The organism is Klebsiella pneumoniae complex sp. WS1778, from assembly GCF_049472055.1.
Classification (GTDB): Bacteria; Pseudomonadota; Gammaproteobacteria; order Enterobacterales; family Enterobacteriaceae; genus Klebsiella; species Klebsiella quasipneumoniae.
The window spans coordinates 669,821-723,542 of the sequence record NZ_JBKGTJ010000001.1; the positions used below are offsets into that span (position 1 = coordinate 669,821).

Consider the following 53,722-nt stretch of genomic DNA (forward strand, 5'->3'; position numbering starts at 1 on the left):
CGTCAGGCTCCCGGCGTGAGTGGTGTGGTCTGGTGTGAAAAAATGGTAAGGGGAGAGCGGTGATTCCAATTGAACGTCATCAGCGTATTTTAGCCCTGGTGGAGCAGCGTGGGGCGGTAAGCATTAATGAGCTGACGGAGATCCTCGGCGTGTCCCATATGACTATCCGTCGGGACGTCAGTAAGCTGGAAGAACAGGGGCTGCTGGTCAGCGTCTCGGGCGGCGTGCGCGCCGTCAGCCGGCTGGCCGCAGAGCCCAGTCATCTGGTGAAAAGCACCCTGCAGAGTGAAGAGAAGCAGGCCATCGGCGCGCTGGCGGCCAGTCTCATTGCCAAAAACAGCTGCATCTATCTCGATGCCGGCACCACCACTCTGGCGCTGGCGCGGGCCATCCTCGACCGGGACGACCTGCAGGTGGTCACCAATGATTTTGAGATAACCCAGCTGCTGATAGATGCCAGCCAGTGCGGGGTGATCCACACCGGCGGCACCCTGTGCCGGGAGAACCGCTCCTGCGTCGGCGAGTCGGCGGCGCGCACCTTGCGCCACCTGGCTATCGATACGGCCTTTATCTCCGCCAGCGGCTGGGACAGCCGCGGAATTTTCACCCCTGATGAGAACAAAGTCACCGTCAAGGAGACCGTCAGCCAGGTTAGCGCCAGAAGCATCCTGCTGTGCGACAGTTCGAAATACAATCAGGTGGCCACGTTTATGGCGTTGCCCTTGACTCGCTTTACCACCATCATTACCGACCGGCATCTCTCCGATGCCGCCGCCGCCCATATCACCCGGCACGCCTGCGAGGTGCTGCGCGCCGGGTAAGGCGCGCGGCCTTCGCCGGGCTAGCGCTGCCAGTGCTCGATCAGCGCCGCGCCTATCACGGCGATCTGCTGGTTACGTTCGGCCATGGTCGCTGCGGTATCCCGCAGATAGATCACCACGATACGCTCCGCTTTGCCGTCCGGGCCGAGCAGGGCGACAATGCCGCGTGAGCCCCGCTCACCGGCCCCGGTTTTATCGGCGATAAACCAGCCCGCCGGCAGCTCGGCGCGGATCAACGGGCCGGCCACCCGGTCGTCAACCATCCACTGCAGCAGCTGCTGCTGCGAACGGGCGCTCAGAGAGGGGGTGGTTAGCAGCCTGCGCAGGGTGGTGGCCATGCTGGCCGGGGTGGTGGTGTCGCGCACGTCGCCGGGAAGCGCCTCATTGAGTTCCGTTTCCCAGCGGTCAAGACGGGTGACGTTGTCACCGATCTGGCGCAGAAAAGCGGTCAATCCCGCAGGGCCGCCGACGCTCTTCAACAGCAGATTGCCGGCGGTGTTGTCGCTCATGGTGATGGCGGCGGCGCAGAGTTCGCCAACGGTCATCCCGTCGGCAAGGTGTTTTTCGCTGACCGGGGAGTAGTCCACCAGATCCTGCTGGCGGTAGTGGATCCGCCGATCCAGCTGTTCGTCGCCGGCATCCACCCGGGCCAGCACCGCGCCGCAGAGCAGCACTTTAAAGGTGCTCATCAGCGGAAAGCGCTCACTGGCGCGCCAGGCGGCCAGCGTGCGGCCGCTGGCCAGATCCATTTCAACATAGCCCACCCGGCCCGCCAGCTGACTTTCGCTGATTTTAATCTGCTCAAGCGGCTGAGGGCTGGCGAATACCGCCAGTGGCAGTGCGGCAATCAGGGAGATAAGGCACAGGCGAACATAACGCATAACCGTAATACTTCCTTGTGTAAGGGCCGATAAAGGCGAGAAAAAGTGTGGCGAATAAGAATAACCCGGTATTTTGCTGATTCACAATTCCTCTTTTTTCCTTCATCATTTGTCATCTTTTATTTCGAATAATCAATATTTAGCTCAGCCTAAGCACGCTATTTTTTGACTCAAGGCCGCAATGAACTATAAGAAAGTACTTAAGACCGCACGCTGGCTGGCGCCGCTGATTGCTGACGATACGCCCGCCGCGCTGCGCGGTTTGCCAATGATCTATGCCATCCCGGGAGGAACTGGTGCACCCGATAATTAAGGTCATGCTGGTGGGCGGTAAGGCGGATGGACTGCTGGTCAGCGTCGCCGACGATGCGACCGAGGTCTCGGTGACGCCTGCGCAATACGGTGCGCCGTCCGGGCAACCGCTCAGCTATCGTATCGTAAGTCAAACCATTGACGATGAACGCTATTTCTTTGGCGTCTTTAGTGACGCCCATCAGGATAGCGATAAGCTGACGCGGGTGGCGCTGACCCGCGGAATGAAAAAAATGTTCTGTTGAACCCGGGCGGAGTGAGGGGATGCGATAGTATCCATGCCGCGGCTTTGCTACTGTGGCAGCCTTCTCTCTCCGGGCCAGGACGCATCATGATTCAGTACATCCATATACAAAACTTTCGCTCAGTCAGGGATATCGAACTGGAGCTGGGGCCATTGAACATTGTCTTCGGTCCTAACGGCTGCGGCAAATCCAATATTTACAACGCCATCCATCTGTTGACCGCGGCTGCCGACGGCAGGCTGTCGGGGTTTATCAGCGCAGAGGGCGGCCTGGAAAATATGATGTGGTCCGGAGATCGTTCCCCCCTCGATCGCCATCCCCGCCGGCTGCAAATCGCCTGTCGGACGGAGAGCTTTGATTATGAACTACAGGTAGGTTTCCCGGAAAAATTACCCTATCCGACGCAGTTCATGCTCGATCCCATCGTCAAAGAAGAGCACATCTGGCTGGCAGGCTACTCCCGTCGGCCTTCCTCCCGCGTACTGCAGCGCAAGAATCAGGCGGCGTTCCTCGTCGATGTCACCGGGGAGAAAAGCACCTTCACCGAGAGTATTTATGAAAACGAGTCGGTGTTCGGTCAGCTTGGCGAGCCGCACCGTTTTCCCGAAGTGTCGCGGGTGCGGGAGACCCTGCGCCGCTGGCGGTTTTACCATGAGTTCGCCATTGGCCGCCACTCGCCGCTGCGCCAGCCGGCCGTGGGGTATCGTTCGCCGGTACTCGACAGCGATGGCCATAATCTGGCCGCCGCCTTTCAGACCATTGTCGAGATTGGCGCGGAGGAGATGTTGCACGAGATCCTCGCCGACGCCTTTCCCGGCTGCCAGTTTTACTGTGAAAACGAGCACTCGCGTTTCGCCCTGAAAATGCGCCGGGAGGGGATCCGCAGGCCGCTGCTGGCGGCGGAGATGTCCGATGGCACGCTGCGCTTTCTCTGTCTCGCCGTCGCGCTGCTCAGCCCGCGCCCGCCGGCGTTTCTGGCGATCAATGAGCCGGAGAACAGCCTGCATCGCGACATGCTCCCGGCGCTGGCCCGGCTGATAATCGAGGCCTCCCCCTACAGCCAGATCTGGCTGACCAGCCACTCGGCTGAACTGGCGGAGCTTATCGCCGCTGGGGCGCCCTGTCAGCGCTATGCGCTGGAGAATAGCGGCGGAGAAACGCGCATTGTGGCGTAAACCCCGTCATCCCTGACGGGAGCGCCGGGATCAGGCGGGGGTCTGCGTCTCCGCTGCTGGCAGCAGGCTTTTGCCGCCGCGTAAGGTGATGAACGAGAGCAGGGTGAAGCTCAGGGTGATGCAGCCGAGGATCAGATAGGCCTGATGGAAGCCGACGGTGTCATACATCCGGCCCACCCAGGCGGAAAGGACCACCCCGGACAGCTGTTTCGACAGGTTAAAACCGATCAGGAACAGGGTGGCCGAGAGCCGCGGGTTAAAGGCGGAGGAGATATATTTAAAGGTCCCGACCAGCAGGAAGGGGATCTCAAACATATGCAGCATCTTGAGGATCACCACCTCTACCGCCGATGAGGCGAACGACGATCCGAGAATGCGCACTGACATGATCATCCCGGCGGTCAGCAGGGCGTTTTTGGCGCCGATGCGGTTAACGATGGCCGGGGCGCAGAACATAATTAGCGCGTTGAGCAGCTCGCCGCCGGTGGTGACGAAGCCAAACACTTCGGTACCGCGCTGCGGACTGGCGAAAAAGCTTTTGAAAAAGTTGGCGAACTGCTGATCAAACACGTCGTAGACGCTGGCGACTCCCACCACATAGACGATAAAGCCCCAGAAACGCGGCATACGTAACAGCTCGGCCGCGGTGCGCAGCGAAAAGGCCTGGCGATTGGCTCCCAGCGCCTCAATAACCTGGGCGCTGTTGCTGCTTTCCGGGCGCGACAGCCAGAGCAGAAGACCTAGCACCAGCGCAAAGCCGGAGGCGATCCAGAAGGTAATATTGGGGTCGATGCCGAACAGCACGCCGGTTATCGAGGCGCACAGCGCCCAGCCGACGCAGCCAGCGACCCGCACTTTGCCATATTCAAAGCGGTTTGCCCGGCTGACGCGCTCGATATAGGCTTCCACGGCCCCGGAGCCGCTGGAGAAAACAATCCCCAGGTAGATCCCGCCCACCAGCGAACCGGCGATAATATTCATCTGCAACAGCGGGGAGAAAACGAAAATAAAGAACGGCGCGAACAGAATTAACAGTACCGTGATGGTCCACAGCAGATGTTTGCGCAGGCCAAGCTTATCCGACATCAGACCAAATACCGGCTGAAAAATAATCGCGAACAGCGAGATGGAGGAGAAGACGATCCCGGTTTCCGTTTTGGTTAAATGGTTAACGTCCGCCAGCCACACCGGAAAAAAAGGAAAATAGGCCGACATAATGAAATAGTAAAAGAAAAAGAACAGCAGGAAATAGAAAAAATTATGCCGTTCTCGCGGCGCCAGTTCAGAGAATTTCATCACCATGATCCCTTGTTATTCTGTTTGTAGGGTGGGGGCTGCCGCCCCCACGGATTAAAGGCAACGCAATGAGACCTCGTACTGCCAGCGCGTTTGGGTCAGGAGCCACTGCGGCAGCACGCTTGGGGTCCAGGAGTCATCGCCCCCCACTCCCATATGCAGGCCGTCGAGGGTGATCCACACCCCGTCTTCGGCCTGGATCTTGTGCCAGTGGTCGGTCTCCATTAGCTGACGGGTGCTCCATGGCTGAACGGAGAAGTGGAAATGGCCGCTGACGTGCCAGCGTCCCCAGTCCAGCGCCTGGGTATCACAGCGCAGGCCGTTTTCCGTCGGGAAGATGTAGGGCGTGCTCATCGCCGCCAGCGGCTGCTCCCAGCGGGCGAAGCAGGCGCTGCTCCGCCGGTCGGGGTAGTTCTCATGCGGTCCCAGCCCCAGCCAGCTCACCGGCGCCTGCTGATCCGCCACCTGGAAATGCAGTCCGACCCGCGGCAGCGGCGGCAGCGTTTCCGCGCGCTCGCCGTCCACCGTCAGCCGTACCGTTCCGTCCGCAGTAAAGCGCATGCGCCAGTGGCTGACAATCACCACCTCGTCGCCGCGCAGGTAGTGCCAGCGGCTGTCGACAAGGGTCTCATTCGCCAGGCGCTGGGCATCGCACTGCACGCAGCGCGCCTCAAGGTCGAACAGGCCGGCGCTTTTCCAGCGCTCCACCCAGGCGTTGGGATCGATGCGCTCCACTTCGCTGACCCCGATGTCATTGTCGAGCGGCGCGCGGATAAACTGATCCTGCAGGGGGGTCAGCAGCTGCTCCTGACCGGCAAGCGACCAGCCACTCAGCAAACCGGTCCGCCGATCGACGGTCCAGCACTGCGTGCCGGCGCGGATCTGCCAGGCCTCCTCGCTGACGACCAGATCCGGGGCGCCGGCAGGCACCGTGGGCGCCGGCAGCGCCAGCGGGGCGGGCAGGGGAAACTGCTGCCAGGCGACGCGATGGTCCGCCGGGGACCAGTCGGTCGCCCGGGGCTGGACCACCTCCAGCGTCAGCCACACCGCGCGGGCGCCTGGCGGTATAATCAGGTCATCAAGCAGCGTTATCTCGTCACTGCCCTCCGGGGGAAGCGCCAGCGTCAGGTTGCCGTGATACAGGGTTTCACCGGCCGCCTGCACCTGCCAGCGCAGCGCTTCGTTATCGCTCTGGCGGAACAGGTATTCGCTGGCGATGCGCACGCGCAGCGACGAGGTCGACAGCAGGGCGAACTGGAAATACTGCTGGGCGTGCTTCGCCTCGATCAGCGACGGATGCGGCGTGCGATCGGGGAACACCAGGCCGTTCATACAGAACTGGCGATCGTTCGGCTTATCGCCAAAGTCGCCGCCGTAGGCCCAGCCGACGCTGCCGTCGTCAAAGGTTTTGCAGATCGCCTGGTCGGCCCAGTCCCAGATAAACCCGCCCTGCAGCCGCGGATACTCGCGGAAGGCCTGCCAGTAATCGGCGAAGTTGCCGAGACTGTTGCCCATCGCATGGGCGTACTCGCAGAGGATCAGCGGCCGCTGCTCGCCGGGCAGGCTGATCCATTTTTTGATCCCCCACTTCGGTACCGCCGGGATCGGCTGGTCGCGTTCGACGCGGGCGTACATCGGACAGATAATATCGGTAGCGGTGGTATCCGCGCCGCCGCCCTCGTACTGCACCGGACGGCTCGGGTCGTTGCGCTTCAGCCAGTGGTACAGCGCTTCATGGTTGCCGCCGCCGCCAGATTCGTTACCCAGCGACCAGATGATAATGCATGGATGGTTGCGGTTGCTCTGTACCATCCGGGTGACGCGGGCGCTGAAGGCTGGCAGCCACGCCGGATCGTCGGACAGCCGGTTCATCGGCACCATGCCGTGGGTTTCAATATTGGCTTCATCGACCACGTACAGACCGTAGCGGTTGCACAGCTCATACCAGCGCGGCGCGTTGGGGTAGTGTGAGCAGCGGACGGCGTTAAAGTTGTTCTGCTTCATCAACAGAATGTCCTGCACCATATCCGCCTCGCTGACCACCTGACCGCGCAAATGGTGGTGTTCATGGCGGTTAACGCCGCGGATCAGCAGCGGTTTGCCGTTAAGGCGCAGCAGACCGTCGGCGATCTCGATGCGGCGAAAACCGATATCCCACGCCTCGGCCTCCAGCAGTTCGTCGCCACGCCACAGGGTGACCACGGCGCGATAACAGTTCGGGGTTTCCGCGCTCCAGTGCGCCGGCGCCGCTACCGCCAGGGAGAAATCGACCCGTTCGGCATAGTGGCCGCGCTCATCCACCGCCGGGGTGCCTAACGGCTGACGATGGGCGGCGACAGGCTGCTCGCCGCGCCACAGGCTAACCCCGACGCAGAGCCCGGCAAGCGCCGCCTCTGTCGCTTCGACGGTCGCCTGAACCTGCAGAGCACCGTCGCGGCAGAGGGCGTCAAGGGTCGGCGTCAGCTGCACGTCGCATAGCCGCTGGTGCGGCTTATTCAGCAGCCACACCGAGCGAAAAATACCGCTCATTCGCCACATATCCTGGTCTTCCAGCCAGCTGCCGGCGCTCCAGCGCATGACCATCACGCACAGGCGGTTGTCGCCCGGGCGCAGGAAGGGGCTGAGATCGAACGCCGCCGGCAGGCGGCTGTCCTGGGAGTAACCGACCCAGGCGCCGTTGCACCACAGATGAAACGCTGAGTTGACGCCGTCGAAAATAATCTGCGTCTGTCCGTCCGTGCGCCAGGCGTCATCGATCGCAACGTGCAGGGAGTAACAGCCGGTTGGGTTATCCTCCGGCACCCGCGGCGGGATGGTGTCGATGGGGTAGCGGACGTTGGTGTAGATCGGCGCGTCATAGCCCGCCATCTGCCAGTTGGAGGGCACGGGCGTCCCGCGGCTGCCTGGCAGGTCTTGCGTCAGCCACTGTGCATCGACGGCAAACGGGCTGCGGGCGTAAGCAAATTGCCATTCGCCGTCCAGCTGACGACGTCGAGGCGAAGGGCGATTATCGCGGGCGGCAAGCTCATCGCGCCAGCTGGCGAACGCGGGATGCGCTGGCAGGCGGTTGAGATGGGTAATGGTCTGGTTCTGCCAGTCTTCGCGGGCGAGGACGGCGTGGAAGTCAGGCGCGTGGCGGCGACTGGTATCGCTTATTGGCATAGTAATCCCCGGTAAGTCAGAAAATGTCGATCGCTAAACAGGATAAAGAACGTTATCGGATAATTTGTTTTGTCCAGCAACGACGGCGGAAATGAAATTAACAGACGATCACGAAAGCGAGGGTAAAGCGCTGTTTTTTGTCGCGCGTTAAACATAAAATGTTAGCGCACGACATTGTTATTGCTGAGGAGAAAAAATGCCGCGTCGTACCGCTACCCTGGAGGATGTCGCTCGCGCGGCCGGGGTTTCCCAACAGACCGTCTCCCGGGTCCTGAACCGTCCTGAAGTGGTGTCAGCCCGCACCCGCGAGCAGGTAATCCGCGCGATGCAGGCGCTGCACTACGTACCTAACCGCTCGGCGCAGCTGCTCGCCGGCAAAGCAGCGCCCTCCATTGGGCTTATCACTGCCTCGCTGACCTTGCATGCTCCCTCGCAGATCGCCGCCGCGGTAAAGAGCCATGCCAGCCTGCACCAGCTGGAGGTGGCGATAGCGATGCCGGCGCAGGCCGACTTCGCCGCGCTGCAGGCCCGGCTGGACGAACTGCGCGCCCAGCATATTCGCGGAGTGATCGTTAGTCTGCCGCTGGAAAGCGCTACCGCCGAGCGACTGGTTAAAGAGAACCCGGATATGGCCTGCCTGTTTCTGGACGTCTCCCCGGAGGCCGATGTCTGCTGCGTGCGCTTCGATCATCGCGACGGCTGTGGGGCGTGCGTGCGCCATCTGTGGGAGCTGGGGCATCGCGAATTTGGCTTGCTGGCAGGGCCGGAAAGTTCGGTTTCCGCTCGTCTGCGTCTCGCCAGCTGGCGCGAGGCGCTGCACAGTCTGAATATCGCCCGTTCAACCACGGTGTTCGGAGACTGGAGCGCCGCCAGCGGCTGGCAGAAAACCTTTGAACTGCTGCACCTGCAGCCGCGGATCAGCGCCATTGTGGTGGCGAACGATCAGATGGCGCTCGGGGTACTCAGCGCGCTGGCCCAGCTCAATCGCAGCGGCAGCCAGGCGGTATCGGTGACCGGCTATGACGACACCGCCGACAGTCTCTACTTTCAGCCGCCGCTCACCACGGTGGCGCAGGACTTCGATCTGCTGGGCAAGCGGGCCGTGGAGCGGCTGATTGCTCTGATGGCGGCCCCGCAGCTGCGGATCCGCGAGCTGCTGCCGACCCGGCTCATCGTGCGCCAGTCGGCGTGGCCGCTCGCCGCCGCGGAGGACCGGCAGCAGACCCTGGCGCAGCTGAAAGCGCTGGTGGAGAAGCTCTAGCCGCAGGCCGTTGAGGATTTATTGAGGTTGACCATGCTAACCTCGGGATCAAACGTAGAGAGGTCAGGATCCTCTGCCTGCGAAAAATGCAAAATACAATCTATCCATGCAAGCATTGATTTACCGCCAGTCACATGGCGGTTTTTTTTGCCTTCCTCCGTTTCCCGCTTTGTTCCGTTCGTTTTTTCGCCTGGCATCCCCTGCGGCGGCATGCTACATCTGTCTTTCGGGATAGATGCCGAACACAACGGGAGTCAAGGTCATGATGGTGATTGAGGGGAAAGAGGCGATTGGGCGGGTAGACTGGCGGCGGGTGAGGACCATCGTCGCCGAGGCCGGGCTGAATGAACGTGATGTTCAGCAGCTGGAGCAGGCGTTTCTCCATAGCACCTTCTGCTGGTTTGGCTATGAGCACGGTCAGCTGATTGCCGTGGCGCGGGCCATCAGCGACTGCACCTGGAGCAGCTATTTGTCGGATGTGGCGATCGTCCCCGACCGCCAGGGGCAGGGTTACGGACAACAGCTAATGCTGGCCATCCGGGAGCAGCTGCTGCCCTTCGGCAAAATCTTTATCTATGCGGTGGCCGATAAAATCCCATTCTATCAGCGCTTTGGTTTTGCCATGCTGACCACCGGGATGGTCTGCGCCAGCGAGGAGGGCATGCGCAACATGCAGGAGCAGGGCTATATCCGCCAGCCCTGAGCGCGGATACCGGGCAACGCCTGGCTTAAGCGGTTAAACCAGGCGCAGGCACCGTCAGAGGGGCCGTTCAAGCACAAACAGATACGCTTCCCGCGACCAGAACAGGGCGGTACGGCGTCGCTCCACCGACATGGTTTTTACCTCCCAGCCTTCGCGGGTATAGCTACTGAGAAACTGGCTCATTTTGTCAGGGTCGGCTTTGGCTTCGCCAAAAAACAGGCTGCCCAGCAGGCCCTCTTTATAGATCACTACCCGACACTCTTTCTTCATCATCCACCATCCTGGCGACCGGTTTACTGTGGCCGTCTATTGTCCGCGGCTGGGACGATTTTGCAATCGGAGAAGTTGCAAACTGTTTACGGTACTGCAGTGGGCTTAGCGCGAAGCGCTGGCGAAAATGGTGGCGCAGGGTGCCAGCGCTGGCAAAGCCGCAGCGCTCAGCGATCTGGTCGATGCCCATCGTGCTCTCCGTCAGGTGCTGACGGGCGCGCAGCAGACGCTCCTCCAGCAGCCAGCGGGCGGGGGTTTTACCAGTGGCCTCTTCAAAGCGGCGCAAAAAGGTGCGCGTCCCCATGCCGGCGCGCTGTGCGAGGGAGGCGACGGTGTGGCTGGCGGCGAGATGCTGGTGCAGATAATCAAACAGCTGGCCAAGGCGCAGACTCTCCCGGCTGCGGGCCACCGGACGCAGGACCTGCTGCGCCTGACCGCCGTCGCGATGGGGAGAGACCACCAGGCGGCGGGCGACCACATTCGCTGCCTCGCTGCCGAAATCCTCGCGCACCAGATGCAGACAGAGGTCGATCCCCGCCGCGCTGCCGGCGGAGGTCATCAGCAAATCATCGCCCACGTACAGGACATCCTCCACCACCTGGATCTGCGGAAAACGGGACTGCAGCGCGGCGGTGTAGCGCCAGTGGGTTGTCGCCTGGCGGCCATTGAGCAACCCGGCGGCGGCGAGAACGAACACCCCGGAACAGATGGAAATAATCCGGCACCCGCGGGCGTGAGCGGCGGCCAGGGCGGCGCACAGCGCCTCGGGGACCGGGGCATCGATGCCGCGCCAGCCGGGGACCACGATGGTCTGCGCCTGGGCGAGAAGCTCAGGGCCGCCGTCGGTCATCAACCGGACTCCGCCGGTGGCTCTCAGAGGCCCTTCATCGACGGCGGCGACGGCGAACTGGTACCAGCGCTCGCCCATTTCCGGGCGCGGCAGGCCGAAGATCTCCACGGCCACGCCAAACTCAAACGTGCACAGGCCATCGTAGGCGAGGGCCACCACGCGGTGAGGTGACAGTGTCACCGAAGGGGTTGTCAGGATGTTAGCGTTTTCTGTCATGGTTGCCGGCAGATAAGGGTGATGGGCGTCAGTAAAGTAGTGTTATCACAGACAAGGAGAAGACGCCATGAGTGTAGTAACCCAATTTACCCCCGCCACCTCCGCCGAGGCTATCCGCTGGTTCCGCCATAAGCTGCATCTCGAGACCGACTGCGCCGATGTGCACAGCGCCCAGCGTGCCGGCGAGGTCGACTTTGTCCTGCTGCACGTGGTCGGCAGCGAGGAGGCCTTCGCCAGGCGCCACCTGCCCGGCGCGCTGCATCTCCCGCACAGCCAGATCAGCGCCGAGAGAATGGCGGCCTGGCCGGCGGAGACCCTGTTTGTGGTCTATTGCGCCGGGCCGCACTGCAACGGTGCCGACGTTGCCGCGCTAAAGCTGGCCGAACTGGGGCGGCCGGTGAAAATGATGCTCGGCGGGATCACCGGCTGGGAAGATGAGGGCTATGCGTTTGTCGCCGGTAAATGAATATTTTTCATGTCCCATGAAATATTCTCGTTTGCGGCCCGCCGGCCTGCATGCCAGTATCTGGACATATAGCCATCCAGAAGTCTAAAAATTCAAATAATGAACTATCACGGTGGGCAACTAACGCGCCCACCGCTAAGGAGACAGCATGCAACGTCAACAGGCCCCGTTCCGCGCAGACATCGTCGGCAGTTTTTTGCGCCCGGACAGCATCAAACAGGCGCGTCAGCAGCTGGCTGAGGGGATTATCGACGCCGCTCAGCTACGCGAGATTGAGAATAACGCGATCCGTCATCTGGTCCAGCAGCAGTGCGACTGCGGCCTGCACGTGGTCACCGACGGCGAGTTTCGTCGCGCATGGTGGCATTTTGATTTCTTCGACGGCCTGCAAGGCGTTGAGCGTTACGATGCCGAGCAGGGGATCCAGTTCAACGGCGTGCAGACCAAAGCGCACGGCGTGCGCGTTACCGGCAAGCTGGCGTTTGGCGACCACCCAATGCTGGAGGATTTCCGCTATCTGAAAAGCATCAGCGGCGACGCGCAGCCTAAGATGACCATTCCCAGCCCGAGCGTGCTCCACTTCCGCGGCGGTCGGAAAGATATTGATGCCACCGTTTACCCGGATCTCAGCGACTACTTCGACGACCTGGCCACCACCTGGCGCGACGCGATCCGTGCGTTTTATGACGCCGGCTGCCGCTATCTGCAGCTGGACGATACCGTCTGGGCCTATCTGTGCTCCGATGCCCAGCGTCAGCAGGTGCGCGAGCGCGGCGACGATCCGGATGCGCTGGCGCGCATTTATGCCCGGGTGCTGAACCAGGCGCTGGAGGGCAAGCCGGCCGATCTGACGGTGGGCCTGCACGTCTGCCGGGGCAATTTCCGCTCAACCTGGATCTCGGAGGGCGGTTACGAGCCGGTGGCTGAGGTGCTGTTTGGTGGCGTCAATGTCGATGCCTTCTTCCTCGAGTATGACAACAACCGCTCCGGGGATTTCGCGCCGCTGCGCTTTATTCGTCCCGGCCATCAGCAGGTGGTCCTCGGGCTTATCACCACCAAAAACGGCGAGCTGGAGAACCCGCAGGGGGTAAAAGCGCGCCTCGCTGAGGCGGCGCAATATGTTCCGCTCGAGCAGATCTGCCTGAGTCCGCAGTGCGGTTTCGCCTCCACGGAAGAGGGTAACGCCCTCAGCGAAGACCAGCAGTGGCAAAAAGTCCGTCTGGTGACCGCCATCGCCGCCGACGTCTGGTAATTGCTTTCTTAGCGCAGCGTTGCACCGTGATGAGGCAACGCTGCCATCTCCTTCGCCTCCGCCCTCCGCCTGCGCCGCATCCCACTGTTCTCACAACCTGGCACCGTTTTTGCCTTATCACCTCTGGTTAGCTGTTAATTCTTTATTTTTGCGCTACTCAGGAGTGAATCATGCAACGTAGAACGTTATTAAATGCTTTTGCACTCTCCGCCTCTGTTATGGCTATGGGTCTCTCATTCCAGGCCTATGCCGCCGACACTATTAAAGTCGGGATTATGCATTCGCTCTCCGGGACGATGGCGATTTCCGAAACGCCGCTGAAGGACGTCGCCCTGATGGCCATCGACGACATCAACGCCAAAGGCGGGGTGTTGGGCAAGAAGCTGGAGCCGGTGGTGGTCGACCCGGCCTCCAACTGGCCGCTGTTCGCCGAGAAGGCGCGCCAGCTGCTGGCCCAGGACAAGGTGGCGGTGGTGTTTGGCTGCTGGACCTCGGTCTCGCGTAAATCGGTGCTACCGGTGTTTGAGGAGCTGAACGGCCTGCTGTTCTACCCGGTACAGTACGAAGGGGAAGAGATGTCCCCCAACGTCTTCTATACCGGCGCGGCGCCTAACCAGCAGGCCATCCCGGCGGTGGAATACCTGCTGAGCGAGGACGGCGGCGGCGCCAAACGCTTTTTCCTGCTGGGAACCGACTACGTTTATCCGCGCACCACCAACAAGATCCTTCGCGCCTTCCTGCATGCCAAAGGGATCCAGGACAAAGATATCGAAGAAGTCTACACCCCGTTCGGCTATAGCGATTACCAGACCATCGTCGCCAATATCAAAAAATTCTCCGCCGGCGGCAAAACGGCGGTGGTCTCTACCATCAACGGCGATTCCAACGTGCCGTTCTACAAAGAGCTGGCTAACCAGGGACTGAAAGCGACCGACGTGCCGGTGGTGGCCTTCTCGGTGGGGGAAGAGGAGCTGCGCGGCATCGACACCAAACCGCTGGTCGGCAACCTCGCGGCATGGAACTACTTTGAGTCGGTCGATAACCCGACCAACAAAGCCTTTGTCGCCGATTATCGCGCTTACGCCAAAGCGCACAAGTTGCCGAATGCCGATACGGTGGTGACCAACGATCCGATGGAGGCGACCTGGGTGGGTCTGCATATGTGGGCGCAGGCGGTGACCAAAGCCGGCACCACCGACGTGGACAAAGTGCGCGACGCTATGGCCGGACAAACCTTCAAAGCGCCGTCCGGTTTCACCCTGACGATGGATGCCACCAACCACCATCTGCATAAGCCGGTGATGATTGGTGAAATTGAAGGCAACGGCCAGTTCAACGTGGTCTGGCAGACCGATGAGCCCGTCCGCGCGCAGCCGTGGAGCCCGTGGATCCCCGGTAATGATAAGAAACCTGACCATCCGGTGAAAACCGTCAGCCAGTAAGCGCCAGGGCCGACGGAGCGGGAACGTCGCGTCCGTCGGCCGCTGACCAGAGGAGAACGACATGAACGCATTGCGTCTCATGAGTGTGTTGACGCTACTGCTGATCCTGCTGCCATGGCGGGCACAGGCCGCGGAGGCGGACGACTTCGTTGCCGCCAGCCGCAGCCAGCAGGCGCAGCTGTTGACCCAGTGGGCGGCAGCGCCGCAGGCGGATCGTCTGCCGCTGCTGCGGGCGTTGACCACCGAGAGCCTGGTGATGGACGACGGAAAACATGCTTTCCGCACCCGACAGGGCGGATTACAGCCATTGGGTGCCGTCGCCGCGCCCCAGGGCGAAACCCGACCGGTGCGTCTGACCAACCGCCTGCGCAATCTGGCTGCCGGCGCGCTGGCCAGCCACCTTATTTTAAGTGACAACGTCACAGAGCGAGCGTCCGCCGCACGAACGCTACAGCGGGAAGCGACCCCGGCCATGGCCGCGCTGCTGCAGCAGCGGCTGAAGGCGGAAAGCGATGATAATGTGCGGGGCCTGCTGGAGGTGGCGCTGGCCCGGCTGCAGCTCACTCAGCCTGAGGCCAGCGCGCGGTTGGCCGCCGTGACGCTGCTCGGCCATTCTGTGGACCCGGAAACCCAGGCGCTGCTGATCCCCTTTACCGATGCCCAGCATGAGCCGGATGCGGCGGTGCGCGAGGCGGCCAGCGACAGCCTGCAAAAGATCAAACATCGTCTGCTGATCGGCGATCTGCTGGGCCAGGCCTTTATGGGACTGTCGCTGGGATCGGTGCTGCTGCTGGCCGCGCTGGGGCTGGCGATCACCTACGGCCTGCTGGGGGTGATTAACATGGCCCATGGCGAGATGCTGATGATTGGCGCCTACAGCTGCTGGCTGGTTCAGCAGGCGCTGGCGCAGCTCGCGCCGCAGTGGCTGGCCTTTTATCCGCTGGTCGCGCTGCCGGTGGCGTTTCTGGTGACCGCCGGGATCGGCATGGCGCTGGAGCGCACCATTATTCGTCATCTGTATGGTCGGCCGCTGGAGACGCTGCTCGCCACCTGGGGGATCAGCCTGATGCTTATCCAGCTGGTGCGCATGCTGTTTGGCGCGCAGAACGTCGAGGTGGCGAACCCCGCCTGGCTCTCCGGCGGCGTGCAGGTCCTGCCGAACCTGATCCTGCCGTGGAACCGGCTGGCGGTGCTGGCGTTCGTCCTGCTGGTGCTGTGCTTTACCTGGCTCATCCTGAACCGCACCCGTCTGGGGATGAACGTCCGCGCCGTGACGCAGAACCGGGCGATGGCCGCCTGCTGCGGCGTACCTACCGGGCGGGTGGATATGCTGGCCTTTGGCCTCGGCTCCGGTATTGCCGGGCTGGGCGGCGTGGCGCTGTCGCAGCTCGGCAACGTCGGGCCCGAGCTGGGTCAGGGCTATATCATCGACTCATTCCTGGTGGTGGTCCTGGGCGGCGTCGGCCAGCTGGCCGGCAGCGTGGCGGCGGCCATTGGGCTGGGCATTTTCAACAAAATTCTCGAACCGCAAATGGGCGCTGTGCTGGGCAAGATCCTGATCCTGGTGATGATTATTCTGTTTATTCAGAAACGCCCGCAGGGTCTGTTCGCGCTGAAAGGGAGGGTGATTGACTGATGAGCCAACCTGTTACCTTAACGCTGGCGCAGCGCGCGCCGCGGCCTCTGCGCTGGCTGGGGATCCTGCTGGTGCTGGGGCTACTGAGCATGCCATTTCTGGCGCTGCTGCCGGCCTCCCATCCGCTCGCGGTACCGAGCTGGCTGCTGACCCTGAGCGGTAAAATCCTCTGCTACGCCATTGTGGCGGTGGCGCTGGATCTGGTCTGGGGCTACGCGGGTATGCTGTCGCTGGGGCACGGGATTTTCTTTGCCCTCGGCGGGTACGCTATGGGCATGTACCTGATGCGCCAGGCGGCGGGCGACGGTCTGCCGGCGTTTATGTCTTTTCTCTCCTGGAGCGAACTGCCCTGGTTCTGGTGGGGCACGCAGCATTTCGCCTGGGCGATGGCGCTGGTGGTGCTGGTTCCCGGTCTGCTGGCCCTGGTTTTCGGCTGGTTTGCCTTTCGCTCGAAGATCAAAGGGGTCTATTTCTCGATCATGACCCAGGCCCTGACTTATGCCGGTATGCTGCTGTTCTTTCGCAACGAGACCGGGTTTGGCGGCAACAACGGTTTCACCGGTTTTACCACGCTGCTGGGTTTTCCGGTCACCGCCACCGGCACCCGCGCCACCCTGTTTATGGCCACGGTTTTGCTGCTGTTGCTGACCCTGTGGCTGGGCTCGGCACTGGCGCAGAGTAAGTTTGGCCGGATCCTCACCGCGGTGCGGGATGCCGAGAACCGCCTGATGTTCTGCGGGTACGACCCGCGCGGCTTCAAGCTGCTGGTGTGGACGTTGTCGGCGGTACTCTGCGGCCTGGCGGGGGCGTTATATGTCCCGCAGGTGGGGATCATCAACCCCAGCGAAATGTCGCCGACCAACTCCATCGAGGCCGCCATCTGGGTGGCGCTCGGCGGGCGCGGCACCCTGATCGGCCCGGTGCTTGGCGCCGGGCTGGTCAACGGCGCGAAGAGCATTTTCACCGTGGCGATGCCGGAGTACTGGCAGCTGTTTCTCGGCCTCATCTTTATCATCGTAACCCTGTTTTTACCCCGCGGGGTGATGGGCCTGCTGCGTCGAGGAGACCGCTAATGCAACCGGATGAAGGACTGTTTACCCGCCAGCTGCCCGGCGATCGCTTTCGTGCGCAAACCGACCCGGTACTGCAGCTGGAGAACATTAACGTCAGCTTTGATGGTTTCCGGGCGCTGACGGACCTGTCGCTGGCGATTGGCGTCGGCGAGCTGCGCTGTGTGATCGGCCCCAACGGCGCGGGCAAGACCACCCTGATGGATGTGATCACCGGCAAAACCCGGCCGCAGAGCGGCAAAGCGATCTATGACCAGTCGGTGGATCTGACCACCCTCGAACCGGTGGCCATCGCCCGCCAGGGCATCGGGCGCAAGTTTCAGAAGCCGACGGTCTTCGAAGCGCTGACGGTGGCGGAAAATCTCGCCCTGGCGATGAAGGGAGATAAATCGGTGTGGGCCAGCCTGCGCGCCCGGCTGAGCAGTGAACAGGACGATCGACTGAATGAGGTGCTGCGCCTGCTGCGTCTTGACGGCGAACGCTACCGCCAGGCGGGGCTGCTTTCCCATGGCCAGAAACAGTTCCTTGAGATCGGCATGCTGCTGGTGCAGGAGCCGCATCTGCTGCTGCTTGATGAGCCAGCGGCCGGCATGACCGATGCGGAAACCGAATATACAGCGGAGCTGTTTCGTACGCTGGCCGGACAGCACTCCCTGATGGTGGTGGAGCACGACATGGGATTTGTCGAGACTATCGCCGACCGGGTGACGGTCCTGCATCAGGGCCAGGTGCTGGCGGAGGGATCGCTGCGGGAGGTGCAGGCCAATGAGCAGGTCATTGAAGTTTATCTGGGACGTTAAGGAGCGCCAATGTTACAGGTGAGTCAGCTACATCAATACTACGGCGGCAGCCATATTTTGCGTGGGGTGGATTTTTCCGCCCGCCAGGGCGAAGTCACCTGCCTGCTGGGGCGCAACGGCGTCGGCAAGACCACCCTGCTGAAATGTCTGATGGGGATGATCCCGGCGCGCAGCGGTGAGGTACGCTGGCAGGATCAGAACATTACCCACCGTAAACCGCATCAGCGGGTGCAGGCCGGGGTGGCCTACGTCCCTCAGGGACGCGAGATTTTTCCGCGCCTGACGGTGGAGGAAAACCTGCTGATGGGGCTATCGCGCTTTCCCGCCCGCGAGGCGCAGCAGGTGCCGGAGGAGATTTACCAGCTTTTCCCGGTGCTCAAGACCATGAAGCAGCGGCGGGGCGGTGACTTATCCGGCGGCCAGCAGCAGCAGCTGGCGATCGGCCGGGCGCTGGCCAGCCGTCCGCAGCTGCTGATCCTCGATGAGCCCACCGAGGGGATCCAGCCCTCGGTCATCAAAGAGATTGGCGAGGTGATCCGTCAGCTGGCGAGCCGCGGGGATATGGCCATCCTGCTGGTGGAACAATTCTATGACTTTGCCGCCGGGCTGGCGGACCACTACCTGGTGATGTCGCGCGGCGCCATCGTCCAGCAGGGCAAGGGCGGAGATATGGAAACCGACGGCGTACGCGCCCTGGTGACTATCTGAACGGACCGGCGGCGTTCGCGCCGCCGGTTTCCTTGCTATTTACGCAGCAGCCGCTGCAGGCGCGCCTGGCGCCAGTTTTTGATCCATTCGCCGAACACGAACAGGCGTAATCCTCTCACCGCCAGCAGAGCGCCCCAGATCAGGGCGACCCAGCCGGACCAGGTGTACTGCGGGTTAGTGTACCGGTTGAGCAGCGCCAGCAGCACGCAGACCACCAGCGCCACCGACAGCGAACGAAAAAAGCGGCTCTCCTGCTGCACCCGCGCTTTCGCTTCCTCTATACGCAGATCCAGCGAGGCTTCCGGGCCCGGCGCGCCCTCCCGCGAGGCTTCGCCGCCGATCTCGGCCACCGTCACTTCAAAGACCGCGGCGAGGGCGCTGAGAGTCTCCAGCCCCGGGCGTTCGCCATTCTCAATGCGCTGGATCGTGCGGACGCTGAGACCCGCCAGTTCGGCCAGCTGTTCCTGGGACCAGGCGCGCTGCAGCCGTAATTGTTTGACCTGATTGTTGCTGTTCATATTTGTATGCTCCATAACGTTCTGCGGATGTAAACCTGTGATGGAGTATGGAAAAGCGGGCCGCCAGCCACCACGACAGCGACCCGACAACGGCCCGACAGCAACCTGACAGCCGCATGCCAGCTGGCGTCAGGCGTTGGCCAGCGGAGAATCCGGTTGCCAGGGGCGGGCATTGATCCCGCGGAAAATCATCAGCCAGGCGGCGACAATGGCCCCGATAAGAATGACAAAAAGCGACCAGTGCGGCAGATGGGTGAGGATCAACCCCGTCAGCATCGGGTTGAATGCCGCGCCCAGCCATCCCAGCGATTGAGCGGAGAAGTAGCTGGCCTTCATCCCCGGCGGGGCGATATGGTCAATCAGCATATACTCGCCGGGGGCATAAATCACCTCGCCAAGGGTGAAGACTGCCGCCGAGATCCCCCATGCCCACAGGCTGGCGCCGGAGAACATAAAGCCCACGAGGCCGATCACAAAGCAGACGGTGCCGAAGGTCATCAGCGGGCGGATATTTCTGGCGCTCAGTCGCCGGCCAACCGCATACTGCAGAGCGACGACCACCGCGGCGTTAACCGGCAGCACCACGGCCACCACTTTTTCGGCGAAGTCGCTGCTGGCGACCACCAGTACGTACTGCGAGATACAGGAGGCGAAAGCGCCGCCGACGAAGGAGGCCAGCAGCCCTGAACAGGTAAACCACAGGAGCGCGCGGTCGCGCAGCAGCACCGAAGGCGTCCAGACGGCAGCCCCTGGCTGGGCGGCGGCGGCGCCATCTCGCTGCAGAAACAGCTGAATAAACACTAACGGGAAGGCGGCGCAGGCTGCCGCCAGCCAGAATGGCAGATTAATGCTGTGCATCACCAGCAGCGTGCCGATGGGCGGTCCGACGGTCCAGCCGATGTTGAGGATGGTGTAGTTCAGCGAGAAGATGCGCGCTTTTTTCTCCGCCGTCAGCCGGTCGGCGAACCAGGCTTTCAGCACGGTGGAAAAGACCGAGTAGGCGCAGTTGATCAGCGCAAAGAAGATCACCACCAGGATAGCGTTATTGACCAGCGGTATCGCGCTGAAACCAAGGATAAACACCAGCACTGACCACACCATATAGCGCTTTTTGTCGAACTTGTCCGCGAGGATGCCAAAGCCCATGCTAAACAGCACGCCGACCACGAGGGCCAGCGACAGGGCGTAGCCAATCACATCCACCTCCAGCTGATAGCGTCGGGTGAGGTAGATGGTCATAAACGGCAGTGTGGCCCCGCGGCCGATAGTCAACAGTAGCGACGATGCCAGCAGCGCGATGGTGGAGCGCCGGAGTGTGGTGATCATGATTTCCTTGCCTGTCATGTTGTTATAATTTTATGTCTTCGATCACAAATAACACGGCCATCACGCCTTGTACAGGTCGCCCCGGTGGCGATAGGCACTTCCGAACCTGCCAAAAATAATGATCTATCCTGGCGACCGCTTTTTCGCTACTTTGATTTTGTTCACAAAAATTCTAATAACGACAGAGGCAGGGTATGACGAGGAAAGATGGACTGCTGGCGCTGCTGGTAGTGGTGGTGTGGGGGCTTAACTTCGTGGTGATTAAGCTGGGATTGCACAATATGCCGCCGCTGATGCTGGCGGGCCTGCGCTTTATGCTGGTCGCCTTCCCGGCGCTGCTGTTTGTCGCCCGGCCGGCCATTCCGCTGCGCCTGCTGCTGGGCTATGGCCTGACCATTAGCTTTGGCCAGTTTGCCTTTTTGTTCTGCGCTATCGGCCTGGGCATGCCGGCGGGGCTGGCGTCGCTGGTGCTGCAGGCGCAAGCCTTTTTTACCATCATTCTTGGCGCCTTCGTCTTTGGCGAACGCTTACAGGGCAAGCAGCTGGCGGGGATCGCGCTGGCGATCTTCGGCGTGCTGGTGCTGGTGGAGGGGAGCCTCGGCGGGGAGCATGTCCCACTGGTGGGCTTTATGCTGACCCTGGCGGCGGCGCTCAGCTGGGCCTGCGGCAATATTTTCAACAAAAAAATCATGTCCCAGGCGACCCGCCCGCCGATCATGTCGCTGGTGGTGTGGAGCGCGTTGATCCCGGTGCTGCCGTTTATGTTTGCCTCGTGGCTGATCGATGGCCCGCAGCTCATGCTGGCGAGTCTACGCCAGATCGATATGCTGACGGTTCTCTCGCTGCTTTACCTGGCGTTTATCGCCACCATCGTCGGCTATGGTATCTGGGGCTCGCTGCTGGGGCGCTATGAAACCTGGCGGGTGGCGCCGCTGTCGCTGCTGGTGCCGGTAGTGGGGATGGCCAGCGCCGCGCTGCTGCTGGGGGAGACGCTGAGCGGACTGCAGCTCGCCGGGGCGGCGCTGATCATGGCCGGGCTCTATATCAACGTTTTCGGTCTGCGTCTGGTGCGGCCGGGCATGGCGCGCGGGTAAAAAAAAGCCCCGGAGACGGGGCTATACACAAGTATGCGTGTAATGGCATCACAGGTCGTGCTGCTGGTAGTACGGCACGCCTAGTTCGTCAGATTTATCATTGCCGGCCGCCATATGATTGAAATCAAACGGCGAGTCGTTATGGTCCGAAGGGAGAATCATTGTGTCACGCTGGTTTTGCCGCACCGGCGTGGTGGTTTGCTCCGCAAAGCTGAAGCTGGATGCCAGCGACAGAAGGACGATAGCTGCGGCAGCGAATAGTTTCATGATTTCCTCAATACGTCTTTGATATTACAGGCGATTAACATCAGTTATTTAGCGGATGCAGATAGCGGGATTCGCCAGGTACATTCGTTATGCGATATTTGTGGGGCGGAACATCAAAATAGTTTTTAAACGTTCGCGTCAGGGTCTGCTGCGATTCGAAACCGTAGCGTTCCGCCAGGTACAGGATTGGCTCATTGCTCTGCTTGAGCTTTTGCGCAATCTCCGTCAGCTTACGGCTGCGGATGTACTGGCCGAGGGAATGGCCAGTCTCTTTCTTAAACATACGTTGCAGGTGCCACTTGGAGTAACCTGAGCGCTCAGACACTTTTTCCAGCGACAGGGGCGATTCCAGGTTATCCTCGATCCACGACAAAATACTATGGATAGTGATGGCGTCATTATTACGTCTGGACATCATCTTACCTCTTCTTATTTTTACGGCAGGACCTTCTTGAGGAGTTGCTCAAGCATGGCGACTTCGTCCGCCGACAGATTTTTTGTTAACTCCTGGTGTAACTTCTGACCCACAACCTGATGACACTGCTCGCAAAGGGCTGCGCCGTCTGGCGTCAACTGCACCAGCACACCGCGCTTGTCAGCGGGGTTGGGTAACCGTTCAATCCAGCCTTTACACGCCAGGCGGTCGAGCATACGCGTCATCGCGCCCGGGTCGACGGAAAGCACGGTTTTCAGCTCAACGGGGGTAATACATACCTCGCAACGAATGGAACAGAGCACCCGAAACTGGGTCGCGGTAATATCCATGGGTGAGAGGTAGTCGTTGAGCAGGCGATCTTTTTTCTGGTTAACCATCTGGATCAAGCGGCCCAGCGGGATCATCTCGTTGAACAGGTCGCTGGTACTTTTCATGATGGTTGCCCAGGCAATGATTTAGTTGCGAGTGATACTATTGCCCAGGCAATCATAAGTCAACATTATGAATTAGCCGATGCCACGATTTGCTAAAACAAAAAAATTCGACGCGTGTCACTGTTTGTGAATTTTTTAACGCTTGTTAATTTTTGGCGAAAGTGATTTATCAGCTGGCTGGCGTTGGAATTGTTGAAGCCGGTATACTCACGGATTGAAACCATCTTTAAAAAATGAATATTTACGGGACTTTATTTAACTATGTTCGATTTGTTTAAAGCGATAGGGCTCGGCCTGGCGGTGCTTTTACCGCTGGCGAATCCGCTGACTACCGTGGCGCTGTTCCTCGGCCTGGCGGGCAATATGAACAACGCCGAGCGTAACAAGCAGGCGTTGATGGCCTCGGTGTATGTCTTCGCCATCCTGATGGTGTCATGGTATGCCGGCCAGGTGGTGATGAATACATTCGGCATATCAATACCTGGGCTGCGAATCGCCGGGGGGTTGATTGTGGCCTTTATCGGTTTCCGTATGCTGTTCCCCCAGCAAAAAGCCCACGATTCGATGGAAGCGAAGATCAAATCGGAAGAACTACAGGATGAGCCGACCGCCAATATCGCCTTTGTGCCGCTGGCGATGCCAAGCACCGCCGGTCCGGGCACCATCGCGATGATCATTAGTTCCGCCTCGACCGTTAAACACGGGGTGGACTTCCCGGAGTGGGTGGTGCTGGCGGCGCCGCCGATTATCTTTGCCCTGTTGGCGATCATTCTCTGGGGTTGCCTGCGCAGTTCGGGGGCGATTATGCGTCTGGTAGGCAAAGGCGGCATTGAGGCCATCTCACGACTGATGGGCTTCCTGCTGGTCTGCATGGGCGTGCAATTTATTATTAATGGCGTGCTGGAGATCATTTCGACCTGGCATCCCTGACTGCGGTGATGCGCAGAGAGACAACAGCCCGCCGGAGCGATACCGGCGGGCTTTTTTTGCGGCTGAATTAAGAGTGGTGCGGCTGGTGTTCTTCCAGCGATACCGGCCAGCGGCGGAAGATCAGCAGGGCCCAGATCAGGCCTGCCAGCGCCGGGATAGCGCCGATATAGCCGATGGAGGCCATAGAGAGATGCAGACTCACCTGGCTGCCCACCAGCGCGCCGGCGCCAATGCCGATATTAAAGATGCCCGAGAACAGCGACATGGCGACGTCGGTGGCGTCCGGGGCGGAGGCCAGCACTTTCACCTGCATGCCGAGACCGATAATCATAATCGCCACCCCCCAGAAGATGCTGAGCAGCATCAGGTGGTGCGGGTTATGCGAGGCCGGCAGAAGCAGCAGCAGACAGGCCAGCAGCAGGCCGATGGCGAGGCTTATCAGCCCCGAAGCGTGCTGGTTACCGAGCTTGCCGAACAGAATGCTGCCGATAATCCCGGCCCCGCCGAGGATCAGCAGCAGCACGGTGGCAAAATTGCCGCTCAGACCCGCCACCGTCTGGACGAAGGGTTCGATATAGCTGTAGGCGGTATAATGTGCGGTCACCACCACCACGGTCAGAATGTATACGCTGACCAGCGCCGGGCGACGGAACAGCACCGGCAGGCTCTTCAGCGAGCCTGAGTGTTCGCTCGGCAGAGTCGGCAGCAGTTTCACCAGGCAGACCAGGGTGGCTAACGCGCCCAGGCCGATCGCCAGGAAGGTCATTCGCCAGCCAAAATACTGGCCGATGATGCGGCCGATCGGAATCCCAAACACCATCGCCAGCGCGGTACCGGTGGCGATCAGACTGAGCGCCTGCGCCCGTTTGCCCGGGGGTGCCATGCGGATGGCTAGCGCCGACGTTATCGACCAGAACACCGCATGGGCGAAGGCGATGCCGATGCGGCTGATGACCAGCACGTCAAAATTCCATGCAAAGAACGACAGCACGTGGCTGGCGATAAACAGAATAAACAGGCCGATGAGCAACCGCCGGCGCTCCACTTTGCTGGTCAGCAGCATAAACGGCAGCGACATTAACGCCACCACCCATGCGTAGATGGTCAGCATCATGCCCACCTGGGCGGTTTCCATGTCGAAGCTGTCGGCAATATCCGACAGCAGACCGACCGGGGCGAATTCTGTGGTGTTAAAAATAAACGCGGCGATGGCCAACGTCACGACACGTAGCCACGCTACCTTGCGTGAGACCGTATTCGTAGTCATAAGCTCTGGACTGGTGATTCAGGGGAAGATGTGACGCCGATCATAAAACGTTTGCTGGCGAAAAGACAATCATTATGTGATCTGTCTCTCATTTCACTGCAAGCAGCCAGGCGCGGTTAAGCAATTAATTTTGCTATGGATAGTGTCAGAGGGGCGCTTTTATGTCATGTTGAAGGAAAGTAAAAAAAGTAAGGACAGTGTATGCAGGAAATTCAATTTTATCTGGTCGATGCTTTCAGCGATAAAAACTTCGGTGGCAATGCCGCGGCCGTCTGCCCCCTCAGCGAGTGGTTAGCCGACGATGTGCTGCTGAAAATGGCCCAACAGCATAATCAGTCCGAAACGGCGTTCTTCGTCCGCACCGACGAAGGCTATGAGCTGCGCTGGTTTACCACGCTGCACGAGATCAACCTCTGCGGTCATGCCACCCTGGCCGCGGCGCACGTTATTTTTGAATATCTCGACCATCCCTCGGCGACCATCACCTTCAGCACCCGCTTCGTTGGCGACCTGCGAGTCACCCGCAGCGGAGACTGGCTGACGCTCGATTTCCCGGCGTGGACGACCAGCCCGGTGGCCAATCCGCCGGCGGACCTGCTGGCCGGACTAGGCCTCGAGGCGGCCGTCGAGGTACGTGAAGGGCGCGATTATCTGGTGCTGCTGGGGGATCGTCAGCAGGTTGAAGCGGTGCGGCCGGACATGGCGCGCCTGCAGACGCTTGGCAAAATGATCTGCGTCAGCGCGCCGGATGAGGAATATGACTTTGTCAGCCGCTTCTTCTGCCCGGGTGAAGGGGTGCCGGAGGATCCGGTGACCGGCTCCGCCCATAGCATGCTGATCCCCTGGTGGGGCGAAAAACTGGGGAAAACCACCATGATGGCGCGCCAGGGCTCCGCCCGCGGCGGCGACCTGCGCTGCCAGTGGCAGGGCGACAGGGTGCTGATCGGCGGTCAGGCCACCACCTATCTGCGCGGAACGATTTATCTGCGAGGGTAATCGTTACCGACAGCCACCTGCCGGAAGCGACCCGCGAGGCGCTGGTGACCCTTTCCCCACAGCTGATCATTGCCGACTGAACCAGACGTCGCCGTCTGCCATCAGGGCAGACGCGCGATATTGGCTTTGATTACCGCAATCGACTGGCTGAACTTCGCCTGCTCTTCGTCGGCCAGCCGCAGTTCGATAATCTGCTCCACGCCCCCCTGGGCCAGCACCGCCGGCACCCCAGCCGCCGCGCCGCAGACCCCGTACTCACCGTCAAGAATGCAGGAGACCGCCAGCGCGCGGTGGCTGCCGGTAAAAATATTACGGCAGATCTCGGCGATGGTGCCTGCCACACCATATTCCGTACAGCCTTTCCCGGCGTAGATCTCAAACCCCAGCTTACGCACTTTGTCGGCCATCGCCTCGCGGTCGAGCGGCCGGCCGGTGCGCTGCTGGTAGAGGTCGGCTATCGGCGAGCCATACACCGAGGAGTGCGACCAAACCGGAAACTGAGTGTCGCCGTGCTCGCCGAGGATAAAAGCGTCGATGCTCTGGGCGCCAATGTTCAGCTCCTGCGCCAGCAGACGGCGCAGGCGGGTGGTATCCAGCCAGACGCCGGTGCCCAGCACCTGGCTGCGCGGCAGGCCGGAGAGCTGCCATACCTGCCAGGTGATGATGTCGCAGGGGTTCGTGGCCACCAGAAAGATGCCGTTAAACCCATTGGCCATCATCGTTGGCACGATGCGCTTCACTATCTTCGCGGTGGTGGTCAGTTCATCCAGTCGGCTCTGGCCTGGACGCAGCGCACCGCCGGAGACGGTGATCACCGCGATGTCGACATCAGCGCAGTCGCTAGCCTCCCGGGTAGAGATGGTCATCATCCCCGGCCGATAGGCCGCGGCATCGCTGAGGTCCTGAGCGTGTGCCTCGGCGCGCTGTTGGTTAATGTCGACGAGGATCAGCTCCTCGCAGATGCTCTGATTGAGCAGCGCGTAGGCCGCCGACGCGCCGACGTTGCCGGCGCCAATAATCATCACTTTACGGGCTTTGGTGTGCATATTCAGCTCTCAAAAACGAACGGCAGGGGATAAAATTACTGTGTTTCAGTGATTTAGCGCAAGTGGTTAGCGGCAATATAAGTTAATGCTATGGCGGAAACCGTCCTGAGGCGCGCTACAGTGGCATAAAAAAAGGAGCTCACCTATGTATACCGTTACCGACATCGCCCCCACCGACGCCGAATTTACCGCCCTGATTGCCGCCCTCGACGCCTGGCAGGAGACACTCTACCCGGCAGAGAGCAACCATCTGCTGGACCTCGGCCAGCTGCCGCCAGAGACAGTGATCGCCCTGGCGATTCGCAGTCCGCAGGGCGAAGCCGTTGGCTGCGGGGCCATTGTCCTCAGCGCTGAAGGTTTTGGCGAGATGAAGCGGGTCTATATCGATCCACAGCACCGCGGACAGCAGCTGGGAGAAAAGCTGCTGGCGGCCCTGGAGGAGAAAGCGCGGCAGCGCGACTGCCATACTCTGCGCCTGGAGACCGGCATCCATCAGCATGCGGCCATCACCCTCTATACGCGCAACGGCTATCAGACCCGCTGCGCGTTTGCCCCTTACCAGCCCGATCCGCTCAGCGTGTTTATGGAGAAACCGCTGTTCGCCGATCTTCGTTCAGCAGCGCTATAAACGCCTCCAGCTGGCGGGTTTTGGCGCCCCTGCGCCACACCAGCCAGGTGGTGAGCCAGCGCCACTCTTCCGCCAGCGGCCAGGCGGATACCTGCTGATGGCCGGGCATACTCTCCAGCATACTGCGCGGGATCAACGCCAGGCCCGCGCCGGCGATCACGCAGGCCAGCATCCCGTGGTAAGACTCCATCTCGTGGATCCTGCCCGGGGTCGCTCTGTCGGCATGGAACCAGCTCTCAAAATGCCGGCGGTAGGAACAGTTGGCGCGAAAAGCGTAGACATTTGCCCCGTTCACTTCGCTGGCGCGGACGATGGGCGCGTGGCCGTAGGGGGCGACGATCATCATCTCTTCAGGGAACACCGGCAGCCCCTCCAGGCCCGGATGCACCAGCGGTCCATCAACGAACGCGGCGCTCAGGGCTCCCTCCAGCACGCCGTCGATCATCGTCCCGGAGGGGCCGGTGGAGAGGGCGAGATGAATTTTCGGGTAACGCTGATTAAAGTGGGCCAGGGTGGTGGGGATCCGCACCGCCGCGGTGCTCTCCAGCGAACCGAGAGAGAACAGCCCCTGGGGTTCGTCGCCCGCCACCACCATTCGCGCCTCGTCAACCAGGGCGAGGATCTGCTGGCTGTAGCGTAAAAAGCTGTGGCCCGCGGGCGAGAGGCGCAGCCGCTGGTTCTCGCGAATAAACAGCTCAACGCCAAGATCAGCCTCCAGCTGGCGGATGCGAGTGGTGAGGTTGGACGGCACACGATGCACTTTTTGCGCCGCCTGGGTGATGCTGCCGGTGCTGGCGACAGCGTTAAACATCTCAAGTTGAGTCAGGTCCATACCATTCTTCTTTTGTGAATGCGTTGCTTAATATTATTCATTTTCAATGAATGGAAAGGTAAGCCAGAATACGCTCACTTCGCAAGCAACGAGAGAGAGAATAACGATGAATTTATCTGCAACGCACGCCGTCTCCGTCAACCCGACTACCGGTGAGGTGGTCTCCTCGCTGCCGTGGGCCAGCGAACGCGAGGTCGACGCGGCTATCGCTCTCGCCGCGGCGGGTTATCGCCAGTGGCGTCAGACGCCGCTCGCCGCACGCGCCGACGCGCTGCGCCGCATTGGGGCCGAGCTGCGCGCCCGCGGTGAAGAGGTGGCCCAGACGATCACGCTCGAGATGGGCAAACCGATTGCTCAGGCTCGCGGCGAGGTGGCGAAATCCGCCAACCTCTGCGACTGGTATGCCGAACATGGCCCGGCGATGCTGGCGACCGAAGCCACCCTGGTGGAAAATAACCAGGCGGTGATCGAATATCGTCCGCTGGGAGCCATTCTGGCGGTGATGCCGTGGAATTTCCCGGTCTGGCAGGTGCTGCGCGGCGCGGTGCCGATCCTGCTGGCCGGCAACAGCTACCTGCTGAAGCATGCCCCTAACGTAATGGGCAGCGCCCGTCTGCTGGGCGAAATTTTTGCCGCCGCCGGCCTGCCGGAGGGGGTTTTTGGCTGGGTCAATGCCACCAATGACGGCGTTTCGCAGATTATCAATGACGACCGCATCGCGGCGGTGACCGTCACCGGCAGCGTCCGCGCCGGAAAAGCGATTGGCGCTCAGGCGGGCGCAGCGCTGAAAAAATGCGTGCTCGAGCTGGGGGGATCCGATCCCTTTATCGTCCTGAACGACGCCGATCTGGATGAAGCGGTAAAGGCCGCCGTCACCGGCCGCTATCAGAACAGCGGCCAGGTGTGCGCCGCGTCGAAACGCTTTATCCTCGAAGCCGGCATTGCCGAAGCCTTCACCCGCAAATTTGTCGACGCTGTCGCGGCGCTGAAGATGGGCGATCCGCGCGACGAGCAGAATTACGTCGGGCCGATGGCGCGATTCGATCTGCGCGATGAACTGCACCAGCAGGTCACGGCGACCCTCGATGAAGGCGCGACCCTGCTGCTGGGGGCGGAGAAAATCGAAGGGGCGGGCAATTACTACGCGCCCACGGTCCTGGGCAACGTCACCGCCGGAATGACCGGCTTCCGCCAGGAACTGTTTGGTCCGGTGGCGACCCTGACCACCGCCCGAGATGCGGACCACGCGCTGGCCCTCGCCAACGACAGCGAATTTGGCCTGTCAGCAACGGTTTACACCACCGACGAGGCGCAGGCTCAGCGCTTTGCCCGCGAGCTGGAGTGCGGCGGCGTCTTCCTTAACGGCTACTGCGCCAGCGACGCCCGGGTGGCTTTCGGCGGCGTGAAGAAGAGCGGTTTTGGTCGTGAACTGTCGCATTTTGGTCTGCACGAGTTCTGCAATGCGCAGACCGTCTGGAAAGACCGTCGCTAATCTGCGTTTGCCCCTGACGACCGTCGTTCTCGTCTGCTATACTCGCCCACCAAAATTCGACGGTGGGCAAGGAGCCGCGTGTGGCGACGGTGATCAATAACGCAATGCTGGAAGCCATTCTGGCAGAAATCAGGCCGCTGATTGGCCGCGGTAAAGTGGCGGATTATATTCCGGCGCTGGCCAGCGTCAGCGGCGACAAGCTTGGCATCGCTATCAGTACAGTGGACGGGCAACATTTTGCCGCCGGCGATGCGCATGAACGATTCTCCATCCAGTCGATCTCCAAAGTATTGAGTCTGGTGGTGGCCATGAACCACTATCAGGAAGAAGAGATCTGGCAGCGGGTGGGGAAAGATCCCTCTGGCCAGCCGTTTAACTCGCTGCTGCAGCTGGAGATCGAGCAGGGTAAACCGCGCAACCCGTTTATCAACGCCGGGGCGCTGGTGGTTTGCGACATGCTGCAGAGCCGGCTCAGCGCGCCGCGTCAGCGGATGCTGGAGATTGTCCGCCGCCTCAGCGGCGTGGCCGATATCGCCTACGATCCGCTGGTGGCCCGCTCTGAGTTTGAGCATTCGGCGCGCAACGCCGCCATCGCCTGGCTGATGAAATCCTTCGGCAACTTCCATAACGACGTCACCACCGTGCTGCAGAACTATTTTCATTACTGTTCGCTGGAGATGAGCTGCGTCGAGCTGGCGCGAACCTTTCTCTTCCTCGCCGATCGCGGTATCGCCCCGCACCTGGAAAAGCCGGTTATCGCGCCTATCCAGTCCCGTCAGGTGAATGCCCTGATGATGACCAGCGGCATGTACCAGAACGCCGGCGAGTTCGCCTGGCGCGTGGGGCTGCCGGCGAAATCGGGCGTCGGCGGCGGAATTGTGGCGATCGTGCCGCAGGAGATGGCGATCGCGGTGTGGAGCCCGGAGCTTGACGAGGCGGGTAACTCGCTGGCCGGGGTGGCGCTGCTGGAGAAACTGACTCAGCGGCTGGGGAGGTCGGTGTTCTGATGGTCGATCAGGATCGGTTGTTTGCTCGTCTGGCGCGCTCGACGTTTCGTTCGCGCTTCCGGCTGGGTGGGAAAGAGCGGCAATATTGTCTCGATAAGGGACCGGAGGTCATCGACCAGCACGCCGCCGATTTTATTCGCCAGCGGCTGGCGCCCGCCGCGCCGGCCAATGATGGCAAGCAGACGCCGATGCGCGGTCACCCGGTGTTTATCGCCCAGCACGCGACCGCCACCTGCTGTCGCGGCTGCCTGGAAAAATGGCACGCCATTCCCCACGGCCGCGCGCTGAGCGAGCAGGAACAGCGCTATATTGTGCAGGTGATCCACCGCTGGCTGGTGCTGCAGATGAACGCGCCGTCTGTGCGCTAATTTGCATTTGATCGGCGCCGGAGTATGCCTGATAAATATTCTCATGTTATGATAATCCGCTAACTAACTATTAACATAATAATTGCCTGAAACAATTAGACGGATAATTACTGAATGTCTTCACTGTCGATTCGGTCATTTACGCTGTTTCGTGAAGAACAACCCGTGCGCGATGCACTGGTCTTATTTACGTTAACGCTACTGCTGCATTTTCTGGGCGCCATGCTGCGTCTGGTGCAGGAGCTCTCTTTCTTCTGGCCGCTCAACGCCGTGATGGCCGGGATTTTTGCGCGCTACGTATGGCTTAATCGCAGCTATTTTTATGCCGTCTGCTTTGCGGCAATGCTGGTCTATGACGGATTAACCTCGCGCTGGGGAATGGGCTTTGCCTCATTGCTGATTAACTTCTCCAATATTGTCTTTATTGTGACCCTGGCGCAGCTGGTGCTGTGGGATAAACGACGCGCCGATTCCATGCCAGGCCCGATTAACGCGCTTAATTTATTCTGTTTCTGTCTGTTAGCCGCGTTGCTGTGCGCAGCGGTCGGCGCGCTGGGGTCGGTGGACGTCGAGCGCGCCACCTTTATTCCCCAGCTGGCGGACTGGTTTAGCGAGCAGTTCTCGACGGCGGTGCTTATCCTGCCGTTTATTCTGACCCTGACGCTGCCATCCGCGTTAAGCGGTTTTCGCTTTCACCAGCTGCTGCCAGCGCTGGCGCTGGTGCTGTCGATTGCCCTCGGCGTGGCGGTGGGCGGCGCCGGCAGCATTACCTTCCCGTTACCGGCCCTGATCTGGTGCGCCGTGCGCTATCCGCTGCCGCTGACCTGCCTGTTGACCTTTCTCACCGGCATCGGCGAGATACTGCTGGTGGCCAACTCGTTAATTCACTTTTCGCCGGATACGCGAATGCAGCCGTGGCAGCTGTTCTCCACCCGCCTGGGGATCGCGGCTATGCTGATAAGCCCGGTGATCGTCGCCTCCAGCGTCGAGGCGATTAACATGCTGGTGAAGCAGCTGGCCCTGCGCGCTGATTTTGATTTCCAGACCCGCGTCTATTCCCGTTCCGGGCTGAGCGAGGCGCTGAAGCGCCAGGCGCTGCCGGCGGATAAGCTGCTGACGGTGATGGTGCTGGATATCGATGGCTTCAAGCGAGTGAATGATGCTCTGGGCCATGAAGGCGGCGATTGCGTGCTGACCCAGTTTGCCCAGCAGGTTCGACACCTGGTGGGCGAGCAGGGGATGGTTGCCCGTATCGGCGGCGAGGAGTTTGCGGTGGCCGCCGTCGTCGACAGCGCTCAGCAGGGCTATGTGCTGGCGGAGAAGATCCGCCACGGTGTGGAGTCGCAACCCTTCGGCCTCGGTCAGAACCCGATCCATCTGACCATCAGTATGGGACTGGAGACCCGCGAGGTGGGCCAAGCCCGCATTACCGAACTGTTTAACCAGCTGCTGCTGGCGGCGGATGATGAAATGGTCAAAGCCAAACAGACCGGCCGTAACCGCATCTGTATGCCGGCGCTCACCGAAAGCGCGCCATAAGAAAATCCTATCAGGATCTCTCTTGTGTTAATTTTTGGTTAAAAACATAGTGATGTGGTCGATAACAGGGAGCTCTTATGACCACATCCTTTTCACTGCGCACGCTGTCGCGTGACGATATTCTTCATCATCTTCCGGCATTAAGCGATATCCTGGCCAGCTGCGTTAACGGCGGCGCCTCGGTGAGCTTTATGCTGCCTTTCAGTCTGCAAACCGCGACGACCTTCTGGCAACGCACCGCCGACAGCGTGGCGGCCGGGGAGCGCATCGTGCTGGCCGCCCTTGACGCTGATGGACGCCCCGTCGGCACCGTGCAGCTGATTATCAGCCAGCCGGAAAATCAGCCGCATCGTGCGGATGTCGCCAAACTTTTGGTTCACCAAAATGCCCGCCGCCAGGGTATTGCCAACGCGCTGATGGCGGAGCTGGAGCAGACCGCTCGCCGGGAAGGGAAGACAGTGCTGGTGCTGGACACGGCGACCGGCAGCGGGGCGGAGCAGTTCTATGTTCGCTGCGGTTGGGAAAAAGTGGGGGAAATTCCGCGCTATGCGCTGATGCCAGACGGCAAGATGACTGCCACCTCGCTGTTCTATAAGTTTCTGCCCTGACGGCCGCTATTGCAGAATGCTTTGATCAAAACAGGGTTTCAGTGGTCGTAAAACCTGATAACTTATTGGACCAATTACTCAGGTTGTATGACTACTATTAGAGGGAACCCATTGTGAAAACATTAAACCGTCGTGATTTCCCCGGCGCGCAGTACCCTGACCGTATCGTCCAGTTTGGTGAAGGCAACTTCCTGCGCGCATTCGTTGACTGGCAGATCGACCTGCTCAACGAGCATACCGACCTGAATGCGGGCATCGTGGTCGTTCGCCCCATTGACACGGATTTTCCACCGTCTCTGAACACCCAGGACGGCCTCTATACCACCATTATCCGTGGTCTCAACGAGCAGGGCGAAGCGGTTAGCGACGCGCGGTTGATCCGATCGGTCAACCGCGAAATCAGCGCTTACGCTGACTACGACGCTTTTTTACGACTGGCGCATAACCCGGAGATACGGTTTGTCTTCTCCAATACCACCGAGGCAGGCATCAGCTACCATGCCGGGGATCGGTTTGACGACGCGCCGCCGGTCAGCTATCCGGCGAAACTAACCCGCCTGCTGTTTGAGCGTTACCAGCATTTCGCCGGCGCAGCCGATAAGGGATGGGTGATTATCCCCTGCGAACTGATCGATTATAACGGTGAGGCGCTGCAGGCCCTGGTCCTGCGCTATGCCGCCGAGTGGCAGCTGCCGCAGGACTTTATCAACTGGCTCACCTCGGCGAACACCTTCTGTTCCACCCTGGTGGATCGCATTGTGACCGGCTATCCGCGCGATGAAGTGGCGGCTCTGGAGGCGCAAACCGGCTATCAAGACGCTTTCCTCGATACCGCTGAGCACTTCTATCTGTTTGTTATCCAGGGGCCCGCTTCGCTGGCCAGCGAGCTGCGTCTCGATAAGCTGCCGCTGAATGTGCGTATCGTCGACGATATCAAGCCCTATAAAGAGCGCAAAGTGGCGATCCTTAACGGGGCGCACACCGCCCTGGTGCCGGTGGCCTTCCAGGCTGGAATCGACACCGTCGGCGAAGCGATGAACGACGCGGAGATTTGCGCGTTTGTCGAAAAAGCGATTTATGACGAGATTATTCCGGTGCTGGACCTGCCGCGCGATGAGCTGGTGTCATTCGCCAGCGCCGTGACCGGGCGCTTCCGCAATCCCTATATCAAACATCAGCTGCTCTCGATCGCCCTCAACGGCATGACCAAGTACCGCACCCGTATTCTGCCGCAGCTGCTGGCAGGGCAGAAGGCGCATGGCACGCTGCCGCCGCGCCTGACCTTCGCGCTGGCGGCGCTGATCGCCTTCTACCGAGGAGAGCGGGAGGGGACAAGCTATCCGGTACAGGATGATGCTGACTGGCTGACGCGCTACCAGACGCTCTGGGCCCGCCATCGCGACGGTCAGATAAGCACCCGCGAGCTGGTTTCCGCTGTGCTCAGCGTGGAGTCCCACTGGGAGCAGGATCTAAGCCAGATCCCCGGACTGGTGGATCAGGTCGCCGCTGACCTTGACGCTATTCTGACCCGCGGGATGCGCGACGCCGTCAGGCCGCTCTGCTGATAGCGAAGTCTCTTCTCTTCACCCGGCTGCGGCCGGGTTTATTGGCACTCAAATTAGTTACAACATACTTTTTTATTGTCCCGATAAAGCCGGTCAGCAGCCCCGCTGCAAAAGGCTTTTTAGTGCCAAATCGCCCTGCGCAGGCGGGAATTATGGTTAAGCCGCTTGAACAAATATCTGCGCAGGAAAATAATGGCCTTAATACCTGGTTCCTGCCAATGTTCGCAGGCTAATTCATTCATCTGTAAGGAAACTCGCATGGTCATCGATATCCGGGAAGTACGGCCGCATGACAAAGCCGAATGGCTTCAGCTCTGGGAAGGCTATACCCACTTCTACGGCAGTCCGCAGCCGGAAGAGGTGACCGAATGCACCTGGCAGCGGATGCTGGACGTGAACTCACCCGTGCTGGGCAGGGTCGCGGTGGTGGATGATACGGTGGTGGGATTCGCTATCTGCATTCTGCACGAAGGCACCTGGGTCACCACGCCAATCTGCTATCTGGAGGATCTGTTCGTCGATCCAGCCTTCCGCGGACAAGGCATTGCCAGAACGCTGATTAAGTCGCTGCAAACCGAAGGGGCTGATCAAGGCTGGTCACGTCTGTACTGGCATACTCGCCGTGATAATCCCGCCCGCCACCTGTATGATGAATTCACCCCAGCTGACGATTATGTACGCTACAGGATCACCCTTGACTCCTGAAGCGATAAGATGCTGTTAAGCTTTTCCCGCTATAACAGGGGAAACAGGCTCAGGAGAAGCAACGATGGAAAAACGTCTCGAAACAGTGGTCAATCTGATAATGTTTCTTTCGCTATTGGCGACGGCCTGGGATCTGTCACTGGTGCATCATCTCGCCTGGTAGCAACTAAATAGCCTGAATCGCGGCGCCCCTGCAGGCGCCGCCTGACTTATTCACCCGCCATTTTGCCGGCGCTAAAACTCCAGTCCTCCAGCTGGTTAAACTGGATCACCACCATCACGTCCTGCGGGCTGACCGCCATCTCATCGGCTAACCGCGCGCAGAGCCGACGATAGAGACCCTGTTTCTGCGCCCGGCGGCGCGGTTTTCCGGCGAAAATATGAAACAGCACGAAGCGATCGCTGCGACCGCCGCTAAGATAATGCGGGTCGTAAATGCGCTGCCCGTCGGCGGTCTGCTCGATAAACTGAAATTTGTCCGCCGGCGGCACGGCAAACTCCGCCACCAGGCACTCATGGAATAGCGCCGACAGCTGAGCAAACTCCGCGGGACGCCATGCCGTACCAAGCGAAATTCGGGTCAGAGGCATGGCGCCTCCTGCGCGTTCAGGCAGGTCAGGGCGCTGGCCGCCGCCGGCCAGCCGGCGTAGAACGCCAGGTGGGTAAATAATTCGACAATTTCCTCCTGGCTCAGGCCATTTTGATAGCCGTAGGCGATATGCCAGGGCAGTTGCTCGGTTTTGCCCAGCGCCGTCAGGGCGGAGAGGGTGATTAAGCTGCGTTCCCGGGGCGACAGCTCGCTGCGCGCCCAGATATCGCCAAACAGCACCGTTTCGGTCAGTTCTGCCAGTTTTGGCGCAATGGCAGCCAGCGTGTGGCGATCGACAGGGGTGGTATCCATGGTGACTCCCGTTACAGGTTGAAGTGGTCGTCACTGTCGCACGCTGAGGAATGTGTTGAATATCGCAATGTTCAGGATAATTGATCCTGAAAAACAGGAATGTTTGCTGGCTCGACTTGCTTATGTATTGGTTATGTTTTACGCCACGCTCAAGGCAACCGTCAGGCGGCTATTTTTCGCGCCACGATAAACAGACGTGGAAAGCGTAGAAGCACCATTCCGTTACACTGTAACGGATAGTGGTCGGCCAACAATGCCAAATAGCGGGTCAGAAAGGCGCTTTTGGCCTGCTCATCGAGGTCCGTCAGATAAGGTCGCAATCCGGTGCCCTGCAGCCAGTCGACTATCGCCTGATGAGAAGCGAGCGGATGAAGATAGGTGGTGCGCCAGATATCAACTTCACAGCCCTGACGGGTGAGCAGATCGTACCAGGCGTCCGGCGGAAGCAAGGGCTGGCGGCCGCGGTCCGGCAATCCCAGCTCGCCGGCGACCTGACGCATCAGAGTATGGGAGGGCTCCTGCCAGTTATCCGGCATCTGCACCGCCAGCGTACCGTTATCCGCCAGCTGATTCACCAGATGCGGAAACAGCGTCTCATGATCCGCCAGCCACTGCAGCGAGGCGTTGGCATAGATCACGTCTGGCGGTTGCGCAGGCCGCCAGCTGGCGATATCGGCCTCGATGAACTCACAGTCGGGTAAGGCCCGCGCCGCCTGGTCCAGCATGGCCGGGGAGTTATCGATACCGACGATCGCCGCCAGCGGCCAGGCGGCACGCAGCAGGCGGGTACTGTTGCCCGGCCCGCAGCCGAGGTCAACGACGCTCTCAACCTGCAGGTGAGCGATACGGGAAAGCAGGTCAGCCGCCGGGCGGGTGCGCTCAGCGTCAAACTGCAGATAAAGCGAAGGATTCCAGTCAGCCATCGGGCGTTGTCCTGTGTGAGGGAGACAGGGCAAAGCATAGAACGCCCAGGGCCGCCTGTCAGGAGAAATGATCCCCTGCAGCACCTGGCAGCGTGACACTGTCACAGATAAAATGGCATCAGCAGGATATCGCGTGCGGTATGGGCACATTGTGAGGGGAAGCGGATTGGTCAGCATCTGCGCCCGCAGCGGGCGCAGTGGCTTATTCGGCGTTCTTCAGCGCTTCGGCGCGGCTGGCGGTGGCGTAAACAAAATCCAGCATCGGCTCGAGATCGGTATCGTAGCCGGCCTGAATAATCTTCCCGCGCAGCCATTCGATTTCACTGGTGATATCGGGATGGAAAATGTTGTTATCCTGCGCCCGGCGCAGCCATTTCAGCAGAAAGTTGTTCTTTCCACGGATACCGCCCGACTTTTTCGACTTTCCGTGCATCTTCAGCGCGACCAGGACGCAGTAATAGAAATGAACGCGCTGATTAAAACTTTGGTGCATGTCTGTGTTTCCCGCCAGAATCAGGAATTCACCGTGTGGGTCAGTGATTCGGATTGGACTACGGCGGCGGGCTGGATCGTTGCGCGATCTCTGTTGTTTTCCGCCACCGTCCTTGCATCTGTCGCCAGACGCTGAGGGGGATGTTGGCACGGAAGCCGAATCGTCGTCAATTGCCGATTCGTTTTTTGCCGGTGTCGGCAGCCCGCGGCGATCCGCGATCCGGGCCTGGCTACGTCCTGACCGCTGCCCGCTGTTGCAGATGTACGCGTAAAATCAGCAGGAAAGCGAACACGACGACGATCGCCGCCAGCAGATACAGGGTGGCGAGATCGTAGTAGCCGGCGACCCAGCCGGCCAGCGGCCCGGTCAGCCCCAGCGCGAGGTCAAGGAACGCCGAGTAGGTGCCGAGGGCGGTCCCCTGGTTTTGCTCTTCCACCTGTTTTACCGCCTCAACCCCCAACGCCGGGAAGACCAGCGAAAAACCCGAGCCGGTGAGGAAGGCGCCGATGCCCGCCACCCAGGCTGACGGCGCCAGCCAGATAAGCAGCAGACCGAGACATTCGATGACGAAGCAGGCCAGGGAGACCGGGACTCCGCCGTAGCGGGTGATGGTATTCCCCAGCACCAGGCGAACACAGATAAAACCGACGCTGAACAGCGAGAGGGTAAACGCGGCGCCCTGCCAGCTGTGCGCGGCAAAGTAAAGGGTGATAAAGGTGGCGATAACGCCGAAACCGACGGTGCCAAAGGCCAGCCCCAGGCCATAAGGCCAGATTTTGCGCACCACCGCGTGAAAGGGCGCTCTGACACCGGCGGTCACGCTGACGTCTTGCCGCGTGCGGGCGAACAGCAGGCCGATGGCGGCGACCATCACCACCACCGTGGCAAAGCCGCTGATGCCGAAATAGTGGTTAAGAGTGACCCCCAGCGGCGCGCCCACCGCCATCGCCACATAGGTTGCTACGCCGTTCCACGAGATCACCCGTGACGTATGGATCGCGCCGACGGTTTTGATCCCCCAGAGGGTGGCTCCGGTGGCGGTAAAGCTCTCGCCGACGCCAAGAAATACCCGGCCCGCCAACAGCGCGGCAATCGCCAGCATGGGCATCGTCTGCAACATTACCGCCAGCAGCGTGAAGGCGCCGCTAAGCAGACAGCAGACGATCCCGAGGCTAACCACTCTTTTCGGGCCCCATATATCGGTATAGCGCCCGGCGTGCGGCCGGCTTATTAGCGTGGAGATGTACTGCAGACTGATCACTATACCGGCGACAAAGGTGCTGTAGCCCAGCTGATAGTGAATATAACCCGGTAGAACGGCCAGTGGCAGACCAATGGAGAGATAGCAGATACAGGTAAAAACAACGATCGAAATGATGCGCAAATTAAGCTGCGTGGTGCTGACGGAAGTGCTCATAGGGATAAAGGGTTAATACATAGGGATGTTTAGCATAGCGCGCCGCGAGAAGGCTGGCGAGTCGGGAAGGCGTTTTATCGGTAACCGACGGGAACGTTGTCTGTCCGAAGGTAAATAATTGCTTTTGCAGCGGTTGACGCCAGCCCCGATCATCGTCAGCTCGCCGCCACATGCGACTCATCGCCCACCACGCCCCAGGCGCGGTTTTGCAGCACGGTGCGATAGCCGTCGCGGTCGACGAAAGTGACGCCGTTGACCTCCCAGTAGGGGTTGAACGCCGTGACGCGCAGAAACCCGGCGGCGTCCATGGCGCTGCATTGTGCCTCCCAGGCCTGACGCTGCGGATAGTACAGCACCAGCAGATCTTCATCTCCTGGCGAGGGGGTAACGGGATGGTGGCGGCAGTGGGTGAATTCCAGATGCCAGCTGGCATCCGCGGAGCCGATCATAATCCCGCTAAATCCTTCATGATCGGTAAAGCTGCCAAGTTCCTGCAGCCCCAGCCCGGCACAATACATGCTGGCGCTGGTCTCCAGTTCGCTGACCGGTCTGGCGATGCGCATGTGGCAGAACGACATATTGACTCCCATAAGGCGTAGGCCGGATCAGGCGCAGCCGCCACCCGGCAAAAAAGCGGTGTCACAGCCGCGACCTGTGGCGAAAAGCGATTCTGTCGCTGTTGTCGCTCGGGTTGATACTGTAGCGGCAAAACGCCTCTGCGTTTGTCGGCAAGAGCTCTGGTTCGCCCTCTGCGCGTGTGTCACTGAATCCTCTTCTAGCTTAGCCGTTCGCAGCGCTTTGCAACAGGATGCGCCACTCGCTGAGGGCGGAGGTGCTGAACCCCTGACGCCAGATAAGCTGGGTGCTCGCCTCGCACAGCGGTTCGCTAAGGCAGTTTTCGGGAAGCGTCATCAGCGACAGCACGCTCTGCGGCAGCAGGCAGACGTAGCGCCCGGAGGCCACGCAGGCCAGCATGCTGTGATAGGAACTAACCTCATGCACCTCGACGGCCGCCTGTTGCTCCGCCAGCCAGCGCTCTCCTAACGCCCGATAGCTGCAGCCGCTGGTAAATGCCGCGAACCGCAGCGGGCCAGCGCCCTGCGGCCGGACCAGCATCAGGGTTTCCTGAAACACCGGGACAGATTCCAGCCCGGGCGGGCATGTCGGTTGGCCATCCGGCCCTGGCGGCAGGCAGACCAGCGCGGCATCGAGGGCGGCGGTAAATACCCCCTCGGTTAACTGGCGGGTCGGCCGGGTGCTGAGGGTGACATCCACCTGCGGGCATTGCTGTTGGAAGCGGGTAAGCAGCGGCGGCAGACGGCTGGCGGCGGTCGCCTCCATCGCGCCCAAACGCAGGCTGCCGCCGGGTGTGGTCGGATGCAGAGCCTGCTTTGCCTCCTCCGCCAGGCTCAGGATCCGCCGGGCATAGCTGAGGAACTGTACGCCTGCCGGCGACAGTACCATTTTTTTGTTGCCGCGGACGAAAAGTTCCACGGCAAGCTCCTCTTCCAGCTGCTGAATACGGGTGGTGATATTAGACTGGGCGCGGCCCAGCCGTTTTGCTGCCAGGGTGACGCTTTGCGTGTCGGCCACCTGGATAAAAATCTGCAGTGTGCTGTGGTTCATATTTTTATTCTCAATATGATAATGATGTTGATCTTATCATCTTTAAAAGAGATGGTAAGCCTCCGGCATCACTCATCTACGAGAAACTCATGCAAAATTCACTGCTTTCGCTTCTTGATATTGACTACCCCCTGATCCAGGCCCCGATGGCGGGCGTCTCCACCCCCGCGCTGGCTGCTGCGGTGAGTAATGCCGGGGCGCTGGGTTCGCTGGGGCTGGGCGCTTCAACCGTTGCCCAAGCGGAAGCGATGATCGTCGCCACCCGCCAGCTGACGGACCGGCCGTTCAATGTCAATTTATTTTGCCATGCGCCGCCGCGGCGCGACGCCCCACGTGAAGCGGACTGGGCAGAGACGCTGCGCCCCCATTTTACCCGCTTTGGCAGTACGCCTCCGGCATCGCTTAGGGAGATATACCAGACGTTTATCGGCCACACCGCCATGCTGGAGCTGCTTCTCGACCACTCGCCGGCGGTGGTGAGCTTTCATTTCGGCCTTCCTGAAAGTGAGACGATCCAGCGTCTGCGACAGCAGGGGATTGTCACCCTGGCGACGGCAACCTCGCTCCAGGAGGCGCTGCTGATTGAACAGCAGGGGATCGACGTGGTGGTCGCTCAGGGCTATGAGGCGGGCGGGCACCGGGGGATCTTTGCTCCGCAGGAGCCTGACGCGCAGCTGAGCACCTTCACCCTGGTGCAACTTCTGCGGCGTCGACTAACCATCCCGGTAGTGGCCGCCGGGGGCATCATGGACGGAGCGGGGATCGCTAGCGTGATGCAGTTGGGGGCGCAGGGTGTACAGCTCGGTACGGCGTTTTTACTGTGTCCGGAATCGGCCGCCGACGCCGGCTATCGCGCGGCGATCCACAACAGCCTTGACGGGCGTACGGTGCTGACCTCCGCGATATCCGGGCGTCCGGCACGCTGTCTGGCTAATGCCTTCTGCGCGCTAGGGGAAGCCTGTCCGACGAGCGCCGTGCCGGATTATCCGCTGGCGTATGATATCGGCAAAGCGCTGGCCGCCGCCGCGAAAGCCCAGGGCGTCCATGAGTATGGCGCCCACTGGGCCGGGCAGGGGGTGGGGTTGATCCGCGAGTGTGACGCCGCCCGTCTGGTCCGCCAGCTGGCGGCAGAGAGCGGCTGGAACTAATGACTGACGGCTAACGGCGGTGGGCCAGGCTGCGCACCAGCCGATCGCCGGCCATCTGCACGCCCTGAACCATCGCCACCAGGATCAGCACTGTGCCAAACATCACCTCATTATTGAATCGCTGATAGCCGTAGCGGATGGCGAGGTCGCCGAGTCCGCCGCCGCCGATCACCCCGGCCATCGACGAAAAGCCAATCAGCATCACGATGGTCAGCGTGATCCCGGCCAGCAGCGTCGGCAGGGCTTCTGGCAGCAGGGATTTAAAAATCACGTGCCAGACGTTGCCGCCCATCGACAGAATGGCTTCGATTCTTCCGTAATCCACCTCGTCGAGCGCGTTTTCCGTCAGGCGGGCAAAGAACGGAAAGGCGCCGATGGTCACCGGCACGATGGCGGCGGTGCTGCCCAGCGTGGTGCCGACGATCAGCCGGGTAAAAGGGATCAGGGCGATCAGCAGCACGATAAACGGTAGCGACCTGCCGATGTTGATCACCGCGCCTAACAGCGCGTTCAGTTTCGGCATCGGCGCCAGCCCGTTGGCGCGGGAAATAAATAACAACACACCGGTGGGCAGCCCGATCAGCACGGTAAACAGGGCCGCCAGGCCCACCATATAGAGCGTATCCAACGTGCCGTCGAGTAATAACGGCCACAAATCTTCCCAGCTCATGCTACTCCGCATAATGGCCTCCCCTGAACGCCGTGACGGGTAAGAAAATCCTGTTCAGCCTGCGGGTCGTGCAGCAACGACTGGCGCAGCCGCGACCATGGGGTCACCAGCAGGTCGGCGAGTTTGCCGCTCTCGACAATCTCGCCCTGTTCCAGCAGTGCCGCGTGGTCACAAATGGTTTTCACCACCTCCAGCTGGTGCGTTATCAGCACAATGGTCAGATTGAGCCGCTGGTTAATATCCGCCAGCAGAGCCAGCACCGAGGCGGTGGTCTCGGGATCCAGAGCGCTGGTCGCCTCGTCGCACAGCAGCACCTCCGGTCGGGCGGCCAGCGCCCGGGCGATGCCGACGCGCTGTTTTTGCCCGCCGGAAAGCTGCGACGGGAAAGCGGCGGCCTTTTCGCTGAGATCCACCAGCTCCAGCAGTTCGCGCACCCGCGCTTCGCGAGCGGCCCGCGGCACCCCGGCAATCTCCAGCGGCACCGCGATGTTATCGGCGACGGTGCGGGCATGCAGCAGATTGAAGTGCTGGAAAATCATCCCGGTGCGCAGGCGATAATCCCGCAGCGCCGCCTTGTTCAGCTGAGTAATATCCTGTCCGTTCACCAGAATGCGGCCCGAGGTGGGCCGCTCCAGCAAATTGAGACAGCGGATGAGCGTACTTTTGCCGGCGCCGCTGCGCCCGAGAATGCCGTATATCGCCCCTTTCGGGATCTGTAACGCGATATCGTTCAGCGCCGGTCGGCCGGTTCCGGCGTAGGTTTTGCTCAGCCCTTCGATGGTGATCATGACTGAGGGGCCACCGGGATCACCGAGCCGTTGTAGTTTTTACGGATAAACTCCGCCACCTGCGGCGACGTCAGGTCTTTCGCCAGCGCCTTAATACGCGGGTCATTCGCCAGGGCCGGGGTGGTCACCAGGATATTGGCGTAGGGGTTATGCTCGGCGCTTTCCAGCCCCAGGGCATCTTTCGCTGGCACCAGACCGGCTTCCAGCGCGTAGTTACCGTTAATCACCGCCAGGTCGACATCGTCGAGGGAGCGCGGGATCTGCGGCGATTCAATCTCCAGGATCTTCAGATGTTTCGGGTTCTCGACAATATCCTTCGGCGTCGCCAGGGTGGTGGCCGGGTCGGTAAATTTGGGGTCCAGCTTAATAAGCTTCTGCGCCTGCAGCAGGAACAGCGCCCGGCTCAGGTTGGTGGTGTTATTCGGTACCGCCACCGTGGCGTTTTCCGGCAGCGACGAGAAATCTTTATGCTTATGCGAGTAGATCCCCAGCGGCTCAATATGAACCGTGGCCGCGACGGCAAAGGTTTTACCCAGCGCTTTCTCCTGATCCTTCAGGTAGGGGACATGCTGGAAGTAGTTGGCATCCACATCGCCACTGGCCAGCAGTTCATTGGCGTTGACCCCGCTGGTCAGCTCCACCACCTTGAGATCGAGACTGGGATCGATTTTTTTGATGTAGTTGAGGATCTCCGCGTGGGGAACCGGGTCCGCGGCGACGCGCAGCGCGGCGGCCTGGGCAGACGTCCATGCCAGAGAAAGAGACAGTGCGACCCCTGCCAGTTTAAAAGCAGCATATTTCATGGTGTGTTCCTTTTTAGTTATGGTTAAACGATCAATTGCTCGGCGCGTTCGCGAAACACGTCCTGATAGTAGCGTTCCGCCACGTCCGGATGGGAACGCAGACGGCCCTTGAGATAATTCCAGCCGACATCGCGCAGCAGCGGATTGTGCGGGTCGCTGTCAGGACCGCGCGCTTCACGCGCCAGCTCGGGCGGCAGGGTATAAACCGGCACCACCGCGTCAAGCTGGGCGCCAAGGAAGAAAGCGATGGAGAGGCGCTGCTGCTGAGCCGGCGGTGACACCACCCGGTGAACGGTAGCGCGCAGATAGCCGTTGGTGGCCAGCTCCAGCAATTCGCCAATATTGACCACAAAGCTGCCGGCCAGCGGTACGGCGTCGATCCACTGCCCGGGCGCCACCTCAACCTGCAGCCCTTTCTGCTCGTCCTGCAGCAGGAAGCTGAGAAAACCGGAATCTTTATGGGCGCCAACGCCCTGGCTGCTCTGGGTCTCCTGCTGGCCGGGATAACGGATCAGCTTGATATGCTCGTTGGGTTGGTCGCCGTAAAGCCGGTCAAAGGCATTCTCCGGGAGCTGCAGCGCTTCGGCAAAGGCGCGCAGCAGGCGGATCCCCACCTGAGTCATCTGCTGTTGCCAGTGAAGTAATACCGGTTTTAGCGATGGCAGCGCGGCAGGCCACAGATTCGGACCCTGCAGGCGCTGCCAGCGCGGCGCGTCGTCGCTGAGGGTCAGCGCCGGACGTTCGGCGCCGATATCAAACTGCTCTCGCCAGTCAGGCTGGCCGCGCGTCAGCTCAGAGGCCGCGCGGTTATAGCCGCGAAAATGGGGGGAGTGGATCATCGCCACCTGCTGTTTTTGCGCATCATCGAGCGCAAAAAAGCGCTGGGACTGGCGCTGAACTTCATATTGAAGCGCGTCGTCGACACCGTGGTTGATCAGATAAAAGAAGCCGATGTCGCGGGCGGCGTGACGCAGGTCGGCCAGGAAGGCCGCTTTATCCGCGGGGTCCGCGTAGCGGGCCAGATCGAGAATCGGCAGGGTGGTCGCGTTCATTGTGTTCTCCGAAAACGGGATAATAAGTTATGGGTCGATTCAGGTTCAGGGTTCTGGCACAACAGCAGCGCATGGTGATTTCCTCTGTCCGGGGCTGAGCACAGCTTGCCTCAGGGCCAGATAAGCAACCAATAACGTTATTTTCTAATTTATGTCCGCGCGGGGTTCAGTGCTTTTGCGTTAAATAGATAAAGGCGTAAGGGCGAACTGAAGCCGTTGCGCCCGTCACCGAGAGTCAGTAAGGTGGGCGCACTTTTTTAATGCGGAACGGATGTATCCTCATGCACAGCTCAAAAGATCCCCTGCACGGCGTGACGCTGGAAGCGCTGCTCAATGCCCTGGTGGCGCGCTACGGCTGGGCGGAAATGGCCCGCCAGGTCAACATTAACTGCTTTAAAAGCGATCCCAGCATCAAGTCCAGCCTGAAATTTCTCCGCCGGACGCCGTGGGCGCGTAAAGAGGTGGAGGCGATGTATCTGGCTTCGCTCGACGACGATGCGCCGGCAGAGAAACCGGATCCCTGGGCAAACTGGCAGAAAAAATAACCCTTACCACAGGACAACATCATGCAGAGCTGGAGCAGTAAAGATTTCACCGCCGACCGCGCGTGGGGCGCGCTGGACATTGCCAATTTTTCCGGCACCACCGTGCGCCTGCACTGGACCGACCAACCCTATATCTGGCACATCAACGACGGTCAGGAGGTGTTTGCCGTGATGGATGGTCAGGTGGCGATGCATGTGAAGGTCGACGGCGAGGAACAGGTGATCATGCTGAACGCCGGAGATATCTTTTACGCCGAGGTGGGATGCGAGCATGTCGCCCATCCCCAGGGGGCGGCGCGTATTCTGGTGATTGAGAAAGAAGGGTCGGTCTGATCCCGCCGGCGGGCAATTCGTTAGCCCGCCGTTTCATCGCCTGTCACACTCAACATACCGCGTTGATATAAATCACTTATCCAGCTTTCAATATACATAATTCTTGTTTGCCATTGCCTTCACCCCAGCACTATCTTTTGCCGCAGACGTCTTAACAGGCACAACCCCGGGAGAGATCATGGCCACCTTGCAGTGGGATCACGCAGTACAGTTTGTGAATCAGCCGGAAGCGGCGATTGAAATCTTTGCCGGGCAGCAGCTGCGGGCGGCGGTCGGCGGGCGCCATCCGGGCTGGGGAACCCGCAATGCGCTGAGCTATTTTGGTCTGACCTATATCGAATTCCTCGCCATTTCCGACCCCGACGAACTGCGCGCCGCGACGGACAGATTTCTGCTCTCGCGGGATGCCGCGCGGTTGCTGCCGGAGAACGAAGCGCTGTTTCGCGTCGCGCTGCGCAGCGACGACATCGACGCCACCCATGACCACTTGCGTCGCAAGGGGCTGGCGGTGTCACCGATTGTCGATGGCCAGCGCCACGATCCGCAGGGCAATGTCATCCGCTGGAGGATCTTCACCATCGATGGCGACACCGACGGGCTGGTCTTTCCTTTTGTGCTGCAGTGGGGAGAAGACGACGAGACCCGGCTGGCGCGGCTGCGCGCTCAGGGGCTGGACGTGCCTCATCCGCTGGGCGACATTGTGCTCGAGCAGGCGGTATTCGAGGTGGACAATCCGCAGGCGGTGCGCGACCGCTGGCAGGCACTGCTGGGCTTCCCGTCACAGGGGGACCAGGGGCTGGACGCGGGCGGCCAGTGGTTTATTTTCCGCCAGGGACCCGCCAACCAGCTGGCCGAGCTGGTGTTTCGCGTCGCCAACCCGGCGCTTAAGGGGCAACGCTTTCGCGTCGGCAACGGCGTGTATCGCTTTATATAACGGCTGACGCTAGCGTACCGTAGCGCGCAGGGCCCCCGGCGGCTGGCCGGTGATGCGTTTGAAAGCCCGGCTAAAGGCCGCCAGCGACTGATACCCGAGGCTGAAGGCGACTTTTTCCAGCGCCTGGCCTTCGTGGGTGATGTACTGCACCGCCAGCCGCATACGCAGCTCGGTGAGATAGCGGGCGGGGGTGGTGCCGGTGGCGGCAAGAAAACGCTCGGCGAAGAGAGAGCGCGACAGCCCCGCCTCCCGCGCCAGATCTTCCACTTTCCAGTTAACGCCCGGACGTTGATGCATGGCGTAGATCGCTTTCGCCAGCCGGGGATCGCGCAGGACCTGCACCCAGCCGGTGGCGTTACCGCACCCGCAGGCCACCCAGCCGCGGACTATCAGCGCGGCCACTACGTCCGCCAGTCGGGCGAGGATCCCGGCATAGCCCGCCTGGCGGGTGAGCGATTCCCGCTCCATCGCCGCCAGCAGCGGCTGGATCTCCGGCCAGGTGTTGAGCAGGCAGCTCACCCGCATCACTTCGGGCATGGCCTTCACCAGCGGCTGCATGCCGCCGAGTTCAAAGTCCATACAACCGCTGAAAATCACGGCGCGCTCCGGGCAGTCAGGCTGGCCGCCAGCGTTGATACAACTGACCGTGCTGCACACCGTTTCGCTGTTCAGCTGCGCCACATTCACCACCGCGGCCTGCGGATCGGAGAGCAGGGCGTGCCCGTCGCCGTTGGGAATAAACAGCGCGTCGCCGCTCTCCAGGGTGAACTGTTCCCCGCTGGCCATGCGCAGCAGCACCGGCCCGCGGCTGATGAAATGGAACTGGGCTTTGCCCGCCACGGCGCTAAAACCGACGCCAAACGGGCGGGAGGTCTCGATGCGCCGGTAATTCACGCCGGAGAGGCGCATACCGCGCAGCAGTTCGCTGGTTAGATCGATAGTGGGCTGGCTCATGGTAATTCCGGACGAATAATCAATAACTGAAGAGTATGCATCATATATCGTCCAGTGGTAAGCCCCTAAGATGACCAGGATGTTAATAAACCTGGAGAGATGTATATGACTTCCTGCATAGCTGCTGACGCAAGCCTGTCACCCGTCAGGCCTGCCTGGCGCGCCGTCTATGCCCTGGCCCTCGGGGTGTTCGGCCTGATCGTGGCTGAGTTTCTGCCCGCCAGCCTGTTAACGCCGATGGCCAGCAGCCTCGGCGTCAGCGAAGGGATGGCCGGGCAGGCGGTGACCGCCACGGCGTTAGTGGCGTTAGTCACCGGCCTGCTGATCGCCACCGCCACCCGCAATATCGACCGCCGCTGGGTGCTGATGTTCTTTTCCGTGCTGCAGATTGTCTCCAGCCTGATGGTCGCTTTTGCCGGTTCGCTGGCGTTTCTCCTGCTCGGTCGTCTGCTGTTGGGGATCGCCATCGGCGGTTTCTGGGCGATGTCCACCGCCACGGCGATGCGTCTGGTGCCGGCGGCCCATGTGCCGAAAGCGCTGGCGATCATCTTTTCCGCGGTGTCTGTCGCCACGGTGGTGGCCGCGCCGCTCGGCAGCTACCTCGGAGAGCTGATCGGCTGGCGCAACGTGTTTATTCTCTGCGCGATACCCAGCCTGCTGGCGCTGCTCTGGCAGCTGTGGGTGCTGCCCTCCATGCGGCCGGAAAGCGTTGGCACCTTCTCCACGCTGTTCAGGGTGCTGCGCCGTCCCGGTATGCTGGGGGGCATGCTGGCGTCGATCCTGATTTTCAGCGGCCATTTTGCCTTCTTCACCTACCTGAGACCGTTCCTTGAGACCGTCGCGCAGGCCAGCGTTGAAGGCGTTTCGCTGATTTTGCTCGGCTTCGGTGTCGCTAACTTTATCGGCACCTCGGTGGCGAGCTATCTGCTGAGCCGCAGCCTGCGTCTGACCCTGGCGCTGGTGCCGCTGATGATGAGCGTCCTGGCGCTGCTGATGGTGACGTTTGGCCATCTGTCCGTGCTCGACGGGTTGCTGGTCGCCCTGTGGGGATTTGCCTTCGGTCTGGTGCCGGTGGCCTGGTCCACCTGGCTGGCCACCACCGTGCCGGATGAGGCGGAAAGCGCAGGCGGTCTGCTGGTGGCCTCTATTCAGCTGGCCATCAGCGCCGGCGCCGCCGGCGGCGGGGCGGTGTTCGATCTGCATGGCGCCAGCGGCGTCTTCACCGGCAGCGGTTTGCTGCTGTTGATCGCGATGGTCGTGGTCTTCACCGCTGTGCGGGTGAAACCGGTCGCCAGCGCCGAGCAGCCGGAGACCGGCCGCTTATCCCGCGAGATCGATAACTAAATTGGCCGACAGGCTGCGGGAGCAGCACAGCGCGATATGCTGCTCCGCGGCCTGTTTTTCCGCCTCCGACTGCACGGTATCCCGGTGGTCGACCGTTCCCTCCCGCACCGGCGTCAGGCAGGCGCCGCAGATCCCCATCTCGCAGGAGAGCGGCACCTCAACGCCATGCTCCTGCAGCACCCGGGCGATGGTTTTGTCCCCCGGGACCGGCCAGCGCTCCCCGGTGGAGGCGAGGGTGATGGTGAAGGTGCCGTCCTCCGCCGACGCCGCCGTCGGGACGGTCGGCTGGAACGCTTCGCTGTGCAGTTGCGTTTCCGCCCAGCCGGCCGCCAGCGCGGTGTCGCGCACCTGGGCCATAAACCCCGGCGGTCCGCAGAAATAGACTCGGGTGTCGGCGTCCGGCGCGCCCAGATCCTGCGCCAGCCGCAGGCGCGGACTCTGCCCGTCGGCAGAGCTGTGGATCAGGCAGGTTCCGCCGGTGAGCTGGCTGGCGATCTCGGTGGCGAAGGCGGCCTCCTGCGCGCGGCTGACGTAATAGTGCAGCGTAAAGCTGGCGCCGGACGCCGCCCGCGCATGGGCCATCGCCAGCAGCGGCGTAATGCCGATCCCGGCGGCGAGGAGCACCACGTGGCCGCCCCCGTGCAGGGGAAAGTGGTTGCGCGGAGCAGAGATCAGCAAGGGCTGCCCCGGACGCAGGGTGTCATGAATATAACGGGAGCCGCCTCGCGACTGCGCCTCGCGGGCGACGCAGAGCAGATAGTGATCCCGTCTGGCCGGGCTGCCGGTCAGCGAATACTGACGGATCAGCCCGCAGGGGAGATGGAGGTCGATATGGGCGCCGGGCGCCCACGCCGGCAGCGGTTGCCCATCGGCGCTCACCAGACGAACGGCCAGATTTTTCGCGCCCTGGCGCCACAGGCCATCGACCACCACCGGGAGTATGTCGCGCATAAGACCTCCACTCATACCAGAAAGAAATCGCCAAAGCCCATCTTCTTCAGCCCGCGCCGGTAGGCGATAGAGCTGCGGTCTGCCGGAATATGCGCCTCCAGGGTCAGATCCAGCGGCAGCCGCTCCGGGCGCTGGGTCTCAACCATCAGGCGGTCCTCCTCAAACACCCGCAGGTTGAACGCATGAACGTCTTCCACCGGCACATGCAGGTCAAAATTGCGGGCGATAGGGGCAAACATTCGCGTCACGCGCGACGACACCGGCGAGGCGGCGTTCATGATCACCAGCTTCGCATCGGCAGGGAAATGGATGGTCAGCGTGGCGGTGAACGGCAGATGCATTTCAAAGTGACGCAGCCACTGGAACCCTTCCGGCGCGCGGAAATCGGAGCTGGCCGGGTAATTGCCTACCGAGCTCCAGTAGTCGGCAACAAAGCCGAACGGCGTCTCCTGCGGGGTGTAGTCCGGCACCTGTTGGTTGTCCGGATCGGCGAAGGTCTCGGTGTGGATCCACGCGAAGTGGGCGACATCGAGAAAGCCTTCGACCTGGCGGCCGGCAAAGCCCTTCACTTCAAAGGCCGGACAGTTGATTTGCTGAAAGCCGGCGTCGTCCCAGTGCGGCATGGTCGGTAACGGCGGCGGATTGTCCGGATCGCAGTCCAGGCAGGTCCAGATCAGCCCGTAACGCTCCTCCACGGCGAAGCTGGTGAGATGCAGTTTGGCCGGAATGGGTTGCCCCGGACTGGAGGGGATGCGGTTGCAGCGGCCATCCTCGCCAAAGCGCAGGCCATGATAGGGGCAGACGATGCCTTCTTCTTCATGAAACCCCAGGGTCAGCGGGACGCCGCGGTGCGGGCAGACGTCGCGGGCGACCACCACCTGGCCTTTAATGCGATAGATAACCAGCTGTTCGTCCAGCAGGGTGGCTTTCACCGGAGCGCCGTCAATATCGCAGGCGCGGGCCACCGGGTGCCAGCAGCGGGCCAGCCGCAGCCAGTCTTCCGGATCGAAGGTGCAATGGGCGGGGGGCGTGGGGGTGGTTGTCTTCATGATTTCTCTTCCTGCTCACATCGGTGATTGTTTTATTGTTGTGAGATTATTGTTGTCATATTAGGGTGTTCACATCCATCACCATTAATTCACTCTGCTGTTGCAAAAAAGAGTACAGGGGCACCATGAGTCCATTTTCCCGTTTCGCCCACTATTTCATCGCCGTGGCTCGCTGCGGCAGCCTGCGCCGGGCCGCCGAGCAGCTGCATATCTCGGCCTCGGCGATTAACCGCCAGATCCTGCAGGCCGAGGAGGCCTTCGGGACGCCGCTGTTCGAGCGGCTGCCGGAGGGACTACGGATGACCACTGCGGGTGAACTGCTGTATGACAATCTGTTGCGCTGGCAGAAGGAGTTTCGTCAGACCCGGCAAAAATTTGATGAGCTGCAGGGGATGAAGCGCGGGAGCGTCAGCGTCGGCATGGTGCAGGCGCTGGCGGAAGGCGGCTTCGCCGCCGCGCTGGCGGAGATCATAGCCAGCTGGCCGTGGCTGGAGCTGGATCTGCAGGTGGCCGACAGCCACACCGTCAGCCAGAAAGTGCGTCAGGCGGATCTGGACGTCGGTCTGATCCTCGATCCGCAGGGGCAGGCCGGACTCAGCGTACTGGCCTTTGCCGAACTGGAGGTGGGGATTGTGATGCGCCCGGACCATCCTCTGGCGGGGGCGAAGGCCCTGTCTCTGGGCGAGCTCAGCCTGGAGCGGCACATCGTGCCCGGCGCGCCGCTGATCGTTCATGAGCGTGTTGCGCTCCTCTATCGCCACCATGACTTTGCGCCGGAGAATACCATAAGCTGCAATGATATTCGCCTCATTAAGTCGCTGGTGCTGCGCGGCAGCGGCGTGACGCTCCTCAGCCTGCTCGACGTGCTGGACGAGGTTCAGCGCGGACAGCTGGCCTTTATCCCGCTGCGCAGTACGCTGCTGCGGCCGCTGACTCTGGCGCTGTGCACCGCGCCCTCGCGTCAGCTATCGCGTCCCGCGCAGATGGCCATTCAGACGCTGAGCGCGGTGATTGAGTCCATGGCGACCGTCAGCCCAGCGGCCCGCTGAGGATGGTGTCGCACATGCCGTTGATAATCCGTTCGCCGGTCTCCTCCCGCAGCTCCTGGTACCAGGCTTCGGTGAGCTGCATATCCTTACCGTGGGTGATATCGCAGCGCTTGCGCGCCTTCAACACCAGATCGCGAACCCGATCGCAGCGCTGGGCTTCATACTCGCGCAGGGCGGCGTCAATATCGCGGGTCTGGCGGAAAACGGCGCCCAGCACCACCGCATCTTCCATCGCCGCACATCCCCCCTGGCCAATATCCGGGGTGGTGCTGTGTCCGGCGTCGCCCAGCAGCGCGACGCGACCGCGCACCAGGCGGCTGAACGGTTCGATATCGTGGATTTCAATACGGTTGGTGGTCTGCGGGTCAAGGGCGGCGATCAGCTTCTGCACCGGCGGCGCCCAGCCGGCAAAGTAGCGGCTGAGGTCAGCGCGCAGGGTGTCACGATCCTCGGCCAGACCCGCCGGCAGCGGCACATCAAAGAAAAAGTAGAACCGGCCAGCGGAGACCGGCATCAGCGAGACGCGCTTGCCTTCGCCGACAAAGGTGGTCCACTGATCGCCGGGTGCCAGCGCTTCATCTATTTCCACCAGACCGTTCCAGTTGACGTAGCCGGCGTAGCGGCGCTGCGGGGTAAAGCCTAGCACCCACGGACGCAGCGCGGAATGGCTGCCGTCGGCGGCAATCAGCAGATCGCCGCTGGCGCTGCTGCCGTCGGTAAAGCACACCGTCACGCCGTCGGCGTTTTCTTCACAGCGGGTGACGCGTTTGCCGAACTGCACGCGCTCCCGTCCCCAGAAATCCAGCATTTCCCGCTGCAGCTCTGCGCGGGATACCGGGCAGGGGCGGCTGCCGGTGCGTTCGATCAGCGGCGCGAGGCTGAACTGGGTCATGTTCTCGCCGCTGCGGAAATCGCGATACGCCATGCGGCGCAGCGGTCCGCCGAAGGTTTCCATGATATCGCCCATGCCGAGGTGGGCCATGCATTTCACGCCGTTGGGCCATACGGAAATCGCCGCGCCGACCGGTTTGATCTCTTTCACCGCCTCATAGACGTCGCAGTCGATCCCCGACTGTTTGAGAGCCACTGCCGCACTTAAGCCGCCGATGCCCGCGCCA

58 protein-coding genes and 1 pseudogene (1 of these 59 only partly in view) are annotated in these 53,722 nt (G+C 61.1%); 31 read left to right on the forward strand and 28 right to left on the reverse strand.

Annotated elements, in window-relative coordinates; all coding sequences use genetic code 11:
* Nucleotides 1–59: 59 nt before the first annotated feature.
* A complete protein-coding gene (locus tag ACLEXF_RS03495; protein WP_004205996.1) occupies nucleotides 60–821 on the forward strand; it encodes a DeoR/GlpR family DNA-binding transcription regulator in 762 nt (253 codons plus the stop codon).
* A gap of 20 nt (nucleotides 822–841) precedes the next feature.
* Here the strand turns inward: ACLEXF_RS03495 and blaOKP are convergent, their stop codons facing one another.
* Nucleotides 842–1,702: an OKP family broad-spectrum class A beta-lactamase gene (blaOKP, locus tag ACLEXF_RS03500; protein WP_407259803.1), complete on the reverse strand. Its 861-nt coding sequence runs from the start codon at nucleotides 1,700–1,702 to the stop codon at nucleotides 842–844.
* Between the two features lie 181 nt (nucleotides 1,703–1,883).
* Here blaOKP and ACLEXF_RS03505 point away from each other — a divergent pair, with 181 nt between their 5' ends.
* The 3 genes from ACLEXF_RS03505 to ACLEXF_RS03515 all read left to right on the forward strand — a co-directional run bounded on the left by ACLEXF_RS03505 (nucleotide 1,884) and on the right by ACLEXF_RS03515 (nucleotide 3,434).
* On the forward strand, nucleotides 1,884–2,015 hold the full coding sequence (locus ACLEXF_RS03505) for a hypothetical protein (protein ID WP_023318188.1): 132 nt from the start codon (nucleotides 1,884–1,886) through the stop codon (nucleotides 2,013–2,015).
* On the forward strand, nucleotides 1,999–2,259 hold the full coding sequence (locus tag ACLEXF_RS03510; RefSeq protein ID WP_004205993.1) for a hypothetical protein: 261 nt from the start codon (nucleotides 1,999–2,001) through the stop codon (nucleotides 2,257–2,259). Before ACLEXF_RS03505 ends, ACLEXF_RS03510 begins: the two co-directional genes overlap by 17 nt.
* Nucleotides 2,260–2,345: 86 nt before the next feature.
* A complete protein-coding gene (locus ACLEXF_RS03515) occupies nucleotides 2,346–3,434 on the forward strand; it encodes an AAA family ATPase (RefSeq protein WP_186997923.1) in 1,089 nt (362 codons plus the stop codon).
* Between the two features lie 30 nt (nucleotides 3,435–3,464).
* Here the strand turns inward: ACLEXF_RS03515 and ACLEXF_RS03520 are convergent, their stop codons facing one another.
* On the reverse strand, nucleotides 3,465–4,730 hold the full coding sequence (locus ACLEXF_RS03520) for an MFS transporter (protein WP_218811082.1): 1,266 nt from the start codon (nucleotides 4,728–4,730) through the stop codon (nucleotides 3,465–3,467).
* Between the two features lie 54 nt (nucleotides 4,731–4,784).
* Nucleotides 4,785–7,892, reverse strand: coding sequence for a beta-galactosidase (locus tag ACLEXF_RS03525; RefSeq protein WP_423265727.1), 3,108 nt, complete (start codon nucleotides 7,890–7,892; stop codon nucleotides 4,785–4,787).
* A 196-nt stretch (nucleotides 7,893–8,088) separates the two neighbouring features.
* Here ACLEXF_RS03525 and ACLEXF_RS03530 point away from each other — a divergent pair, with 196 nt between their 5' ends.
* Both ACLEXF_RS03530 and ACLEXF_RS03535 read left to right on the forward strand, forming a co-directional pair.
* Complete coding sequence (locus tag ACLEXF_RS03530; protein WP_004205987.1) at nucleotides 8,089–9,153, forward strand: LacI family DNA-binding transcriptional regulator; 1,065 nt, start codon at nucleotides 8,089–8,091, stop codon at nucleotides 9,151–9,153.
* Nucleotides 9,154–9,415: 262 nt separating this feature from the next.
* Nucleotides 9,416–9,856, forward strand: a complete 441-nt coding sequence (locus ACLEXF_RS03535) for a GNAT family N-acetyltransferase (RefSeq protein ID WP_049092649.1) — start codon at nucleotides 9,416–9,418, stop codon at nucleotides 9,854–9,856.
* Between the two features lie 54 nt (nucleotides 9,857–9,910).
* Here the strand turns inward: ACLEXF_RS03535 and ACLEXF_RS03540 are convergent, their stop codons facing one another.
* Nucleotides 9,911–10,126 carry a DUF4177 domain-containing protein gene (locus ACLEXF_RS03540; protein WP_004205985.1) on the reverse strand — a complete coding sequence of 72 codons (216 nt, stop codon included), beginning with the start codon at nucleotides 10,124–10,126 and terminating at the stop codon, nucleotides 9,911–9,913.
* Nucleotides 10,095–11,192, reverse strand: a complete 1,098-nt coding sequence (gene ftrA, locus ACLEXF_RS03545) for a transcriptional regulator FtrA (RefSeq protein WP_048324123.1) — start codon at nucleotides 11,190–11,192, stop codon at nucleotides 10,095–10,097. Before ftrA ends, ACLEXF_RS03540 begins: the two co-directional genes overlap by 32 nt.
* Before the next feature lie 67 nt (nucleotides 11,193–11,259).
* On the opposite strand from ftrA, the gene ACLEXF_RS03550 reads away from it, so the two are divergent.
* The 7 genes from ACLEXF_RS03550 to urtE all read left to right on the forward strand — a co-directional run bounded on the left by ACLEXF_RS03550 (nucleotide 11,260) and on the right by urtE (nucleotide 18,566).
* Entirely contained in the window at nucleotides 11,260–11,658 is a 399-nt protein-coding gene (locus ACLEXF_RS03550) for a rhodanese-like domain-containing protein (RefSeq protein WP_017900351.1), read from the forward strand.
* Nucleotides 11,659–11,806: 148 nt separating this feature from the next.
* The gene (locus tag ACLEXF_RS03555) at nucleotides 11,807–12,910 is read left to right on the forward strand and encodes a cobalamin-independent methionine synthase II family protein (RefSeq protein ID WP_049092645.1); all 1,104 of its coding nucleotides are present in this window, start codon (nucleotides 11,807–11,809) and stop codon (nucleotides 12,908–12,910) included.
* A 170-nt stretch (nucleotides 12,911–13,080) separates the two neighbouring features.
* Nucleotides 13,081–14,352 carry an urea ABC transporter substrate-binding protein gene (gene urtA, locus ACLEXF_RS03560; RefSeq protein ID WP_407259801.1) on the forward strand — a complete coding sequence of 424 codons (1,272 nt, stop codon included), beginning with the start codon at nucleotides 13,081–13,083 and terminating at the stop codon, nucleotides 14,350–14,352.
* A 61-nt stretch (nucleotides 14,353–14,413) separates the two neighbouring features.
* Entirely contained in the window at nucleotides 14,414–15,988 is a 1,575-nt protein-coding gene (urtB, locus tag ACLEXF_RS03565; RefSeq protein WP_407259800.1) for an urea ABC transporter permease subunit UrtB, read from the forward strand.
* Entirely contained in the window at nucleotides 15,988–17,061 is a 1,074-nt protein-coding gene (gene urtC, locus ACLEXF_RS03570; RefSeq protein ID WP_017900354.1) for an urea ABC transporter permease subunit UrtC, read from the forward strand. The genes urtB and urtC overlap by 1 nt, the downstream gene beginning before the upstream one ends.
* A complete protein-coding gene (gene urtD / locus ACLEXF_RS03575) occupies nucleotides 17,061–17,858 on the forward strand; it encodes an urea ABC transporter ATP-binding protein UrtD (protein WP_004205978.1) in 798 nt (265 codons plus the stop codon). The genes urtC and urtD overlap by 1 nt, the downstream gene beginning before the upstream one ends.
* A 9-nt stretch (nucleotides 17,859–17,867) precedes the next feature.
* On the forward strand, nucleotides 17,868–18,566 hold the full coding sequence (gene urtE / locus ACLEXF_RS03580; protein WP_276418777.1) for an urea ABC transporter ATP-binding subunit UrtE: 699 nt from the start codon (nucleotides 17,868–17,870) through the stop codon (nucleotides 18,564–18,566).
* A 35-nt stretch (nucleotides 18,567–18,601) separates the two neighbouring features.
* On the opposite strand, the gene ACLEXF_RS03585 is transcribed toward urtE, so the two are convergent.
* Nucleotides 18,602–19,084 carry a helix-turn-helix domain-containing protein gene (locus ACLEXF_RS03585; protein ID WP_049003695.1) on the reverse strand — a complete coding sequence of 161 codons (483 nt, stop codon included), beginning with the start codon at nucleotides 19,082–19,084 and terminating at the stop codon, nucleotides 18,602–18,604.
* A gap of 129 nt (nucleotides 19,085–19,213) precedes the next feature.
* Nucleotides 19,214–20,410, reverse strand: coding sequence for an efflux MFS transporter YdeE (gene ydeE / locus ACLEXF_RS03590; RefSeq protein WP_004205975.1), 1,197 nt, complete (start codon nucleotides 20,408–20,410; stop codon nucleotides 19,214–19,216).
* A gap of 194 nt (nucleotides 20,411–20,604) precedes the next feature.
* Between ydeE and eamA the strand changes: the two genes are divergently transcribed.
* Nucleotides 20,605–21,504: an O-acetylserine/cysteine exporter gene (gene eamA / locus ACLEXF_RS03595; protein ID WP_023318194.1), complete on the forward strand. Its 900-nt coding sequence runs from the start codon at nucleotides 20,605–20,607 to the stop codon at nucleotides 21,502–21,504.
* A gap of 48 nt (nucleotides 21,505–21,552) precedes the next feature.
* Here eamA and marB read toward each other — a convergent pair whose 3' ends face one another.
* Genes marB through marR form a run of 3 tightly spaced genes read right to left on the reverse strand, consistent with a single transcriptional unit; the run spans nucleotide 21,553 to nucleotide 22,641 of the window.
* Nucleotides 21,553–21,771, reverse strand: a complete 219-nt coding sequence (gene marB, locus ACLEXF_RS03600; protein ID WP_043519537.1) for a multiple antibiotic resistance protein MarB — start codon at nucleotides 21,769–21,771, stop codon at nucleotides 21,553–21,555.
* A gap of 40 nt (nucleotides 21,772–21,811) precedes the next feature.
* Nucleotides 21,812–22,186 (reverse strand): MDR efflux pump AcrAB transcriptional activator MarA, encoded by a 375-nt coding sequence (marA, locus tag ACLEXF_RS03605; protein WP_002904397.1) that lies wholly within the window; start codon nucleotides 22,184–22,186, stop codon nucleotides 21,812–21,814.
* Between the two features lie 20 nt (nucleotides 22,187–22,206).
* The gene (marR, locus tag ACLEXF_RS03610) at nucleotides 22,207–22,641 is read right to left on the reverse strand and encodes a multiple antibiotic resistance transcriptional regulator MarR (RefSeq protein WP_004143563.1); all 435 of its coding nucleotides are present in this window, start codon (nucleotides 22,639–22,641) and stop codon (nucleotides 22,207–22,209) included.
* Between the two features lie 261 nt (nucleotides 22,642–22,902).
* On the opposite strand from marR, the gene ACLEXF_RS03615 reads away from it, so the two are divergent.
* Entirely contained in the window at nucleotides 22,903–23,571 is a 669-nt protein-coding gene (locus ACLEXF_RS03615; RefSeq protein ID WP_004205969.1) for a MarC family NAAT transporter, read from the forward strand.
* A gap of 67 nt (nucleotides 23,572–23,638) precedes the next feature.
* Here the strand turns inward: ACLEXF_RS03615 and ACLEXF_RS03620 are convergent, their stop codons facing one another.
* Complete coding sequence (locus tag ACLEXF_RS03620; protein ID WP_043519538.1) at nucleotides 23,639–24,838, reverse strand: sugar transporter; 1,200 nt, start codon at nucleotides 24,836–24,838, stop codon at nucleotides 23,639–23,641.
* 201 nt (nucleotides 24,839–25,039) lie between these two features.
* Between ACLEXF_RS03620 and ACLEXF_RS03625 the strand changes: the two genes are divergently transcribed.
* Nucleotides 25,040–25,834: a PhzF family phenazine biosynthesis protein gene (locus tag ACLEXF_RS03625; RefSeq protein WP_407259799.1), complete on the forward strand. Its 795-nt coding sequence runs from the start codon at nucleotides 25,040–25,042 to the stop codon at nucleotides 25,832–25,834.
* Nucleotides 25,834–25,914: pseudogene (locus ACLEXF_RS03630) on the forward strand (DeoR/GlpR transcriptional regulator); the annotation flags it as partial. The gene ACLEXF_RS03625 and the pseudogene ACLEXF_RS03630, both read left to right, overlap by 1 nt.
* A gap of 21 nt (nucleotides 25,915–25,935) precedes the next feature.
* Here ACLEXF_RS03630 and ACLEXF_RS03635 read toward each other — a convergent pair.
* A complete protein-coding gene (locus ACLEXF_RS03635) occupies nucleotides 25,936–26,880 on the reverse strand; it encodes an L-lactate dehydrogenase (protein ID WP_017900360.1) in 945 nt (314 codons plus the stop codon).
* 145 nt (nucleotides 26,881–27,025) lie between these two features.
* On the opposite strand from ACLEXF_RS03635, the gene ACLEXF_RS03640 reads away from it, so the two are divergent.
* On the forward strand, nucleotides 27,026–27,508 hold the full coding sequence (locus tag ACLEXF_RS03640; protein ID WP_017900361.1) for a GNAT family N-acetyltransferase: 483 nt from the start codon (nucleotides 27,026–27,028) through the stop codon (nucleotides 27,506–27,508).
* On the opposite strand, the gene ptrR is transcribed toward ACLEXF_RS03640, so the two are convergent.
* Nucleotides 27,462–28,340, reverse strand: a complete 879-nt coding sequence (gene ptrR, locus ACLEXF_RS03645; protein ID WP_004205962.1) for a putrescine utilization regulator PtrR — start codon at nucleotides 28,338–28,340, stop codon at nucleotides 27,462–27,464. The two genes, ACLEXF_RS03640 and ptrR, sit on opposite strands and share 47 nt — an antisense overlap.
* Nucleotides 28,341–28,446: 106 nt before the next feature.
* Here ptrR and sad point away from each other — a divergent pair, with 106 nt between their 5' ends.
* From sad to ACLEXF_RS03680, 7 genes are all read left to right on the forward strand, one after another.
* Nucleotides 28,447–29,832 (forward strand): succinate-semialdehyde dehydrogenase, encoded by a 1,386-nt coding sequence (gene sad, locus ACLEXF_RS03650; protein WP_004205961.1) that lies wholly within the window; start codon nucleotides 28,447–28,449, stop codon nucleotides 29,830–29,832.
* An 80-nt stretch (nucleotides 29,833–29,912) separates the two neighbouring features.
* Nucleotides 29,913–30,839, forward strand: a complete 927-nt coding sequence (gene glsB, locus ACLEXF_RS03655; protein ID WP_004205960.1) for a glutaminase B — start codon at nucleotides 29,913–29,915, stop codon at nucleotides 30,837–30,839.
* On the forward strand, nucleotides 30,839–31,207 hold the full coding sequence (locus ACLEXF_RS03660) for a DUF4186 domain-containing protein (RefSeq protein ID WP_064190025.1): 369 nt from the start codon (nucleotides 30,839–30,841) through the stop codon (nucleotides 31,205–31,207). The genes glsB and ACLEXF_RS03660 overlap by 1 nt, the downstream gene beginning before the upstream one ends.
* A gap of 114 nt (nucleotides 31,208–31,321) precedes the next feature.
* Nucleotides 31,322–32,746, forward strand: coding sequence for a GGDEF domain-containing protein (locus tag ACLEXF_RS03665; protein WP_064187247.1), 1,425 nt, complete (start codon nucleotides 31,322–31,324; stop codon nucleotides 32,744–32,746).
* Nucleotides 32,747–32,823: 77 nt separating this feature from the next.
* Entirely contained in the window at nucleotides 32,824–33,354 is a 531-nt protein-coding gene (locus ACLEXF_RS03670; protein ID WP_049092133.1) for a GNAT family N-acetyltransferase, read from the forward strand.
* A 113-nt stretch (nucleotides 33,355–33,467) separates the two neighbouring features.
* On the forward strand, nucleotides 33,468–34,919 hold the full coding sequence (locus ACLEXF_RS03675; protein WP_049003684.1) for a tagaturonate reductase: 1,452 nt from the start codon (nucleotides 33,468–33,470) through the stop codon (nucleotides 34,917–34,919).
* A gap of 258 nt (nucleotides 34,920–35,177) precedes the next feature.
* Complete coding sequence (locus tag ACLEXF_RS03680) at nucleotides 35,178–35,624, forward strand: GNAT family N-acetyltransferase (protein WP_049115609.1); 447 nt, start codon at nucleotides 35,178–35,180, stop codon at nucleotides 35,622–35,624.
* A gap of 209 nt (nucleotides 35,625–35,833) precedes the next feature.
* Here the strand turns inward: ACLEXF_RS03680 and ACLEXF_RS03685 are convergent, their stop codons facing one another.
* The 7 genes from ACLEXF_RS03685 to ACLEXF_RS03715 all read right to left on the reverse strand — a co-directional run bounded on the left by ACLEXF_RS03685 (nucleotide 35,834) and on the right by ACLEXF_RS03715 (nucleotide 40,984).
* Nucleotides 35,834–36,214, reverse strand: a complete 381-nt coding sequence (locus ACLEXF_RS03685) for a tautomerase family protein (RefSeq protein ID WP_004205951.1) — start codon at nucleotides 36,212–36,214, stop codon at nucleotides 35,834–35,836.
* Nucleotides 36,205–36,525: a carboxymuconolactone decarboxylase family protein gene (locus ACLEXF_RS03690; RefSeq protein ID WP_049115607.1), complete on the reverse strand. Its 321-nt coding sequence runs from the start codon at nucleotides 36,523–36,525 to the stop codon at nucleotides 36,205–36,207. The genes ACLEXF_RS03685 and ACLEXF_RS03690 overlap by 10 nt, the downstream gene beginning before the upstream one ends.
* A gap of 161 nt (nucleotides 36,526–36,686) precedes the next feature.
* Entirely contained in the window at nucleotides 36,687–37,448 is a 762-nt protein-coding gene (gene tam, locus ACLEXF_RS03695; protein ID WP_060655803.1) for a trans-aconitate 2-methyltransferase, read from the reverse strand.
* 202 nt (nucleotides 37,449–37,650) lie between these two features.
* Nucleotides 37,651–37,941, reverse strand: coding sequence for a hypothetical protein (locus ACLEXF_RS03700; protein WP_004205945.1), 291 nt, complete (start codon nucleotides 37,939–37,941; stop codon nucleotides 37,651–37,653).
* Nucleotides 37,942–38,170: 229 nt separating this feature from the next.
* Nucleotides 38,171–39,358, reverse strand: a complete 1,188-nt coding sequence (locus ACLEXF_RS03705) for an MFS transporter (RefSeq protein WP_004205944.1) — start codon at nucleotides 39,356–39,358, stop codon at nucleotides 38,171–38,173.
* A gap of 155 nt (nucleotides 39,359–39,513) precedes the next feature.
* Nucleotides 39,514–39,936: a VOC family protein gene (locus ACLEXF_RS03710; RefSeq protein ID WP_004205943.1), complete on the reverse strand. Its 423-nt coding sequence runs from the start codon at nucleotides 39,934–39,936 to the stop codon at nucleotides 39,514–39,516.
* 202 nt (nucleotides 39,937–40,138) lie between these two features.
* Nucleotides 40,139–40,984 (reverse strand): LysR substrate-binding domain-containing protein, encoded by an 846-nt coding sequence (locus ACLEXF_RS03715; RefSeq protein WP_004205942.1) that lies wholly within the window; start codon nucleotides 40,982–40,984, stop codon nucleotides 40,139–40,141.
* A gap of 89 nt (nucleotides 40,985–41,073) precedes the next feature.
* On the opposite strand from ACLEXF_RS03715, the gene ACLEXF_RS03720 reads away from it, so the two are divergent.
* Nucleotides 41,074–42,132 (forward strand): NAD(P)H-dependent flavin oxidoreductase, encoded by a 1,059-nt coding sequence (locus tag ACLEXF_RS03720; protein ID WP_080837714.1) that lies wholly within the window; start codon nucleotides 41,074–41,076, stop codon nucleotides 42,130–42,132.
* A 10-nt stretch (nucleotides 42,133–42,142) separates the two neighbouring features.
* Here ACLEXF_RS03720 and ACLEXF_RS03725 read toward each other — a convergent pair whose 3' ends face one another.
* Genes ACLEXF_RS03725 through ACLEXF_RS03740 form a run of 4 tightly spaced genes read right to left on the reverse strand, consistent with a single transcriptional unit; the run spans nucleotide 42,143 to nucleotide 45,445 of the window.
* A complete protein-coding gene (locus ACLEXF_RS03725) occupies nucleotides 42,143–42,802 on the reverse strand; it encodes a methionine ABC transporter permease (protein WP_004217626.1) in 660 nt (219 codons plus the stop codon).
* Nucleotides 42,799–43,590 (reverse strand): methionine ABC transporter ATP-binding protein, encoded by a 792-nt coding sequence (locus tag ACLEXF_RS03730; RefSeq protein WP_008804932.1) that lies wholly within the window; start codon nucleotides 43,588–43,590, stop codon nucleotides 42,799–42,801. Before ACLEXF_RS03730 ends, ACLEXF_RS03725 begins: the two co-directional genes overlap by 4 nt.
* On the reverse strand, nucleotides 43,587–44,393 hold the full coding sequence (locus ACLEXF_RS03735) for a MetQ/NlpA family ABC transporter substrate-binding protein (protein ID WP_004205939.1): 807 nt from the start codon (nucleotides 44,391–44,393) through the stop codon (nucleotides 43,587–43,589). Before ACLEXF_RS03735 ends, ACLEXF_RS03730 begins: the two co-directional genes overlap by 4 nt.
* Before the next feature lie 23 nt (nucleotides 44,394–44,416).
* Nucleotides 44,417–45,445 carry an isopenicillin N synthase family dioxygenase gene (locus ACLEXF_RS03740; protein ID WP_043519549.1) on the reverse strand — a complete coding sequence of 343 codons (1,029 nt, stop codon included), beginning with the start codon at nucleotides 45,443–45,445 and terminating at the stop codon, nucleotides 44,417–44,419.
* A 281-nt stretch (nucleotides 45,446–45,726) separates the two neighbouring features.
* Between ACLEXF_RS03740 and ACLEXF_RS03745 the strand changes: the two genes are divergently transcribed.
* The 3 genes from ACLEXF_RS03745 (at nucleotide 45,727) to ACLEXF_RS03755 (ending at nucleotide 47,257) form a co-directional block, all read left to right on the forward strand.
* Nucleotides 45,727–45,990 carry a VF530 family DNA-binding protein gene (locus ACLEXF_RS03745; protein WP_048294843.1) on the forward strand — a complete coding sequence of 88 codons (264 nt, stop codon included), beginning with the start codon at nucleotides 45,727–45,729 and terminating at the stop codon, nucleotides 45,988–45,990.
* A 21-nt stretch (nucleotides 45,991–46,011) separates the two neighbouring features.
* Nucleotides 46,012–46,323, forward strand: coding sequence for a cupin domain-containing protein (locus tag ACLEXF_RS03750; RefSeq protein WP_004205936.1), 312 nt, complete (start codon nucleotides 46,012–46,014; stop codon nucleotides 46,321–46,323).
* Nucleotides 46,324–46,501: 178 nt separating this feature from the next.
* On the forward strand, nucleotides 46,502–47,257 hold the full coding sequence (locus tag ACLEXF_RS03755; RefSeq protein WP_069136002.1) for a VOC family protein: 756 nt from the start codon (nucleotides 46,502–46,504) through the stop codon (nucleotides 47,255–47,257).
* A 9-nt stretch (nucleotides 47,258–47,266) separates the two neighbouring features.
* Here the strand turns inward: ACLEXF_RS03755 and ACLEXF_RS03760 are convergent, their stop codons facing one another.
* Nucleotides 47,267–48,211: an AraC family transcriptional regulator gene (locus tag ACLEXF_RS03760; protein WP_004205934.1), complete on the reverse strand. Its 945-nt coding sequence runs from the start codon at nucleotides 48,209–48,211 to the stop codon at nucleotides 47,267–47,269.
* Between the two features lie 105 nt (nucleotides 48,212–48,316).
* On the opposite strand from ACLEXF_RS03760, the gene ACLEXF_RS03765 reads away from it, so the two are divergent.
* Nucleotides 48,317–49,555: an MFS transporter gene (locus tag ACLEXF_RS03765; RefSeq protein WP_114508371.1), complete on the forward strand. Its 1,239-nt coding sequence runs from the start codon at nucleotides 48,317–48,319 to the stop codon at nucleotides 49,553–49,555.
* On the opposite strand, the gene hpxE is transcribed toward ACLEXF_RS03765, so the two are convergent.
* A complete protein-coding gene (gene hpxE / locus ACLEXF_RS03770) occupies nucleotides 49,532–50,506 on the reverse strand; it encodes a molybdenum cofactor-independent xanthine hydroxylase subunit HpxE (protein ID WP_004205932.1) in 975 nt (324 codons plus the stop codon). The two genes, ACLEXF_RS03765 and hpxE, sit on opposite strands and share 24 nt — an antisense overlap.
* An 11-nt stretch (nucleotides 50,507–50,517) precedes the next feature.
* A complete protein-coding gene (gene hpxD, locus ACLEXF_RS03775) occupies nucleotides 50,518–51,555 on the reverse strand; it encodes a molybdenum cofactor-independent xanthine hydroxylase subunit HpxD (protein WP_021314344.1) in 1,038 nt (345 codons plus the stop codon).
* A 125-nt stretch (nucleotides 51,556–51,680) separates the two neighbouring features.
* On the opposite strand from hpxD, the gene hpxR reads away from it, so the two are divergent.
* Nucleotides 51,681–52,604 carry a LysR family hpxDE operon transcriptional regulator HpxR gene (gene hpxR / locus ACLEXF_RS03780; protein ID WP_008804925.1) on the forward strand — a complete coding sequence of 308 codons (924 nt, stop codon included), beginning with the start codon at nucleotides 51,681–51,683 and terminating at the stop codon, nucleotides 52,602–52,604.
* On the opposite strand, the gene hpxO is transcribed toward hpxR, so the two are convergent.
* Nucleotides 52,585–53,722 carry the 3' portion of an FAD-dependent urate hydroxylase HpxO gene (gene hpxO, locus ACLEXF_RS03785; RefSeq protein WP_094333832.1) on the reverse strand. It continues 17 nt past the right edge of the window, so the window shows 1,138 of its 1,155 coding nt (coding positions 18–1,155); the start codon falls outside the window, past its right edge; the stop codon is at nucleotides 52,585–52,587. The genes hpxR and hpxO overlap by 20 nt on opposite strands.

Excerpts from the sequence above, each read along its gene's own strand:
- ACLEXF_RS03700 (WP_004205945.1), bottom strand. The coding sequence starts at position 37,941 with ATGCACCAAAGTTTTAATCAGCGCGTTCATTTCTATTACTGCGTCCTG.
- hpxD (WP_021314344.1), bottom strand. The coding sequence starts at position 51,555 with ATGAAGACAACCACCCCCACGCCCCCCGCCCATTGCACCTTCGATCCG.
- tam (WP_060655803.1), bottom strand. The coding sequence starts at position 37,448 with ATGGCTGACTGGAATCCTTCGCTTTATCTGCAGTTTGACGCTGAGCGC.
- hpxR (WP_008804925.1), top strand. The coding sequence starts at position 51,681 with ATGAGTCCATTTTCCCGTTTCGCCCACTATTTCATCGCCGTGGCTCGC.
- ACLEXF_RS03505 (WP_023318188.1), top strand. The coding sequence starts at position 1,884 with ATGAACTATAAGAAAGTACTTAAGACCGCACGCTGGCTGGCGCCGCTG.
- urtE (WP_276418777.1), top strand. The coding sequence starts at position 17,868 with ATGTTACAGGTGAGTCAGCTACATCAATACTACGGCGGCAGCCATATT.
- blaOKP (WP_407259803.1), bottom strand. The coding sequence starts at position 1,702 with ATGCGTTATGTTCGCCTGTGCCTTATCTCCCTGATTGCCGCACTGCCA.
- ACLEXF_RS03730 (WP_008804932.1), bottom strand. The coding sequence starts at position 43,590 with ATGATCACCATCGAAGGGCTGAGCAAAACCTACGCCGGAACCGGCCGA.
- ACLEXF_RS03735 (WP_004205939.1), bottom strand. The coding sequence starts at position 44,393 with ATGAAATATGCTGCTTTTAAACTGGCAGGGGTCGCACTGTCTCTTTCT.
- ACLEXF_RS03755 (WP_069136002.1), top strand. The coding sequence starts at position 46,502 with ATGGCCACCTTGCAGTGGGATCACGCAGTACAGTTTGTGAATCAGCCG.
- ACLEXF_RS03750 (WP_004205936.1), top strand. The coding sequence starts at position 46,012 with ATGCAGAGCTGGAGCAGTAAAGATTTCACCGCCGACCGCGCGTGGGGC.
- ACLEXF_RS03585 (WP_049003695.1), bottom strand. The coding sequence starts at position 19,084 with ATGAACAGCAACAATCAGGTCAAACAATTACGGCTGCAGCGCGCCTGG.
- ACLEXF_RS03515 (WP_186997923.1), top strand. The coding sequence starts at position 2,346 with ATGATTCAGTACATCCATATACAAAACTTTCGCTCAGTCAGGGATATC.
- ACLEXF_RS03715 (WP_004205942.1), bottom strand. The coding sequence starts at position 40,984 with ATGAACCACAGCACACTGCAGATTTTTATCCAGGTGGCCGACACGCAA.
- sad (WP_004205961.1), top strand. The coding sequence starts at position 28,447 with ATGAATTTATCTGCAACGCACGCCGTCTCCGTCAACCCGACTACCGGT.
- ydeE (WP_004205975.1), bottom strand. The coding sequence starts at position 20,410 with ATGATCACCACACTCCGGCGCTCCACCATCGCGCTGCTGGCATCGTCG.
- ACLEXF_RS03535 (WP_049092649.1), top strand. The coding sequence starts at position 9,416 with ATGATGGTGATTGAGGGGAAAGAGGCGATTGGGCGGGTAGACTGGCGG.
- ACLEXF_RS03555 (WP_049092645.1), top strand. The coding sequence starts at position 11,807 with ATGCAACGTCAACAGGCCCCGTTCCGCGCAGACATCGTCGGCAGTTTT.
- urtA (WP_407259801.1), top strand. The coding sequence starts at position 13,081 with ATGCAACGTAGAACGTTATTAAATGCTTTTGCACTCTCCGCCTCTGTT.
- ptrR (WP_004205962.1), bottom strand. The coding sequence starts at position 28,340 with ATGGACCTGACTCAACTTGAGATGTTTAACGCTGTCGCCAGCACCGGC.
- ACLEXF_RS03525 (WP_423265727.1), bottom strand. The coding sequence starts at position 7,892 with ATGCCAATAAGCGATACCAGTCGCCGCCACGCGCCTGACTTCCACGCC.
- ACLEXF_RS03670 (WP_049092133.1), top strand. The coding sequence starts at position 32,824 with ATGACCACATCCTTTTCACTGCGCACGCTGTCGCGTGACGATATTCTT.
- ACLEXF_RS03725 (WP_004217626.1), bottom strand. The coding sequence starts at position 42,802 with ATGAGCTGGGAAGATTTGTGGCCGTTATTACTCGACGGCACGTTGGAT.
- ACLEXF_RS03660 (WP_064190025.1), top strand. The coding sequence starts at position 30,839 with ATGGTCGATCAGGATCGGTTGTTTGCTCGTCTGGCGCGCTCGACGTTT.
- ACLEXF_RS03625 (WP_407259799.1), top strand. The coding sequence starts at position 25,040 with ATGCAGGAAATTCAATTTTATCTGGTCGATGCTTTCAGCGATAAAAAC.
- ACLEXF_RS03615 (WP_004205969.1), top strand. The coding sequence starts at position 22,903 with ATGTTCGATTTGTTTAAAGCGATAGGGCTCGGCCTGGCGGTGCTTTTA.
- ACLEXF_RS03530 (WP_004205987.1), top strand. The coding sequence starts at position 8,089 with ATGCCGCGTCGTACCGCTACCCTGGAGGATGTCGCTCGCGCGGCCGGG.
- marB (WP_043519537.1), bottom strand. The coding sequence starts at position 21,771 with ATGAAACTATTCGCTGCCGCAGCTATCGTCCTTCTGTCGCTGGCATCC.
- urtB (WP_407259800.1), top strand. The coding sequence starts at position 14,414 with ATGAACGCATTGCGTCTCATGAGTGTGTTGACGCTACTGCTGATCCTG.
- ACLEXF_RS03740 (WP_043519549.1), bottom strand. The coding sequence starts at position 45,445 with ATGAACGCGACCACCCTGCCGATTCTCGATCTGGCCCGCTACGCGGAC.
- ftrA (WP_048324123.1), bottom strand. The coding sequence starts at position 11,192 with ATGACAGAAAACGCTAACATCCTGACAACCCCTTCGGTGACACTGTCA.
- ACLEXF_RS03690 (WP_049115607.1), bottom strand. The coding sequence starts at position 36,525 with ATGGATACCACCCCTGTCGATCGCCACACGCTGGCTGCCATTGCGCCA.
- ACLEXF_RS03550 (WP_017900351.1), top strand. The coding sequence starts at position 11,260 with ATGAGTGTAGTAACCCAATTTACCCCCGCCACCTCCGCCGAGGCTATC.
- ACLEXF_RS03635 (WP_017900360.1), bottom strand. The coding sequence starts at position 26,880 with ATGCACACCAAAGCCCGTAAAGTGATGATTATTGGCGCCGGCAACGTC.
- ACLEXF_RS03640 (WP_017900361.1), top strand. The coding sequence starts at position 27,026 with ATGTATACCGTTACCGACATCGCCCCCACCGACGCCGAATTTACCGCC.
- eamA (WP_023318194.1), top strand. The coding sequence starts at position 20,605 with ATGACGAGGAAAGATGGACTGCTGGCGCTGCTGGTAGTGGTGGTGTGG.
- marR (WP_004143563.1), bottom strand. The coding sequence starts at position 22,641 with ATGAAAAGTACCAGCGACCTGTTCAACGAGATGATCCCGCTGGGCCGC.
- ACLEXF_RS03705 (WP_004205944.1), bottom strand. The coding sequence starts at position 39,358 with ATGAGCACTTCCGTCAGCACCACGCAGCTTAATTTGCGCATCATTTCG.
- ACLEXF_RS03745 (WP_048294843.1), top strand. The coding sequence starts at position 45,727 with ATGCACAGCTCAAAAGATCCCCTGCACGGCGTGACGCTGGAAGCGCTG.
- urtC (WP_017900354.1), top strand. The coding sequence starts at position 15,988 with ATGAGCCAACCTGTTACCTTAACGCTGGCGCAGCGCGCGCCGCGGCCT.
- ACLEXF_RS03720 (WP_080837714.1), top strand. The coding sequence starts at position 41,074 with ATGCAAAATTCACTGCTTTCGCTTCTTGATATTGACTACCCCCTGATC.
- ACLEXF_RS03620 (WP_043519538.1), bottom strand. The coding sequence starts at position 24,838 with ATGACTACGAATACGGTCTCACGCAAGGTAGCGTGGCTACGTGTCGTG.
- ACLEXF_RS03540 (WP_004205985.1), bottom strand. The coding sequence starts at position 10,126 with ATGAAGAAAGAGTGTCGGGTAGTGATCTATAAAGAGGGCCTGCTGGGC.
- ACLEXF_RS03665 (WP_064187247.1), top strand. The coding sequence starts at position 31,322 with ATGTCTTCACTGTCGATTCGGTCATTTACGCTGTTTCGTGAAGAACAA.
- hpxE (WP_004205932.1), bottom strand. The coding sequence starts at position 50,506 with ATGCGCGACATACTCCCGGTGGTGGTCGATGGCCTGTGGCGCCAGGGC.
- ACLEXF_RS03520 (WP_218811082.1), bottom strand. The coding sequence starts at position 4,730 with ATGAAATTCTCTGAACTGGCGCCGCGAGAACGGCATAATTTTTTCTAT.
- urtD (WP_004205978.1), top strand. The coding sequence starts at position 17,061 with ATGCAACCGGATGAAGGACTGTTTACCCGCCAGCTGCCCGGCGATCGC.
- ACLEXF_RS03765 (WP_114508371.1), top strand. The coding sequence starts at position 48,317 with ATGACTTCCTGCATAGCTGCTGACGCAAGCCTGTCACCCGTCAGGCCT.
- ACLEXF_RS03685 (WP_004205951.1), bottom strand. The coding sequence starts at position 36,214 with ATGCCTCTGACCCGAATTTCGCTTGGTACGGCATGGCGTCCCGCGGAG.
- ACLEXF_RS03760 (WP_004205934.1), bottom strand. The coding sequence starts at position 48,211 with ATGAGCCAGCCCACTATCGATCTAACCAGCGAACTGCTGCGCGGTATG.
- marA (WP_002904397.1), bottom strand. The coding sequence starts at position 22,186 with ATGTCCAGACGTAATAATGACGCCATCACTATCCATAGTATTTTGTCG.
- ACLEXF_RS03680 (WP_049115609.1), top strand. The coding sequence starts at position 35,178 with ATGGTCATCGATATCCGGGAAGTACGGCCGCATGACAAAGCCGAATGG.
- ACLEXF_RS03710 (WP_004205943.1), bottom strand. The coding sequence starts at position 39,936 with ATGTCGTTCTGCCACATGCGCATCGCCAGACCGGTCAGCGAACTGGAG.